Below are 57,671 nucleotides of genomic sequence, written 5' to 3'. Positions count from 1 at the left end.
TGTATCGTATAAAAGACGAAACCGCAAATAGTTTTTTTAGGGTAAAACGCATCGGATATTTTTTCGTTACACCCGCAGAAAAAATAGGTTGCTCAACCAGAGTTTCGCCACTTAGCGGCTCAAATGGTCTCCCAACCTATTTTTTCTGCGATTTTGATTTACTTGTCTGATGCGTTTTGCCCTTCTTCTGAAAGGAGCAGATTCTACTACCAGCTTAACTGTACGAACACCGGATCGTGGTCGGAAAGCCGTACCTTAGGTGAAAACTCCGCGTTAAGGTGCAGAACATCCGCATAATTAATAGCGATATTATCCGTAACCAGAATATTATCAAGCGTTTGCGAATGTCCGTCGTATACATAGGTATAGCGTTCGTTTGCCGAGAATTCTTCGATGGCGTTTTTCATTCCGGCAGCCTTGACCTTACCAATTGTTTCGGAGAACCAGAAATCGTTATAGTCACCGACTGAAATGATCCGTGCGTCGGAACGCTTTTCCTTTACGCTCTTGATAAATGCGGTAATTGCATCCGCCTGCTTATGGCGATTTACCTCACTTGCACGCACAACCGGCTGCTGCGCTCCCCAAATGCTCCCGTCTCCGCGCTTTGAGGTAAGATGATTATTGATAACAAAGAAATCCTTTCCGCCATTCACGCTGTCGAGGAACTTAAAGTGAGCAACAAGTGATTTTCGGCAGCTATCAAAGGCAGCATCACCAACACCAATACGGGCAGGATTTTGCGTAAGCTTTGAACCGTCAGCTTCGATTTCGGCAGCGGTATTACAGTCGCTATTGGTCAAATCACTATCGCTATCCTGCACCAGTTCAATTCTGTCGTCGCGGTAAAGATAGCAGCAGCGGATATTGGCGCCGGGCGCACCGCCGTCTTTGTTATTTTCCGGATCGATATTAACTGATTTATAAGTAGAACCGCCTATTGCTGTAATCTTATTGATTAAAAGGTTCAAGGTTTGCTGGGCACTGACCACATCATTATCTTTATCGGCACTATCATCCTGAATTTCTATTAAGCAAATGATATCGGGCTCTTTTAATTGATTGATAAAATGATCTGCAAATGCCGTTGCCCGCTGGTCCGGTGTTTTTTTGGATGAATGTCCTTTTTTCCCCTTAGCCTTTGAAAAATTTTCCAAATTATAGCTTACGATATTGAGCTTCGTGGCATCGAAGGCAATATTGGAACTTTCAGGGGCAATATGCCCAGCGGTAAGCTCCGGCAGCGCTTCCGTTATTTCGATTCGATAATTGCTGAATGAATAACCCAATACACCAACTATATCGCCATTATAGCTGTCTCCGATTGTCGGTTCCGGATTGGCAACATGTGCGTCCGCTTTGTTGGCAAAACAGGCATAAGGATATACGCATACCCGTCCGGTACTGTTATAGCTGTTATACATAAGCCCACCGCGAGGGGTAAAACCGTTTGCACTCACCGGAGCAATATAGTGAGTACCTTTATAAGGAGCAGCGACAACTTTAGGATTGGTTATTTTGACCCGCATACCCTCTAAGCTTTCATAATAATCGATTGCTTCTTCCGCAGGAGAAAGAACATTAAGATCTCCGATAAAAACAGGTTTTTCAAGTTTATCAGCGGTAATTTCAATCGGTGCAGGCAGCTGATTACCGGATGAAAGAATACTAACATCATCTTTTCTTGCAACTTTGATTTGGGTGGTTGCAAGCTGTGTGGCATCAAAGGCATGTTCGGTAACGGTACCGGTAACGGTTACCGCATCTTTTACTTTAAGCTCTGCGGGAAATTGAGCGATGCCGCAATACACATAGATACCGTCGGAAGTTACATTATTTCCGTCTCCGTCTTTATCCTGCATATAAAAGCCGTCCGCTTTATTTTCTGAATAGTGAATACCCGTTACAATGCCGGGGATATCTTTTACACTTTTCCCCTTCAACGGCGATTCATGAGCTGTACCTTGGATGGTATAAATTTTTATTTTTTCCCACACGGCATACAACGTAAAGTCGCCGGTTACAGGGGCGTCAAAGTTATACGCTGCACCGGTTTGACTTTTCGACCAATGCTTAAAGGTATAACCGGCATAAATTGGGTCGGAGGCAGGTTTGGTAACTTTGTTGCCGCTTTCAATGGTTTGGGCTGCGGGCGGGGTTCCTTCACCACCATTCAGGTTAAAGCTAACAGTAAAGTTTTGCGGTGTAGGAGGCGGAGGTGCGTTTTGTTCCCACACGGCATGCAGTGTAAAGCTGCTTGTTACCGGCTCATCGAAGTTGTACGCTGCTCCATCAGCATTCTTTGACCAATGCTTAAAGGTGTGCCCGCTGCGGGTGGGATCGGCAGGTTTTGCAACCGTTTTTCCGCTTTCAATGGGTTGATCTGCGGGCGGGGTTCCTTCACCGCCGTTCAGGTTAAAGTTGACGGTAAACATTTGCGGCGTGGGGGGCGTAGGTGTGTTTTGTTCCCATACTGCATACAGCGTAAAGCTCCCAGTTACCGGATCGTCAAAGTTATACGCTGCCGCGGTGACCTCTTTTGCCCAATACTTAAAAGCGTAACCAGTACGGGTAGGATCGGCAGGCTTTGGAACCGTTTTCCCGCTATCAATCGTTTGTGTATCAGGAGCTGCCCCTTCGGTGGAACCGGCTAGGTTAAAATTGACGGTGTATTGCTGTATCTTCCATACGGCAAAGAGTTTAAAATTATCGACTACCGGGGTGTCAAAATTATAGGCTTCACCGTCCAGTGTTTTTGACCAATGCTGAAAGATATAATGAGTGCGCGTGGGATTTTGGGTTGGTTTTGTGACTTTACCGTTTTTTGTAATTTTTTGTTCGTTAAGAGCAGGCCCCCCCCCCCGTTAAGATCAAACGAAACCGTATAGACGGGGTCATTTTCAATATTTTGCTTACAAGCAACGGTTAAAAATACCGCTGCCAGAAGCAAAAAAACACTTGTTTTAAAATACTTTTTCATACTTTCCTCCACTTGTATTATTTTAAGGCGCAGTACGCCAAGACACAGTACTCAATGCGATACTGCTTCATATCGAGCGGATAAGCAAAACACTTATCCGTCTTATTAGTGTACAATACAATTTTTCTTTTTGCAAAAGAAAAATTGTTACCTTTTGCAAATATACAGCACATCTACTTCGTTGCATTGCCAAAACCGTACATCCTTGTACGCTTTTGGCAGCGAGTTTCGCGGTGCCGAAACATCGCTACTGTTTACGACGAGCGGCATCCGTGCCGCTGCTAAAAATCCTCAACGTATCAGAACCGACACGGACGGGGGCAATCAGCGGCGAGTTTAGGCGCACCCTTAAACTTTGACAGCCCCTTACAGCGCAAAAATGGCTTTTGCCGTCCTTTATGCCGAAGTAAAGCGCTATCTATGTAAACTGCGGTAGCGGGTTATACCGCTCACCATAGTCATAGGTATCAAGCTGTTCGTATTTTTTAAAGAAGTTGACAACCAAATAGGTAAAGGGCGTGCAGACAACCTCTATCATCGTCTTAAAAAGATAATTTGAAAAAGCCATCACAATTAAAACAGAAGATGCGTACATTCCCGAAAAGGCAATCGCTACAAAAATGATACTGTCCAGCAGCTCTCCAATCAAGGTTGAGCCAATGGTACGCATCCACAGGTATTTGCCGTTGGTAAGTATCTTCATTTTAGAAAGAACGGTAGAATTGCTGTACTCACCGATAAAGTAACCGCAGATACTCCCTACGCTGATGCGGGGCATTTGCAGCAAAATATTATTAAAATCGCTTTGCAGATTCCAGCCGCCCTCTGCCGGTAGAATACTTACCAACCAGACATTGAACGCCATAAAAATAAGGACGACAAAGCCCGTCCAAATGACTTTCCGCGTATCTCGGTAACCGTACACCTCAGTCAGTACATCCCCGAAAATATACGAAAACGGAAAAAGCAGCGTACCGCCGTCAAAAACAAACGGACCGATCTGCACCATTTTTACTGCCAAAATGTTCGACAGAACCAATACACCGATAAAGAGTCCGGAAAGAACCGGCAAGAAATTCTTTTTCTTCATGAAGCACGTGGCTTCATCTGTCAAAATAGTGTCATTCATTATTTTATTATAGCAAAATCACAAAAACGGTGATATACTAAATATATCAGGGCAACCGCATCAGACAGTTACCTAATATCCCCGCAAAATAATTGGGGCTGCTCAACCTGTTCTTTTGAAAATAGAGGGGTATCTACTGTGTCGTACGGCAAAAAAGTATCCTCAACGTATTAAAAATACGCCTGCGGTGCTTTTTTGCCTATCTTCTTGTATCTACCGCTCCCTTTTCAAAAGGCTAACGAAAAGTCTCTTTTCAAAAGCGTCGGTTCTATGCGGTAAACTCTTATTCTGAGTTTTTACACATTTGTCTGATGCGTTTGCCCTTCCTTAAAATAAAATACACGAAATTTTATTGAAAATTTCGTGCGAAGGTAAAAGTGTATTATCTGAGGAGGTATCATAAAAAGCACCGACTAAAATGGCGTCGGTGCTTTTTATCTCAAGTTTGCGTTGCAAACTCGATTATTGTATATGTGCGCATTATGCGCACGGCTAAAAACTTTTTCGGAAATTGATATTTCCTGCAAAAGTTTTTATAGGAGGTATCATAAAAATGAAAACAATACTGGTAACAGGAGCCCTCGGTCAGATCGGCAGTGAGCTGGTTATGCACCTGCGCAAGACCTACGGCGGTAGCAATGTAATTGCAAGTGATGTAGTTAAAAAAGATATGCCGGAAGTCCTTGAATCAGGACCTTTTGAGCAATTAAATGTGTTGGAACCGCAGAAGGTTGCCGATGTATGTAAAAAATACAAAGTAGATGCCGTTATTCACTTGGCAGCGCTCCTTTCAGCTGTTGCGGAACGCGATCCGCAAATGGCGTTCAATATCAATATTCACGGATTATACAATATGCTGGAAATTGCCCGGGAGAATAAGTACCGGTTCTTTGTACCCAGCTCCATCGCCGCGTTCGGCCCGGGTACCCCGCAGGATAAAACTCCGCAAGACACCATTCAGCGTCCTACCTCAATGTACGGTGTAACAAAAGTTTCAGGTGAGTTGCTCTGCGACTACTACCACAAGCGCTTCGAAGTAGACACCCGCGGCGTGCGCTTCCCCGGTCTTATCTCCTATACAACTCCGCCCGGCGGCGGCACTACCGACTATGCTGTTGACATTTATTACGAAGCGCTGAAAAACAAAAAATATGAGTGCTTTATTAAAGAAGGCACCTATATGGATATGATGTATATGCCCGATGCCCTCAAAGCAGTTCAGCAGCTTTTGGAAACAGATGAGTCAAAGTTAATCCACCGCAACGCCTTTAATATCGCTTCTATGAGCTTCACACCGGAAATTATCGCAGCGGAAATTAAAAAACACATCCCTGAATTTCAGATGACCTACAAGGTTGACCCCATGCGGCAGGCAATCGCCGATTCTTGGCCTAATTCCATTGACGACACCTGCGCACGGCAAGAATGGAACTGGAAGCCCGAATACACACTGGAAACGATGACCGTCGATATGCTGGAAAAACTGAGCAAGCGGCTTGGTGTTGCGTATCATTCGGCACAAAAATAAAGAAACGTTGCAATGAGCATTAAATTTCATTGAAGAGGAGAAAACAATGAGCAACATCCACGAAATGGCTTTTTTACAACAAAAAGTACAGGAATTAAAGGATCAAGGCTTGTATAAGGTACCGGTAACGCTTGACGGACCGAACGAAGCCGAATGCGTTATTAATGGAAAGAAAGTTATCAACCTTTCATCAAATAACTATCTGGGCTTTGCAAACCATCCTCGCTTAAAGAAGGCAGCAATCGCAGCGATTGAAACCTACGGCGCGGGAGCCGGAGCTGTCCGCCCCATCATCGGAAACATGAAGATTCACGATGAACTCGAAACTCTGCTTGCTACATTCAAGAGGGAAGAAGCGGTGCTGGCCTTTCAGTCAGGCTTTAATTGTAACGCCGGTGTTATCCAAGCGGTTACCGACAAGGGCGACCTCATCCTATCCGATGAGTTGAACCATGCATCCATCATCGACGGCTCCCGCCTTTCAAAAGCCGATAAGGCAGTGTTTAAGCACTCCGACATGGCAGACTTAGAGCGGGTTTTAAAAGAGAAGCGCCCCAACTACCGCAACATTCTCATCATCACCGACGGCGTGTTCTCCATGGACGGTGATATTGCCAAGCTGCCGGAAATCGTTGCGCTTGCGGAAAAGTACGAGTGCTTAACCTACGTGGATGACGCGCACGCAAGCGGCGTATTAGGCGAAAGCGGACGCGGCTCCGTTGACCACTTCCACCTGCACGGCAGAGTAGACTTTGCAATCGGTACCCTGTCCAAAGCAATCGGCGTTGTCGGCGGCTATGTTGCCGGTAAGCAGGTTACCATCGACTGGCTGAAAAACCGCGGACGCCCCTTCCTGTTCTCCACCGGACTCCCACCCGCCGCTATCGGCGCTTGTATCGAAGCCATTAAAATGCTGATGGAATCAACCGAATACACTGACCGGCTGTGGAAAAACGCCCGCTACTTCAAAGAAAAGCTCGCCCGCCTCGGCTTTAACACCGGACACAGCGAAACCCCCATTACGCCGGTCATCATCGGAGAAGAAGCAAAAACCCTTGAGTTCTCCAAAAAGCTCTTTGAAAACGGCTTATTCATTGGGCCGATCGTGTTCCCCACTGTACCCAAAGGCACCGGACGTGTCCGCTGTATGGTAACGGCAGGGCACACCACCGAACAGCTTGACCGCGCTATCGCTATCTTCGAAAAAGTCGGAAAAGAGATGGGCATTATCGCGTAATATTTCCTTTTGAAAATATGCATACCGTCTACGGCGTTGCCTTGCCAAAAGTGTACATCCTTGTACACTTTTGGCAGCGAAGGGCTGTCCAAAAACTTCAGTTTTTGGACAGTTTCCTTAGATTTAGATGCGATGTTTAAAATTAAGTCATTACTGTGTAAAGACTTGATTTTAAACTCGCGGGGATGTCGAAAAAGTAACCAACTTTTGAGACATCCCCATCGCTTCTGATATAACCAGCGGCATCCGTGCCGCTACTGAAAAAGCCTCAACGTATCAGGACGGACAGGGATGTCCGGGGTTATAAGCAACAGCGACGTTTTTGCGCAGCAAAACTCGACGTTGAAAAGTGTACACGGATGTACACTTTTCAACATGCCTGCGGGTGTTTTTTGCTCGCGCCTTGTAGTTTCAGAACGGACAAGGATGTCCGTGGTTCAAAACAGAAGCGATGTTTTTGCGATGCAAAAACTCGCGTCCGGAAGTGTACACGGACGTACACTTCCGGACAGGCTATTTTCAAAAGGCTGACGGAAAAGTTATTTTCAAAAAAAAGAGGAGCTACGTAGCAACCCCAATTTTTCCGCGGGGGTGTTAAATCAACACCCCCGACGTAAGCGTCGGGGTATTAACCCCTCCGCACGAATAAATAGCCTGATGCGTTTACTCTGAGTTGGCCTCTTTATCTTTATATAAAAAAAGAATAAACTCGACAGCTGTCGAATTATTTGCGGCGCAACTCATTTACTCAAAGAGGAACACTCATGGGAAGTTTAGACTTTTTATCTAAAGATTATCAATTTAAAAAATATAAGAATGTATATGCAGGAATGCTGCAAGGGTTTTATACGATTTTTCACGTAGATGCCAATGCGAAGAAATGTATCCTTACCATCGGCGCTTCTAAGGCAGAAAATGGAGAAGACTTGTTCGCCCTTTTGCAATCGCGGCTTTGTGAAATAAAAAAAGTAAAAACGCGTATCGATAACGCAACATTAATCTTTGAATATCCTACGCCGGCATTAGGGAACTATAAGAAAACATTTGATTTGCTGAATGATACCGTTATCCCATTCCTGATAGAAAATAAGTATAAATCCGGCGGATTTATCTATGGTAAAAATGACGGAACGATACGGTTGTTTCAAATAGGACTACAATACCTGTATCTAACCGAAGCTGAGCGGGCGGAAAAAGAAGCCGATCTTACCGCTCAAAAAGAAAAAGACAAAAACACGCAAGAAAATTTTTTACTCGGTACATTGGGCGTTATCGGCGTTGCATTAGCGGGAATCTTACTGTATGTTATCGTCGGAAAAATGAACCTCTATGTTTGGGCGATTCCAGTCTTACTCAGCGCAATATCCTATACTGTATACAAACGACTGGGAAAAAAATTAACCGTAAAAGCCATCGTTATGATTTTGATTGTACTGGGCATAGCGCTCGCAGCGGCAACCGTATTGGAATACGGCTGGCGTATATACGATGCTGTAAATGAGGGTCCGGATATTGAGCATATCGGCTTTTTCGATGTTTTAAAAGAAACGCCGGAGCTTATAATCACCGAACCGGACATCGCAAAGCTGGTTAAAAGAGATTTATTGGTAAACGGTGGAATTTTAATACTGGCCTCAATTATTACGATAGTAAGCGCTTACAGACAAGAAGTACGGTTTATCAAAATAAAAAGATTGGATTAAGTATAAAAAGTCATTGCATTATAGCCTATGAGAGCCTTGCTGAATGCGGATTTTAAGGATTATGAAGCGGGACATGAAAATACTTACCGCCCCAATCCACATTGAGCAGTTTCTTAAATCCGTTCTTTTGTAAAATTTCCACAGCTGCACGGCTCCATCTCCCTATTCTGCAAATAACGATAACATTTTTATCGCAGAAATGTTATAAGGCAATAATCTGTCAGCCTTTAAAATAATTTACAAAACTATGGTAATTATGCTACATTAAACATAAAGGGAAGCACACAAGCATTCTCCCTTAAATTGAGAGGTGTATATGAAAAAAGCAATTACAACGTGTTTAGCGGTTTGTCTCGTTTTAGCAAACGTAATGGCTGCAGAGTACTACGTTTCAAAAGAGACCGGTAAGAATGGAAACGCGGGTACAAAAGATGCTCCGTTTAAAAACATCGAAAAGGCTGCCGAAAAAGTGCAACCCGGTGATAAGTTATATGTTGCGGAAGGCAATTATTACGGCGTACGGGACAAAGGTTTTATCATGATAAAAAACCCTGTAGAAATCTACGGAGGATATTCCAAAGACTTTTCAAAACGGGACGTTTTAAAATACCGCACGCTCGTTATGCCGCCAGCCTCATCAAACGGAACAGGTCGCGCAAATAAGGCTATGGAGTTTGATATTAAAGACGGTCAGGGAAAAAAACTTGTTATCGACGGTATCATCTTCGATAAAGGAGCTTCCAACGGTTACCATCCGACAAAAGGCAAACCTGCCGGTGTGGAAACCGGTATGCTCATCCTGCCGCCGGGAGAAGGCGTTAATGGCGGTGAAAAATCCATTACAACAGAAAAGGCGATATTCGGCGGCAGCATTATGAAATGCGATGTGCTTATTCAAAACTGCGTATTTAATAACGCTTCCAATTTTGCCATCCAGTTCGGCGGTTCAGGCGATGTTAAAATTTTGAATAATGTTTTTACTGCAAATGCGATGTCTGCTTGCGAAATTTGGGGAAAAGAAAATAAACCGACCGCCATAACGCTGGAGTTCGCATATAATACTGTTTTGTTTACATGGCCACGCACGCATGCCTTTGAGGATATGGGGTACGGTTTCCGCGTTATGACGAAGGTTGAGGTGAATATACACCACAACATCATCGGGCTTTCTACCCTGTCTGCAATCGATCGCTGCCGTATCGACAGCCCTGCTTCTATGGAAAACGGACGAAAGGTACTTGTAGATAACAATCGATTTTTTATGAACAAACAAGCGGATGTAACCCTGCCGGGCTTAGGTACATTTGAATACGTATGGGTAAAAGACTTTGAAGACGTTGAACGCTTTAACAGCGCCGAAGGCAACGAGGAGCTGAAAGACGTAGCTCCGCTTAAAAAAGTTTTAAACCAAGCATATTTGGCAGGTTTCTTAAACGCTACCTATAAAGAAAAAACCGACTATGATCCGAATTCCCCCGCTAACGAGTTCAGACGCGCAATGGGAATGAACCAAACGATGAAAGTTCAAACTGATGTGTCGATGTTTGCAAACAGATATCCGCAAGATGATGCTGTAAAACTGTTCGGTGCAGTCAAAGGCTTCGGCGCACAGGCGATTAAGTAAATGTAATCGCAAGACTGACGGAAAAGGTTGGCATCTTGTCAGTAGAAGCGACGATTTGAGAGTATTTCGCTCAAAATTCGTTGTATTGGTAATTAACCTGTTCGAAAACATCGCATTTCAGAGCAGGTTACCCTGAAATGCGATGTTCAAAATCGTGCTATCTGTGCGATTTTGAACACGCTCGACGGGAATAGCGAAAAAGTAACAAACTCTTGGGACGTCCCCGTCAAGTGTATTCATCGAAGCTGATTCGAGTTGGGTTGATTCTGTAGAGTCCATATCCTCACGTTATCGGCTTTAATACCCCACATACTGACCGGCCGGGTAGATACATCCTGCGCATGCAATATCGGCGGAACACCCTGCCTGCACCCATACCGGCTTAAAATAATTTCCGGCAGTCGGTTTGATTTTTTGTATGATGCCGTCGGGACAATGAATTGAAACAGGCACTCGTTTTTCCGGTGAATGAGATGAATGTTCGCCGATTGCTGCGGAAGAAAGCAATTCGCACACCCGCGTCAAGAAAGCGATCCGTTCTTCAAGCTCAAAGATAAAACGGGAATAAAAAGCGAGTACACCAAAGTCATTGCCGGAAAGCATACTTTGCTCAAGGCGGTGCAGTAAAGTATTCAGCGTTACAAAAGCAGACTTCGCTTCTTGATAGCGGGCGCCGGAATACTCGCAGCCGTACACCTGTTGCAGCACTGTTTTGAGTGTTGCAGCGTCGTTGTATATATGCACAGGTTTTTGCGTACACTGCCGGAACGCGGTTCCGACAGCAGGGCAACAGCCGTCAAGTACATACATCTTGGAAGAATACAGCAGCGGACACTTTTGTGTCGTTAAATATACCATCGTACTCTTGATCGCATCGCAAGCAGGATAATCACCATATTTAAAAATAAAGGCATCCACTCCGACAATCGGAACCGGCACAAGACCGCAGCCATAGATGAGCGCCTCATCGATGACGGGAGACTGAGCTTCCGAATACGCAGAGCCGAACACCCCGACGATATTATCATCCGCTTGCATCCGTAGCGTCGCATCTATATATGCTTCCCTGCGGAGATCGGGAGCATAGTTAAGGATTTCCTGTAATGAAGCATGCTTAAAATCTAATTCCATACGCCGATCGTTTTATTCGTGCGGAGGGGTTAATACCCCGACGCTCTGCGTCGTAACAAAGGGTATTAACCCCGACTGCAACCACCTTATAGAACACACAGTACGAAACATTGAGCACTGTGCCCCGACGCTTGCGTCGGGGTTGTTGATTCCTTTTCAAATTCTCGCTTTTGTAATTCACAACTATTCATTCAATTCCCAATATCCGTTATTTCCGGTACCGATATATCGTAGATTCTCTATCTCTTTTATGGTTCTCTGAATAGTTTTTACACTTACGCCGGCATTATCTGCAATAGTCCGCCTTGTAATTTTATTATTTGACCTCACCTTTGCCTTTATAAATTCAATCAGCTCCTTCTTATTGTGAGGGACATTCTGAGGGACATTCTGAGGGACATTCTGAGGGACATTCTGAGGGACATTCTGAGGGACATTCTTTTCGCCGACCTTTTCCGTCGCAATCTTCTTGAGTGGAATAATCGTTCTGAATATATCGCCTTCTTCAAAAATAGGATTTTTTCCCGAATACAGCTGTGTGTACTTATAGGTGTTACGCATACCGGAACCAAGCTCATCGGCAATTCCAATTTCCCTAAAGACTTTAGATATCGACGGATTTTTAGGAAACGGTTCGAATTTTTGCAAATCCAATACGCCTATTCTATGTGCTACATTGCTATTTTCGATAGTAATTTTTTCATCATCAATAATCATTTTCGCAGGAAAGCCGCTTGAATAATCCCTGTGGGCTAATGTGTTGGAAACTACTTCTCGGAGTATCCTATCTCTTGCATTGACATTAACAATGCCCTCTAAAACAAACAAGTCATTCAAATGCTTTCTGCCAAAGTTGATAAGCCTATCATAACTGTCAATCAGATTGGTAATGACGACATCTCTGTCATCATATCGGTCTTTGTTCTCTACTCTAAATAGTGCATCCGTTTTATGCTGTGATAAAACGGACATAATGGCGTTGTCTTTTCCAAATAATAAAATTGCAGCTAAGGTAATACCTTCTTTGTTTGTTTCCGGATCAATTAAAATTAAATTAGCTGTTCTCAGAAGTTCTTCATCATTCATACCCTTCCATAAATGATTTTGATTCCTTGCAATAGCCATTTTTCGTGCTTTTTCAATTACCGCTGAGTTTAAACAATCTATTCCCAAATTAGGATAGACCTTATTTACAAAATAGGTGCTTTGTTTCCGCGCATAAAGCTTATATACCAGTTCCGCATTATCGGTAATATTTATATCACCCTCGTAAGACCTATCCCAAATGCGTCCATTGTGCCTGCACACCTGACAGCCTTTTGGTACTCTGATATAAATAAGTTTCTTGCCTTCCATATCTATTGAAACAGGTGTTAAGTATAAAGGCGGATATATTTTTTGCGAATTATTAATAGCTGTTGTAAATTCCTTTATTATTTTATCAACCTTGTCAGGATTAACGCCGGTAATTTCCCTTTTGTCGTTAACCCCTAATACTATATGACCGCCGTTTCTATTGTTAAAAGAGCAAACGGAATCATATACGTCTTTCGATAAAGCATTCTTTGATTCTTTAAATTCAACATCTATTTTTTCACCGTTTTGAATGAGTTTCTTTATTTCTTCTGGTGTCATAATTCTCCTTATGCTGATTTTATCACGCCAAGAGCTTATTTTCCATACCGGAATATTATATTGATATCGGTATGGGAAAAGTAGTACAATCGCACCGTTAAAAAAAGACGCTGTCGGATAATGTAAGTACATTGCTCGGCATGGAGTTTTCACATTTTTATTGGGAGATTTTATGAAAAAAGCGGCTATTATCTATGCATCGGTTCATCATGGAAATACGGAAAAAGTAGTTACGGCAATGGCACACGATATGCCGGTAACGCTGTTTAAGGCAGAACAAGCTCAAAATGTCGATTTTTCGGAATATGATTGTGTCGGCTTCGCTTCGGGAATATATGCGGGAAGATTTCATAAATCGATATATGCATTTTTGAAACATCACCGGCATGAATTTCCGAAATATGCTTTTGCCGTATGTACAAGTGGAATGGGAAAAGGTCGGTATGCGAAAAAATTTGCCGGTTATTTACAGGCAAACGGCTTTACCGTCTTGGGGGAGTTTGAATGCAAGGGATTTGATACTTTCGGGCCATTCAAGCTGTTCGGCGGCTTAGGCAAAGGACACCCTGATGATAAAGAGCTTGCAGACGGGGTTGAGTTTATTAAGAAGATTATGTTAACGTCTATCTAAGTCTATAAAGGAGGATCCTATGTGTAAAAAACTCTGTTCATTAGCAATCTTAGTTGTAATGCTTGCAGCTTTGCCGGTATGGGCAGGCGGAAAGCAGGACAAAAAAACATCGGAAGGTTTTGCAACCGTAACCGATCATCAGGGTAGAACCGTTGTTATCCCCAAAAAGCCGGAGCGGATTGTCGCGCCGTTTTATATTCTCAGCAACACAGCATTGGCAATCGGCTGTCGGGAATATATCGTGTCGGGCGACGGCGGAAAAAGCGCTCGGCCGTTTATTAAAGAATTCGCTCCCGAATTGGCGGATAAACCCGCATGCGGCGGCGCAAAGAACTTGAACCTCGAAGCAGTTGCTTCTCTGTCTCCCGACCTCATTTTAGTGCCGTTTAAAGCCGCACAGCAGCTTCCTCAAATCGAAGCGCTCGGTGTTCCCGCATTGGTGATCGAGCCTGAAACGATGAAGAATTTTTTTAGCTATGTTGAAATGCTCGGCGCCGCTTCCGGTAATCGCGAACAAGCGCAAAAGCTGCTCACTTTTTATAAGGCAATCTTAAATGATGTCGCAGGTTTCGTAAAAGGAGAACCGGCGGTATCCGTTTATGTCAGCAGTCGCTCCGATCCTCTGAACGCGCTCAGTCCCAAGATGTTCCAAGCGGAACTCGTTGCGGCAGCAGGCGGAAAATTGGTGAGCGATGATATTACCGATGTCTATTGGACAAAAGTATCGCTGGAACAAGTCCAGAAATACGCCCCGCAGGTCATCGTTGCCGCAACGGGCTCGAAGGTAACTCCGGCAGAACTCGCCGGAAAGGCTGAATGGAAGGGCATTCCCGCAGTGGATAACGGCAAGGTCTATGTATTCCCGTCAAGTGTTGACGAGTGGGATTCCCCCATTCCGTGCTCATGCCTCGGTGTTATCTGGCTTGCCGATAAACTGCATCCGGGAAAAGTTCCTGCCGGTTATTTAGCGGAAAAAACCAAGCCCTTTTATCGGGACTTCTTCGGTAAAGAAAAAGACCTCGCCTCTCTTAATGTAAAATAAAAAGATAAAACCCTTCAATGCAGATGCGGTACCGGACTAAACTGATATGTGCAGCTTGTATAATGCCTCTGGCGGCGCTGATATTCTCGCTGAGCTGGGGGCGTTATCCGCTCTCTTTTATTAAGATACTTTCCATCCTGTTCCGCACCGATGTATTTGCGGCGGTAACCACAGCCGATTACAATATTTTTATGAACATCCGGCTGCCGCGCACCCTTTTTGTCTTTCTTTCAGGAGGTGCAATCGGATTGAGCGGGGTAAGCCTGCAAAGCCTATTCCGTAATCCGCTGGTAGCACCCGACATCATCGGTGTTTCTACCGGCGCTTCCCTCGGCGCGGCAATCGGTATCGTGCTGCTCCATACAAGTGCGGCAGGCATTCAGCTCTGCGCCTTTGCGGGCGGCATCGGCGCGACGTTGCTTGTGTTGCAGCTTTCGAATATCGGCGGAGAACACAGTCTGATACGCCTCGTGCTTGCAGGTGTCATCATCAATGCGCTTGCCGGAGCAGGCGTATCCCTTATCAAATACATGGCGGATCCGCTCAATGAGCTGCCTGCTCTGGAGTTCTGGCTGATGGGCTGTTTTAACATTATCACGTGGAAAAAGCTCGCCGCCTTTTTACCGATTGCCGTTGCGGGATGCAGCTTTATTATCCTGTTCCGCAGACAGCTCAATATTCTCTCGCTCGGTGATGAAGAAGCGGCGTCGCTCGGTACGCCGGTTAAAAAGATGCGGCTGCTGTTTATTATCACTTCGACATTGTTGGTTGCGAGTGTGGTGTCCGCTGCGGGTATCATCAGCTGGATCGGGCTTATTGCGCCGCATGTTATCCGGCTGCTGTTCGGCAATAATAATTACAAGGTGGCCCCGCTTTCTTTTATGTGCGGCGCCGCCCTGTTGCTGTTTGCGGATACCGTTGCCCGCTCCCTGTCCGGCAATGAGATACCGGTCAGTATTATCACGGCTGTCATCGGCGCGCCAATTCTTGCGCAGTTGATGCTCCGCCGGAACAACGATATTTGGATTGGAATATGAACGCGGCTTTTGAGCTTGACGGCGTTACGGCGGTGCGGGGAACGCAGCCTATTCTGAAAGATCTCCGGCTGGATATTCCGCAGCAACAGGTTATTGCGCTGATAGGCCCTAACGGCGCGGGCAAGACCACGCTGTTGCGGCTGCTCGCCGGATTGGATATGCCCGCGTCCGGTACGCTTTCGGTATTGGGAGAAAATGCGGCGCAGCTTACACGAAAGCGATTTGCCCAAAAAGTATGTTACATTCCGCAGGGACATTCCGGCGTATTTACCTACACGGTACGCGACTTTGTCGTGATGGGGCGTAATCCCCATCAAACCGCGCTGCAAGCCCCGTCGCGAAAAGATTGGGAATATGTCGATCATGCGCTTGAGGTATTCGGCTTAACGCAATTCGCAGACCGCTATTACAGTCAGCTCAGCTCCGGGGAATCGCGGCTTGTGATGCTTGCCCGCGGCATGGTACAGGATGCGCCCATCATCCTCTTGGATGAACCGACCGCCAATCTCGACTTTTACAACGAGCATAAGATTATGCAGATTACCCGTAAGCTTTGTACAAAAGCGCACAAGACGGTGCTCGTTTCTATTCATAACCCCGCGCTTGCCTTGCAATACGCCGACCTTGTCTACTGCATTTACGGCGGAGGTATCGCAGCCGTGGAAGAAAAAAGCAATCCCGATTTTGAACGCAACATCACCGCGATGCTGAATGTTATGTACGCAGAAAAAGGCTGCGGCGCTATCCGGCTCCAACGCATCGATGATATCCCATTTGTGTATTTGAAATAGTTACCCCTGAGGCACTTTATCCTGATTCTCCCATACCTTTATACTTCTTTGAACACCCCGTATTGGAGATAGCTCAAAGCATTATAACTTCCCTGCCCCCACTGCCCGCGCCTTTATAAAATCTCCGCTTTCCTGTATACTGCATCCCATGCGAGTTACTACGGAAAAGATCGTATTCGGCGGGAAAGCCCTTGCGCGAGTAGACGGGAAAACAGTGTTTATCCCCTTTGCGCTCCCCGATGAAGAACTCGATATTACCATTACGGCAAATAAGCGCGATTACAGCGAAGCCGTTATAAAAGAAATCATCACCCCTTCTCCGTACCGGATTGAACCGCCCTGCCCGTATTTCGGGCGCTGCGGCGGATGTAATTTACAAATGGCGGCTAACAGCTATCAGCAAACACTCCGGCAGGCAATGGTCGCAGAGCTTTTCGACAGAGCGCATATTGCACCTGAACGTCCGCCGGTTTTTATTGCGGGTCCTTCATGGGAATATCGAAACCGGTTTCAATTCCATACGGATAAAAACGGAACAATCGGGATGCACGGTTTTGCGAGCAACACGGTTGTTCCCGTCCATGATTGCCCTATTGCAGTACCTGCGTTGCGTACCGTTTTGCAGCAGGATGGATTGCAAAAGCTTTTCCCCCGCAGTACAAAAATCGCTCAAGATCGTTACCATGTTTTCGCACAAGATGACATATACAGTCCCGTTCATCCCGACGCTTCGGCACAAGTAAAAGGTACAGCTCTGGACTTTAGCGTATTCGGCTTTTTTCAGTCGAATATTACAATGTTGGAAAAACTGATTAAACCGGTATCGGATATCCCCCCATGTAAGCGGGTACTCGATTTTTATGCCGGCGTCGGCACCTTTTCCGCTTTTTTAACGGACAAAGCAGCCGAACTTCACTTGGTGGAACACAACGAACGGGCGCTGCGGACGGCACAGAAAAACCTCGACCGGATTATTGCAGAAAAGAACAACCCTTGCCGCTGTTTTTTCCATACTGTTTCCGATACCGATTGGTCAGACATCCCCGCTGCACAACTTGTCTATGATGCCGCTATCATCGATCCGCCGCGACAGGGCATCCCTGAAAAGGCGCTTACTTATCTGGGGCAAGCCAAAATACCGCTCATTCATTATGTTTCATGCAATCCTGCAACCTTTGTCCGTGATGCAAAAAAACTCATCGCATTGGGGTATCGATTTATCGAATACCGGTTGTTCGACTTTTATCCACAGACCCATCACTGTGAACTTTTAGGAATTTTTATACGATGAAAAAAACAAAACGCTTTTTAGCCGTCTTATTTACCGCATTCTTTTCATATATGTTTTTGCTGATTCCAACAATGGTTCTCACCGCACAGACTGCGCAAATAGAACAAGCACAATGGTCGGCGGTTATGGCGGGTGAAACGCTCTGTGATCCGGTTGTACACGGAGAATATCTTTATACATTAAGCTCGGATCAGGCGCTTAACTGTATCGATTACACCGGCTCCTTTGGATGGCGGCGGAATATTGAGCGAACAATAAAACCGTTTTTAACCGTATCAAATTCGGGAATATTGATTATTGCAGATGCGTCGAGGATACTGCAAGCGGTTTCCAGTCAGGGGATTTATTTGTGGTCGGTGCAACTGCCGGAGCCGGCGTTGTTTGCTCCCTATAGCACCACTGACGGCAGAATATGCGTGCTAACGAAATCCAATCTTTACTGTTTTTCCATAAAAGGGAAGCTCAAGTGGCAGCTCACATTATCCGCTTCACCGGCACGGCAACTGTGCGAAACGGGAGCGGCATCATTGTTGCTGACGCTGACAAACAAAGACTTTTTAACCGTTTCGCTTACCGGACAGGTGTCAAATACAAGAACCTTAAAAAAAGAAATTGCCACGCTCGCCTCCGCTCCCGGCGGGTATATTATGAGCACCGGTGACGGCATCCTCACCTATTACCGCAGCGCCGCAGCAGAAGAGAAAGAAACGTCCCCACATGTACCGCAAAGAGAAACTGACGGATTTGCAGTCTGGCAAACACAGGAAACAGCGCCGCTTTTTATGCAAAACTCCGGCAACGAACTGGTATGCATATATGCCGATGGTACCGTTTCGGCACGGAATATTACCTCTAATAACATTACTTGGACAGCAAAATTGAACAGCCGCATTACACTTCCGTTATATTACAGCAAAACGGACGGTGAATATTACATCGCCTGCAAGGGTATAGCGGCAATTATCAGCGGCGAGGGAACCGTAAAGCGGGAACAAAAGATCATCACCTCAGCTTTTCTGCCGGTTATTATGCCGAATGGTATCCTTATTGCCGTCGATGATTGGGTTATCAACAGTTGGCGACTGGACACAAAGATTATGCAAAGTTCTCCCCAACGGGAAGCGCCACCGCAGTATCACATTTTGAAAACACAAGAAAAAACGCAAACGCTGCCCTTCTTTGTTCCCTACGGAGATACGGGAACACTGTTAGCAAGCATCGATGAAGCTATTACAAAAGGGACTATCGGCACGAATGAAGCAGCCTACGCACTCACCCTGCAAACTATTTTAGCAAATAATCAGCGGGCAGCGTATTTCCCCTATAATTTTACGGTTTATGAACGGGCACGGGCTGCGGAACTGCTCGGTCTATTGGAATCGTTGGAATACCGAACCATTCTACTCGACGAGGCGTCAAAAACTTCCGACCCTACTTTAGCCGTTGCAATCATCCGCGCATTGGGCTTTATTGCTGCCGACCCTGACGGAAGCTCAATCGAAGCAATTCAACTGCTGCTGCAACACTGCGGAGTGCGCGCCTATGAACCTGCCTACGCCGCCTGCGACGCCCTTACCGAAATTGCGAAATATGGGGATAAACAAATCGCAGGTTCAGCCGTTAAAGCACTGTTTAGCATCACGGCAGGCGCCTTTCCCGAAAATATTAAGCAGTATGCAAGACAAAAAATAAAAACTATAGTAGAATAGGATTGAACTTTGTTTTACTGAGAAGCACTCTTCCCTCGGGCTACGCCCTAAGGTTTTGAGATTTCTCTGTATCATCTTCATAGAAAGGGGTTGTTCAATGAAAAGAATAGCGCTTGTATGCCTCTGTACATTTGCCTTTATGAGTATGGCGTTTTCGATAGAGGTTGATCAAAGTGAACTGAAGCAGGCCGAAAATACGCCGATTGAATTTATCAACTACACAGGGCCTCACGCCGAAATCGATACGCTGCGGGCAATCTCCGAAATCGGAGAATCTCTTGGCGGAGCAGCTCAACGCGGACGCGCCGGCGAGATGAATCGCTACGCCGTTATCCATGCAGTTGATCCGTCGGTAAAAACCGGTCTCGATGCCGATATCATGATTATCGGAAGCGGAGCGAAAGTTGATCATATCAACAATTTACGAGTTATTATCGCAGGTTATTTACGAAAGGCGTATGGATACTCCGAAAAAGATGCAAAGACCATTGCTCATTTTGTAACGATCTATAACGCTGTGTATCGTGGCGACATGAATATGTTCAAAAGTAAGTACAAAACGATTGTTGTCAAGAATTTAACTGCTGATAAAGCCGGTCTTGCACTGCGCTACGACGAATGGCCGGGAAAAACACAGATTGTTATTCCGCTTTCCGATCAGAAATACAGCGGTACGTTAAGCGCAATCGACACGAAGTCGCTCTCCGATAAAAACGTTGTTAACAAGATGCGCGAGAAGGATGATAAAGATATTGCCACCCGCAAAGACATGATCGACTTGAAAGAACGTGAAAGCAGCACAGCCCGCGATCGTGCAGATGTTGCACAGAAGGATGCCTCTGCAGCTCGGAAAGATGCCGATGCAAAACGGAATGAAGCTGCGGCGGCACAAAAAGAAGCCGATAAATCAAAAACAGCTGCGGCTCAATCAAAGCAAGATGCGGAAAAAGCTCGAAAAGAAGCGGAGGCGGCAAAGAAGCAAGCAGCCCAATCCGAAAAAGATGCTGCAGCAGCCCGAAAGCAGGCTCAAAAAAATCCGAATGACCGCAAAGCCGCGGAAGAAGCTGCAAAAAAACAGCAGGAAGCTGCAAAAAATAAGCAGGAAGCAAGCGATAAAGATAAAGCTGCGGTAGAAAAAGCAAACGAAGCGAAAAAAGGCGATCAGGAAGCAGCAGCAAAGCAAAAAGAAGCAAACGCAAAGCAGAAAGCAGCCGATGAAGCCGCAAAACAAGCCCAAGATAAAGAGCGGGAAGCTTCTTCTGAAAAGCAATTTGCCGACACAAAAGAGCAAGAAGCTCAAAGCGATCGGAAGGATGTTGCTGCGGATACGCGGAAAATTATTGAAGAAAAACGAGCAGAACGGAAAGCTCAAGATGAGGCGGCTTTTGCTTCCGCATTGCCCAGTGCTATGCTAAAAGTAATTGACTCCAGTTCAATGCTTTCTGAAGTAGTATTGCTTGACCTTAAAACAGAAAAACCGCTGAAAACCTCGTCGTTGAACACCGTACGCGGCCGTGTCCTTATCGAAGGAACAGATTCGCTTATCGCAATTGCCGGTTCAAAATCCGGAAATCAGATGATTACACTGGTTGGCATTAACCCCCGCACGCTTGAAATGACCAAACAGGCAACAGTACCTGTTGCAGCACAAAGTCTTTTAATACAGGTTGATGACAGCTACTATGCGGTGATTGAACAATCCGGCAAAAATTACCTTGCACGCTTCAACGATAACCTTGAAATGCAAGCGAAATCGACTGTAAGCGTTCTTCCGTACACAGCGATAAGCGTTACGGAAAAAGGCTTGCTCGTACAAGATACGGCAAACAATATCCGCCTTTTAAAGACGGATAATCTTGCGGAAGCGGTAAAGTAAAAAGCTTGTAACCGTTAAAATAACAAAAAGCCGATTGAACACGTGATGTGTTTAATCGGCTTTTTTAGTTTAGAAGGCTTAATGCTTACAAGATATCCCCTGCGCGTTATTTTTTCCGGCTATACGGCGTATTTTCCAGTGGAAGCTTTGTTCTAAAAATACCGTCGCGGTTATAATAGGCAAGCGCTACCGCAGGAGCTGTCGGAATACTGGCAATTTCACCGACTCCCTTTGCGCCACATGCAAGCTCATTATCGTTATGTTCGATAATATCAACCTTTATCGGCGGTACCTGAGGCGCTTTAAACAGACCAAGCGTACCGAACTTAGCAGTCGGAACCCCCTTTTGCAGCGGATAATCTTCCGTCAGCGCATATCCGAGGCTCATCACAACGCCGCCTTCAATCTGCCCTTGCAGTGAAATTGGATTAATAGCCCGACCGATATCGTGAGCAGCTTCCACATACGCCAGCTTTCCTTCTTCATCCAAATCGACGAGGTGAGTTGCGTATCCGTAAGCGACATGACTTACCGGATGAGGTTTGTCGGAGCCTATTTTATCCGTCGGATAGGTATATTCCGCAAAAAATTCTTTACCACTGAGGGCGGTAAACAGTTCGGGCAGTACATCCTGATGTTCGGATAGCATTCCCGTCTTGCCGCGTTTATGCAGTTCTTCTTCAAGCGCTTTTTTTAGATCGGTAGCCGCTATGCGGGTACTTTCACCGGTAAATACGGTTTGACGTGAGGCGGTGGTATTCCCTGCGTCGGGAGCAAATTTTGTGTCGGGCGTTTCGTAATGCAAAAGGCTCCGCGGTAACTCAAGCACTTCGCTGACAATCTGCAAGAGAATTGTGCCAACCCCCTGCCCGATACAAGCCGCGCTGGAATAAATATGCACGCCGTCCGCTTGAAGCCGCAGGGTTGTCCGCCCGAAATCGGGAATACCGACCCCAAGTCCTGAATTTTTAATAGCACAGGCAATTCCTGCCTTAGGATGTGCATCGTAATACGGTTTTACCGCTTCGAGGGTTTGTACAAGAGCGGTTGAATCGTCGGCATATTGACCGTTCGGCAGTACTTGCCCGGGACGAATTGCATTCCGGTAGCGGATTTCCCACGGACTAATACCGACTTTTTCCGCCAATAAATTGATGCACGATTCAACGGCAAAGCAGCTTTGTGTTACGCCGAAGCCTCTGAATGCACCGGCCGGTGGGTTATTGGTGTACCACGCACAGCCAAGTATGTCGATATCCTGATAGTTATACGGCCCTGCCGCATGAGTACAGGCACGCTGCAGTACCGGCCCGCCGAGCGAGGCATAGGCGCCCGTGTCTGAATGCAGTACAGCTTTTAAGCCGGTTAGATAGCCGTTCTCATCGCAGCCAAGGGTAAAATCCATTTCCATCGCATGGCGCTTCGGATGGATAATAATGCTTTCTTTTCTGCTTAAACTCACCTTGACGGGGCGTCCGGTCTTTAACGCAAGGATAGCCGCATGGTGCTGCACGCTCATATCTTCTTTGCCGCCAAAGCCGCCGCCGACCATCTTTGCGATAACCCGTACCTTCTCGATGGGTAAACCGGTAGCTTCTGCACATTCCCGCTTTGTTTGATATATGCCTTGATCACCTGAATAGACGATGATGCCACCTTCTCCATCCGGCTCAGCCACTGCCGTTTCCGGCTCCAAAAAGGCATGTTCAGTTGGCGGTACGGAATAATGTTGTGAAATGACATATTTTGAATTTTTCAGCTTTTCATCAGTATTGCCGCGCACGAGGTGTTCCCTTGAAAGAAGGTTCCCGCCTTCATGAACATGAGGAGCATCTTCCGCCATTGCTTCTGCCATAGAACACACGGGCGGTAGCTCTTCGTATTCGATTTTTACTGCCTTTTTTGCAGCTTCTAAAATATCGCGGCTTTCGGCGGCAATTAGAACGATGGCATCCCCTAAATAATGCGTTTCTTTACCGAGGGGAATAAGCACATCCCAGTCTTTTTTTAAGTGTCCGATCTTTTGCATACCGGGAAGATCTTCTGCGGTCATTACAATATGCACACCCGGCATCTTTTCTGCTTCTTCGGTATTGATAGACAAAACCTTTGCCCGCGGGAATGCAGTGCGAACCGCACTTCCGTAAAGCATTCCGTCCGGATACATATCATCAGCATATTCCGCAGTACCCGCCGCTTTCGCGTAGGAATCAACACGGAGTGCGCTGCTTCCTACAGTCGCTTCGGTTTTTCCTTCCGGCACGGGCGTATTTTCGCGGAACATCTTGGCAGCCAATAAAATGGCCTCTTCAATTTTTACATAGCCGGTACACCGGCAAATATTGTTACGGATAGCCTGTTTTACATCCGCAGATGAGGGATTGGGATTTCCGTCTATCAACGCTTTTGCGCAAATAATCATACCGGGGATACAAAATCCACATTGCACCGCACCGCAGTGAGCAAATGCATATTGATACACGGCAAGCTCGCGTTCGGGAAAGCCTTCAAGTGTTGTAATTGTCTTTCCGGCTAATCTGCTCATGATTTGCACACAGGCCTTCATCGGTTTTCCATCTATTAAAACAGTACAAGTCCCGCATGCGCCTTCCATACAACCATTTTTAACGGAAGTTAAGTGCAGTGAATCGCGTAAAAAATAGACAAGTTTCTGGTTTTCTTCGGCTTCAACAATCCGGCCGTTCACGGTTAATGATACCATAGCATACTCCATCCGGAAGGATATTCCGTTCATTGTCAGTACCTCAAACGGATACTCTAGGGGATCTCTAAAAACTCGGTTAGATTTTTAGAGATCCCCGACGAGTTTTAATTTAAGTCTTTATATAATAATGACTTAAATTAAAACATCGCAAATTACATCTAAGGAAAACCTCTAAAAACTGAAGTTTTTAGAGGTTCCCTCTAAACTATCTGACTCTACTAATATGAGTATAAGGGATAAAAATGGAAAAAGCAACACAATAAAAAAAAGAAAAACAGGGCACCAAAAAAATATTTTGATTCGTGTTCTGAGGGTGAAACTGCAACGAAACGAGATATACCGATTTGCCATTTTCCACTATTTTAAGTACATTTAATCTGCCTTTTCATTTAAAAACAGCAAAGGCTTAAAAGCGGTATTACTTATCATTCAGTAATGAATAGGCTTCAAACCGCTCAAATTACTTACATATATTGAGGTTATAGTATGGCAAAGTATGAGTTTCAAACGGAAGTTAATCAGCTGCTCCACCTGATTATCCATTCTCTGTATTCAAATAAGGAAATATTCCTGCGGGAGCTGGTGTCAAATGCTTCGGATGCGCTCGATAAGCTGAAATATTTAACCGTGTCGGACACCACATTAAAAGATCTCCAGTTTAATCCCCGTATCGATATTACATTTAACGAAGATGCCGCAACACCAACACTGACTATCCGCGACACGGGTATCGGTATGAACGATGAGGATATCAAAAACAACCTCGGTACGATTGCCCGCTCCGGCACCAAGGCTTTTTTGGAGCAGCTTGCCGCGGACGATAAAAAAGACTCCAACCTGATCGGGCAATTCGGTGTCGGTTTTTATTCAGCCTTTATGGTTGCGTCAAAAATCGAAGTGATTTCGAAGAAAGCAGGCGAAAATACCGTATGGAAGTGGATTTCCGACGGTAAGGGCGAATATGAACTGGAGCAAACCGATGATTCGGCATTTCCGCTCATCGATGATGTTCCCGAAGGCGCCAACGGTACTTGCATCACCCTGTATTTAAACAATGAAGATTCCGAATTTGCAAGCCGCTGGAAGATTGAAGACATTATCAAACGCTATTCGGATCATATCGCATTCCCGATTTATCTCCATTATATTCACAAAGAATATGATGATAAGGGCAACGAAAAATCGCAGGCAGCAAAGAGCGAGCAGATCAACGATGCGAGCGCTCTGTGGCAAAAACCGAAGTCTGAGCTGAAAGACGAGGACTACAAGAATTTTTATAAGTCGCTTTCGCACGATTCTACCGATCCTCTCTTATATGTCCACACCAAGGCGGAGGGAACGCTGGAGTACACCACGCTCTTTTATGTTCCGGCAAAAGCTCCGTTCGATATGTATCATGCCGACTACAAGCCCGGTGTAAAGCTCTTTGTCAAGCGGGTGTTTATCACTGAGGACGAAAAAGAACTACTGCCGGTGTATCTGCGGTTTATACGCGGTATTATCGACAGTGAAGATTTGCCGCTCAACGTCAGCCGCGAAATCTTGCAGCAGAACCGCATTTTGAACAATATCCGCTCCGCCTCGGTAAAAAAACTCTTAGGCGAATTTAAAAAACTTGCAGAAAGCGATAAGGAAAAATACGAAACCTTTATTGCCGAATATAACCGTCCGTTAAAAGAAGGCTTGTACAGCGACTACGAACATCGCGACGAGCTTTTGGAACTGATCCGCTTTCGAACTACGAATGAGGAAAATACATGGACGAGCCTTGCCGACTATGTACAGCGGATGAAGGAAGGGCAAAAGGCGATTTACTACATCACCGGCGGCGATGAAAAGGCGCTCAGACAGTCTCCGCACTTGGAAGCATACAAGGCAAAGGGCTTGGAAGTGCTGATTATGCCGGATGAAATTGACGATATCGTGATTCCCTCCGTCGGCAAGTATAAGGATTGGGAACTCAAGGCTGCAAACCGTGCCGGCTCCGACGAAGAGCTAAGCACTGACGAAGAAAAGAAAGAAGCAAAGCAGAAGGAAAAAGACTTTAAGCCGATTGTCGAAAAGATTAAAAACGCGCTCGGCGATGCGGTAAAAGAAGTACGCCTTTCCAAACGGCTTGCCGACTCACCTTCGTGCATTGTGGTGGATGAAAACGATCCGAGCTTACAGATGGAGCGCATGATGCGGGCAATGGGGCAGCAGCTTCGAGGCGAGGTAAAGCCCATTTTGGAAATCAATGCGGAACACCCCATTCTGCAGCGGCTCAAGGATACCGATGACGAAGCGCTCATTGCCGACACCGCATTTGTGCTGTTAGATCAGGCACTGCTGCTGGAAGGCAGTACGCTCAAAGACACCGCCGACTTTGTAAAACGCTTGAACAAGCTGCTTGCACGGTAAGATAAAAAAATATCCCGATAGAAAGGCTCTCTTTCTATCGGGATTACATCGTATCTTCAATTTCTGTGATGAAATCCCCTTTTATTCATCGGTTTTTCGTGGTATATTGCAGTAAGAATCGTTAGTATTCCGTGATAGATTACGCTAATAACCATCGGTTTTTCGTGATTTTTAGGATGTCCGTATGTATAGAAAAACAAAGATTTTAACTGTTTTTCTATTTGATATAATCGATTAAAGAGGTTCCCCTATGGCTATAAATTGCGGTATTGTCGGACTGCCGAATGTCGGTAAATCGACCATCTTTTCTGCATTAACCCGCGCTCCTGCGGAGGCGGCAAACTATCCCTTCTGTACCATTAACCCTAATGTCGGCATCGTTGATCTGCCTGATGAACGGCTCACGAAACTATCTCAATTTTTTGAACCGAAAAAGACCATCCCCGCTGCCGTCGAGTTTGTCGATATTGCAGGACTTGTAAAGGGAGCTTCAAAGGGTGAAGGGCTCGGCAATCAATTTCTTTCTCATATCCGTGAGGTAGGCGTTATTGCGCATGTCGTGCGCTGCTTTGATAATCCCGATATCGTTCACGTAAATAACAAAGTTGATCCCGCTTCGGATATCGAAACTATCAATATTGAACTGGCGCTTGCCGACCTTGCTTCGCTGGAAAAGCGGGCGGAACGGGCGGATAAGGCAACCCGTATGGGCAAAGATATGCAGAAAGAGGCGGCGATTGCAATGAGCGCTATTGCAAAAATCAAACCGTTGCTGCAAGACGGAAAGGGCGCCCGCAATGCCGATTTAACCGATGAAGAGCGAGCCGTGATGTACGACACGCACCTAATCACTATGAAGCCGCAGCTGTATGTTTGTAACGTTGATGAAGACGGAATAAAAAACGGGAATGCTTACATCGAAACGGTTAAAAAAATCGCCGCACAAGAAGGAGCCGAAACCGTCGTTATCTGCGGAAAGTTTGAAGCAGAGCTTGCCGATATCGATGATGCGGAAGAAAGAGCTGCCTTTTTGGAAGAAATCGGCCTCAAGGTTTCAGGCTTATCGGTTCTTGCCCATGCAGCGTATCATTTGATTGGACTTCGCACCTTCTTTACCGCCGGAAAAGACGAATGCCGCGCATGGACAATCCATGCAGGAGATACGGCTCCAAAGGCAGCCGGCGTTATCCACACTGACTTTGAACGAGGATTCATTAAAGCAGAAGTCTACAGTTTTGACGACTTCCTCAAATACGGCTCGGAACAAAAAATCAAAGAAGCCGGCCGCTACCGCCAAGAAGGCAAGGAATACGTTGTGCAGGATGGGGATGTTATATTCTTTAAATTCAACGTCTAGCACACCTTTTGAAAATATGTGGGCATCTGCGTTGTCGCTTAACAAAAAACAGTCCTCGACGTACAATAAGTACGCCTGCGGGTGTTTTTTGTACGCTCCTAGCATCTACTCACATCTTTTTAAAAGGCTGACGGAGAGTTTATTTGACGATATGCCGTTGCTGCGAAAAAATTACTCCTCGACGTATCATTTCCGACACGGATGTCGGTGGCACTACGCAGTAACAAGTTTGCCCCGCAAACTTGCAGCCCAAGAATATACACGGATGTATATTCTTGGGCGAGGATGTCCGTGGTTCTAAACAGCAGCAAGTTTTTTGCTAGAAAAACTTGTCGTTGAAAAGCGTACACGGAAGTACGCTTTTCAACAGGCCTGCGGTTAATTTTTTCTCGCTCCTAGCGTCTACCCACATCTTTTTAAAAGGCTTACGGAAAAGGGCTTTTACGATATAGTATAAATAGCTATAAGAAGTTTTTTATGTCGTATGCAGTTGTTGCAGAAAAATTAAAGACTGTTCCGGACTGTTACCTGCAAGAAGTTTCAGAATTTATAGATTTCTTATTATTCAAGAGCAAAGAAACTTCTAAAAACGGAAGTTTTTAGAGATTCCCTATACTGTTGATACCCTCAATTACCTTTTCTTCCATACCCCCCTAAAGTCAAGAGCAGAATAATTTTTTTTCGCCTGAACATTGATGGCGGGGGATAACGAAATAAGTGATATTAAGTGATATTATCGGAACAAAAGCACTAGGATTAGCAGCTTGTCTCTACGATAGTAAACAACAATATCACAACCATGGTGCTGATTTCTATGTTAATGATTTTAAAGAAATACCTGACTTAGGTGCATAATCAAACAATTATCAGCATAGACCGCTATAAAAATTTTTTATAGTTTGTGTTGAATACAATACCGAGTTTTTTTGCCATACTAACACTAATAGGGCGAGTACCTCGTTCCATACCTGAAACATTTTGTGCTCTGATGCAAAGTTTTTCTGCAAGTTGAGCCTGTGTAAGATTATCACGACTTCTTAACAGTTTTAATATTTTTTGAGGCGTCATATCTTTCTGAATATTTTTAAACCAGTCTGTTTCGGTTACCTCTTCATACTCGTCGTTTTCATCGTATTCGACTGTTACGTGCTTATATTGTGCTTTCACAAATGTTAATAAGTCGGGCGGAATATCCCCTTCAATTTTAATAGGGGGCATTTTCACGTGAACCTGCATAATAAACCTCTAATTCAATACCAGTGATCGTTTCTTTCCAACATGCAACCCAATGATATGATAAATGACAATGGTATTTATTTTCGCTAAGAGAGCTGAAATTAGGCTATCCTGTTTGTATAGGCTCCGCCTCTTTCAAATCAAGAATGAGCTGGGCGTATAACTCCTGTTCTCTTTGCGGCATTTTTTTGTACGGTCTTTGTTATTCGCTTTTTTTGGATTACCCGATACATAGCTATAATATAATCAAATATTGATTATATTACAAGTCTTTTTTTCTTAGTAAAATTTCCTCCCCTTTAAAAAAAAACAAAAATCCGTTATACTCGCCCGCATGGAATTAACGCAAGAGTTTATTGACGGTCTTGTAGTGAACGAGATCGACATTATGAAAAAGGTTGCGGAAGAGCTGAATATCAGGATGCAGCAGGTTTCCGCAGTTATCACATTGGTCAACGAAGGTTGTACAATCCCTTTTATTTCACGGTATCGTAAAGAAATGCACGGTTCGCTCGATGAAGTTCAAGTTCGAGATTCCGATAAATTGTTTAAATCCTACGTCAACTTGGAAACGCGGCGGCTTGAGATTGTGCGGGGTGTGTTTGCGGCGGGAAAGCTGACTGAACTGCTCTATGACAACATTATGAAGGCGTCGACTTTGACAGAGCTTGAAGATATTTGGGCGCCCTTCAAAAAGAAGAAAAAAACACGCGGTATGCTTGCCGTCGAACGCGGTTTGCAGGGCTTAGCGGATTTAATGAAGGAATTGGAGGAAGCAGAGCTTGTAAAACGGGCGCAGGACTTTGTTAAAACCGATTGTGAAGACGAAACGCTCAATGTGCCGACGGTAGAGGATGCACTTGCGGGAGCTTCCGATATTATCGCCGAAGAGACGGCACAGGATACTGAAAATCGAAAAACGGTACATGATTTCTTTATGGCAACCGGCATGTTTGAAGTGAAGGGTATCGGAGATGAAGAAGCGCAGAAAACCTCCGTGTATCAGATGTACTGGGAGTATTCCGAAGCGCTGAACCAGATTAAACCGCACCGGGTGCTTGCCATCAACCGCGGAGAGCGTGAAGGCGTTTTGGAAGTAAAAATCAATGTTGATGTAGACGAAGCGGTCGCACGGGTGCAGAGCCGTTCGGTACAGCACAACAAATACCACAGTGAAGCGATTGCAGACGGCATTGTTCGGCTGCTCAGCCCGGCAGTACTGCGCGAAATCCGCAGCAACTTAGGCGAAGATGCCGACACCCACGGCATTACTATTTTTAGCGAAAACTTAAAACACCTCTTGATGACACAGCCGATTAAGGGAACCCGCGTACTCGGCGTAGACCCCGGTATCAGAACCGGCACCAAATGCGCCGCCTTAGACGAAACCGGCAAGTACCTCGGCTCTTTTGTGATTTATCAGCATAAGGCAGAGGAAGCAAAAGCGGCGCTGCTCAAGGCGGTAAAAGACTATAAGGTACAGCTCATCGCAGTGGGCAACGGGACAGGCTCTCACGAAGTACAGGAAATTGTGTCCGATGTGATTAAAACGCATTGCCCCGAGGTACTGTTTACGGTAGTTGATGAGGACGGAGCTTCCGTGTATTCCGCAGGAGATGTAGCGCGCGAGGAATTCCCCGACTTGGATCTGACCATCCGCGGCGCTATCTCCATCGGACGGCGCTTGCAGGATCCCCTTGCCGAACTCGTCAAAATTGATCCCAAGTCTATTGGCGTCGGGCTTTATCAGCATGACTTAAACCAAAAAAAGCTTTCAGAAGAGCTGGATGCGGTTGTCGGTTCGGTAGTAAACAATGTCGGTGTCAATTTGAATACCGCAAGCGCCTCGCTACTCAAATACGTGTCCGGTATTACGAGCGGGTTGGCGAAAAAGATTGTGAGCTACCGCGAAAAAACCGGCATCTTTACCGACCGGGAGCAGCTTCATAATGTCAGCGGTTTGGGGCCAAAGACCTTTGAACAATGCGCCGGTTTTTTGAAGATACCGGAGAGCGCCAATCCGCTGGATAACTCGTGGGTACACCCCGAAAACTATCCTGCAGCGGAGGTTATCTATCAGATTGTTCGCAAAAATGAGCCGGTAACCAAAGAGGTACGAATGGAGCTGCAAGAAAAATATCAGCTCGGCGAGCAAACAGTCAGCGACATTATCGAAGAGCTGAAAAAACCGAACCGCGACCCCCGTGAGGACTGCCCCAAGCCGATTATGCAGCAGGGCGTTCTCTTGTTTGAAGACCTGAAACTCGGCATGACCGTTAAGGGCAAGATTAAAAACGTCGTAGACTTCGGCGCCTTTGTTGATCTCGGTATTAAGGAAACCGCCCTGCTGCACATCTCCGAGATGAGCGACAGCTTTGTTTCCGACCCGCTTGAGGCAGTGAAAGTCGGCGATATTGTGGAATGCCGGATTATTGCGCTCGACGAAGCACGCCGCCGCATCTCACTCAGCCGGAAAAGCGAAAGCGGGGTACAGGGAAAGCTAACTGCAAAGCAAAAGGCGGAAGTAAAAAAGATTACCGTAAAAACCAAGGACGGAAAAACCGTTGCGGTTAAAACCAGCAGCGGCGCCCCTGCCGTACAGGGTGAAAAACGCCTGAGTCACCGCGGAGAGCGGCAGCCGGCAGTCCGTTCGGAGCGGCGTGTCGCAGAAGCCCGCCCGCGGAAGGATGATGACGGCACAAAGTACAATCCCTTTGCAGCGTATTTTAATAAGAAGTAAGACAGACCATTCCAATCAACACCTCCAGTGCAGAGCATCGGGGGTGTTGATTCTTTAGGAGCCGGTTTTCCGGTCTTCTACATCTTTATATACTTCCATTTTTTCTGCCATTATTTATTCCGCAAAGATGACAAGCTGACTGTCTTTGAAGCGTCATAATGACTTAGCCTGTCTTGAACCATCGAAAAAATTTCTTTATGTTCTTCCAGTTCTTCCAGTTCGGAAAGTTTTTCATAACGGTCGAACGGAATCATAACCGCTTCCATAATGTTGTTTTTCATAATGAAAACCGGCTGTTTGTCTTTAGCAATCTGCCGGACAGTCTGCGTAAGCGTTTTTTGTAACTGGGTTATAGGCATAATTTGAGTAGTTTCCACTAACATTTCATCACCTCTTAAATATATAATAATATATATTTTTCTATATAGTCAAGTATTAGTTTATAGTATTATACCACCTTGATTTTTCTCGTAATATCTCCGACTTTAAATTATCACGTATTCCGACGTACACACCTGAACAGTTCTTTTTATTGCGATGCTGTATGTGAGAATTAACTTTCCATACGAATCACAAAAAAAATCCCGATAAAAGAAGCCTCTTTTATCGGGATTAGTTCATGAGAAAACACGTACCCTTTAGATATCTAATGAGTACACGCGCAGCAGATGCGCTTACTTGGCAGCTTTTTTTATTTCTGCCGCAGTGGGGCTTGACACTTTCTGTAGCTCTAGCTTTGCAGCTCCTGCAACGCCGGGAATGCCCAATTTCTGTGCCAACTCTGCAGTGAGATCCAATGTCATCTTTTCGCCGTTTAAGGTATATGGAACGGAGACTTTTTCGATGATGAAGTTTTTTTTCTCGATAGTGTAGGCACCTAGTTTTTCTGCCTGTAAGTTGAGCATTTTCGTTGCAGTGTATGCATTACCGTCGGAATGGAAGCACAAATACATCTCATAGGGTACAGGGGCACTTACTCCAGATACCGTTATTTTCGCCACCTTCCATACGGTATCGGCTTTCGGTTTACTTCCGCAGCCAGTTACCATCATCACTGCACCGAGCAGCGCCATACACAACGCCATTGCTGAAACAATCTTTTTCATTGTTTCCTCCTTAAAAGTAATATAGAGTTACCGTCGATTGCACAGACTGATACGTTGTATAAGCTTTTGCAACTATAAACCACAGGCACAATTCAACAATAACTTCTCTTGTATATTAGCTCTCCCCCCCTCAAAAGTCAAGAACAAAAATATAATTTTGATTTTTCAGTTAAAACCAGCAGCGAATCTTAAAAGGCCCCATGTTCAATAGGAATCCGTCTACTTTTTATGCTATACTTTTATCGTTATGCGTTCCGAACGGCTTTTTGAAATCGTCTTTATTCTCCTCAATAAAAACCGAACGACGGCGCAGGAGCTTGCTAAAAAATTTGCGGTATCGATTCGTACCGTATATCGTGATATCGATATTTTAAGCTGTGCAGGTATTCCAGTGTATACAGTGCAGGGAACAGGCGGCGGAATTTTTATCGATGAAACATACACCATCAATAAATCGATTGTAACACAAGAAGAGCAAGATAAAATTCTGCTCGCCCTGCAATGTTTATCACCTGTTGACGAGATACATACCGAATCGATTTTAAACCGGTTGTCTCCTCCCGATCTTATCACAAAGAATACGGACGGCTCGTATACGCTTTCGGTATGCCTTCCGATCGATCATTGGCTGTACGGATTTATTTTATCGATCGGTACCGAGGTAGAAATCCTTGAACCGGAAACCCTAAAAATATGTGAGAATTAACTTTCCATACGAATCACAAAAAAAATCCCGATAAAAGAAGCCTCTTTTATCGGGATTAGCTCATTAGAAGACGTACACCCTTTAGATATCTAATGGGTACGCGCATAACAGATGATCTTACTTTGCAACCTTTGCAATTTCCGCTTCAGTGGGGCTGGTAACTTTCTGCAGCTCCATCTCTTGATCTTTACCATCAAAACGTCCTTTCAATGTCATCTTTTCGCCTTTTAATGTAAATGTAAGAGATACTGCAGTGGAGCCCTCTTTGATAGTGATATCTTTTTTACCGATAGTGTAAGTCCCCATTTTTTCAGCATCTAAAACATTCGCCGCTTTTGTTGCAGTGTATGCATTACCATCGGAATGGAAACAAAAATACATATCAACGAGTACAGGAACATCTACCCCCGCTGAAGTCATTTTTGTGACCTTCCACACGGAACCTTTTGCCGGTTTATTTCCGCATCCGGTTACCATCATTATTGTACCGAACAGTACAACACACAGAGTCATTGCTGAAACAATCTTTTTCATTGTCTCCTCCTTAAAAGTAATATAGTTACCATCGATTGCGCAGACTGATACGGCACAGCCAGTACGGGCTATACAGCCGTAAATCACAGATACAATTCAACGATAATCTTTCTTCCATTATACCCCCCCCCCCCTAAAGTCAAGAACAAAAATGTAATTTTGATTTTTCAGTTAAAACCAGCAGCGAATCTTAAAAGACCCCATGTTCAATAGGTAATTTGTCGTACGATAATTGCAGCTGGATGATGTCAATTCATCATAAAAAAAGCCGTTTTAAATGCCCTTTATAGGAATCCGTCTACTTTTTATGCTATACTTTTATCGTTATGCGTTCCGAACGGCTTTTTGAAATTATCTTTATTCTCCTCAATAAAAAATTATCGGCTTTTTCGATTAAACCGTATGATTTCCGTTATGCAGACGGTAAAGACATTTAAGCGTACGGAATTGTTCAACAAGCTACCTGACCGTACAGACTATTCCGATGACCTGACGCTTACGAACATAAAATTAAAATGCACCGCCGGAATCGCCTATCGGTTTTATGATGAATTTCCTCCCGATCTTATCACAAAAAATATGGACGGCTCGTATACGCTTTCAGTATATCTTCCGATCGATCATTGGCTGTACGGATTTATTTTGTCGCTTGGTACCGAGGTAGAAATCCTTGAACCGGAAACCCTAAAAAAAGGAATAATCGATTTCGCTGAAAAAATAGCGGCGCACCATAAAAAAGTTTAAATGTTTTTTCAAACCTGACACATTCTGACAGGTTAATGTGCTATAATATCTGTGATAAGGAAGGTGCAAAATGAATAAAATAAGCCACAACATGAATTACTCGATCGAAGAACTGAGCAACATTCTTCAAACCTATGAATTTAACAAAATGGATAACAGCTATAATGACTTGCTTGTGTACAAGATTTATGACAATGAAAATTTACCGGGTGAAATTTTTAGGATATATAATAATTCTAAAAGATCAAAGGCTGCGTTTAGAGCAGCCTTCTGGGATACAGAGGAATCAAAAAACGTAAGGATAGAAGTGAGTAATCTCGGTAGAGTAAAAATTAATGGCCAAATAAAAAAGCAGTATCAAAAACAATACGGTTATTTGTATGTAAATGTTACTCCTGATATTTCGTATGAAGTGTATAGACTTGTTGCTGAAACATGGCTTGACTGTCCTGTAGAAGATACATTAGAAATATCCGGTCATCTATGGTATGTGGTTCATCATATTACGGATAACGGATTTGATAATAGACCGTCTAATTTGATATGGTGTACAAACGATATTCATGGAACACTTAAACATAAAGCAAATGAAAGTAATAGTAAAATTAATAGTGAGATTATAAAAAGGTTTGATGATATATTAGCATTAGAACAGCATGACATAAATAAAAAAATTATAATTGATTATTTGGAAGATATTTGTGCCTTACAAATATCCCGTAAAGATGATACGGATATTTCTAAAATAGAACAGATTATCGATCGTTTCAAAATCGATAAAGCTCAATACCCATACATAAATTGGGATATGGATAACAATTTTACATACAAAGAGTAACCTATGCCAAGACCTACCACCAAAGCCGATTTAATACAAGCCGCAAATGACCAATTCGCAAAGCTGTGGACGTTAATCGACGAAATGTCTGACGAAGAAAAGAGTGCCGATATTGTTCCGAACGAACGCGATAAAAACGTGCGGGATGTTTTAGTTCATCTATATGAGTGGCACTGTCTTCTGCTGAATTGGATACGGTCAAACACAAACGGGAAGCCTGCCCCTTTTTTGCCGGCACCCTATAATTGGAAAACCTATCCTCAGATGAATGTTGTATTTTGGGAAAAACATCAACGCACATCATATACCGATGCAGAAACAATGCTCAAAAAAACGCATAAAGAGGTGATGGCGATTATCGAAACATTTTCCAATGAAGCCCTTTTTTCCAAAGGTACTTTCGATTGGACGGGCACAACGACGCTCGGCAGCTATTGCGTATCTGCAACTTCCAGCCACTATGATTGGGCGTTCAAGGATATTAAAAAAGCCTTGAAAAAATATAGAGCACGATAACAGCCATCTCTAACAACTGCGGTTTTTAGAAGTTTCCAACACAAACACTGCCGGATTTTCAGGATATAATAGACCTGTTCGATAGCTTCGTCTCCGAACAGGTTTAATCTTTCATAGACAATACGGCTTTATTCGTACGGAGGGTTTAATACCCCGACGCTCTGCGTCGTAACAAAGGGTATTAAAGCCGACTGTAACCACCTTATGAGAACAACATACCCCGACGCTTGCGTCGGGGTTGTTGATTGTGGTACTATCATACCATAGAGGGATAGTTATGCCGCAAATAGTTCCGATACGTGATTTAAAGAATACTGCAAATATTTCCGCCTTGTGTCATGAAAGCAACGAACCTATTTTTATAACAAAAAACGGTTACGGTGATATGGTGATTATGAGTATGGAAACCTTTGAAAGAACCTCCTTTTTTTATCGTCTGTATGATAATCTGAATGCAGCAGAGCTGGATGTGAAAGAAGGCCGTGTTACCGATGTTGATGATGCAGTTGCGGAACTAAAATCCAAGTATGGTTTATAAAGTCAGAAAAAAAGATTGTACATATATTGCATATATTTTATGCAAAAAGAGATTATGCAAAATTGGTATAAAACAAAGCGTTGAAAAAATATAGAACACGATAATGTAAAAACTGCCGGATTTTCAGGAATAATAGATGCACTTTGTACAAGCAAAAGGAATTTTATCAGCGAAAAATGGGATGAACTTATACCGCGGCTGTACACATGGGTGTATCTATTGCGACTCACGCAGTGAATGTTATCATATAAATCACCGCTTTGAAGATATCGAAATAAAAGAAAATGCAATAGAGCTGCTTGAAGATGCTTTGCGGCGAAAGCGCAATAAGTGCATGATCGGTACCGGGTCTATGACCGATCCATATATGCCGCTGGAAGAAAAACTCGGTATGACGCGGAAAGCGATAGAGACCGTCCACCGCTACGGTTTCGGTTTTACCGTGATAACAAAATCCCCGCTGATATTGCGCGACCTCGAACTTTTACAGGCGGTAAACACCAAAGCAAAATGCGTTGTACAAATGACACTGACCACCTATGATGATAGCTTGTGTAAAATACTTGAGCCGAATGTTGCCGTTACCAGTGAACGCTTTACCGTGCTTAAAACGCTGCGCGACGCAGGTATTCCCACCGTTGTGTGGCTTACACCTATTCTTCCGTTCATCAATGATACGGTGGAAAATCTCGAAGGTATTTTACAGTATTGTATCGAAGCAAAAGTACGCGGCATCATCTGTTTCGGCATGGGCTTAACGCTGAGAGACGGCAACCGCGAATATTTTTATAAAAAACTTGATGCAGCGTTTCCGCGCTTAAAAGAAAAATACATCCAACGCTATGGTAATTGCTATTCTGTTATGAGCCCACACAATGCACGCCTAATGAATATCTTCCGTGCGCGGTGCAAAGAAAACGGCATAGAAACCAATCCCGATATTATATTTGCATATTTAAGCGCTTTTGATAAAATCGCCGGAAAGCCGAATGCACAACAGGAATTGTTTTGATATAATGGCAATAAAGGTAAACGAATCAAATCCATTAGGAGCATATTATGAATGAAAATGAAACTGTAGAAAAGAAAAAACAGACACTGCAAGACATTGACATACCGAAATATATCCAAATTGCCAGTGTTATTTTTATTGCTCTTTCTATTATTGCTGCAGTACTTAATTTAGTTATTGATATTTTAACGCAGGGGCATGCGACATTAAAGCAATTAGCATATCTTGAACAGGTCGTATCGAATGTAACACTTGGATTGATATTCTGGGGAACAGGCCAAGTATTCGCAAAGTTATTGAGAAAGGCTTAAACCACATGAACCGGCTGTTAAAATATCTTAAATTGTATTTTGGAATTTCGTTTATCCTTTCAATACTCGGATGTATTATTATAGTGATATCTATACCGATGTCTTTTGATGGGTATACCGCTTATCCAATTTTTGAACAAAAGCCGTATTTTTTCGTGGTTTTATACTTTATTGCTCAAATGATCAGTTCAATCAAAGTAATATTCCACGCATTGATTGTCAGCCTTATCGGTTTTTTTATCGTTCTACACTTTCGCCGTCTGTACGGAATGTTACGAAGAATGGTATAACGCAACTATCTGTCATTATTATCGTTAAAATTGATGGGAAGATACTATGAAGATATCAAAACGCAGAAGTTTTATGAAAAAAATATTTATTGTATGTGGTGCGTTTATTTTTGTCACGCTTTGGCTCAATTACGATATGGTTCGCTTTGCAAAACAATATGTCAAAAATGCTGATGATGAGTGCCTCTCGAAGGTTGATTGCATTTTAGTGTTAGGTGCGCGTGTTTGGCGCAACGGACAGCCGAGCCATATCCTAGAAGATAGAATTATAACCGGTATCGATTTGTACCGTGCCGGTATTTCTCCGGCGATTCTGATGAGTGGTGATCATGGTACAAAAAGCTATGATGAAGTAAAAGCAATGAAACAGTATGCAGTAGAAAGAAGTGTTCCGGCTGATTGTGTGTTTACGGATCATGCCGGTTTTTCTACGTACGATAGCTGTTACCGAGCGCGGGATATTTTTTGTGCAAAAAAAGTTGTGATTGTAACGCAGCAGTATCATTTATATCGGGCTCTCTATATTGCACGCTGTTTGGGTCTTGAGGCATACGGAGTTGCGAGCGACCGGCGGTTTATCTACGGAGAAAAACGCCGTCAGATACGGGAATTTTTTGCGCGGATAAAAGCAGTCGGTGCAATTCTGATTAAAGCCACTCCCCGTTATTTAGGTAAACAAATTCCTATACAAACTTCACCGGGAAGTGCGACGGATGGTTAGAATCGCCCTGCATTATATGCAAGGCGGTCGCAATTCTTTCCTCTTAAACCTTAAACTTACTTATTTCCTGAGCCAGAAGATCAATGGCATCTTTGTTGCGGAGGCTGATGCTGTTTACTTCCTGCATAGCGGTGGTAATCGCCCCTGCACTCGCATTCATCTGATTCATCGCTGCATCAATCGTATTGGTAATTTCACTCAAACTGGCTAAAACTTGCGCTGCCTTACTGCTCAAATTCATCATGCCGGATGAACCTTGCGAAACTTCTGCGGTAATTTTTTTAATTGTCGCAATGTTTTGCAATATTTTTACGCTATTTGCGTTCTGCGCCGTCATTGCCTGCATAATTACATCCTGTTTTTGCTGTACCGAATCGGTTAATGCAAAGGCTTCTTCGAAGACATGTTCTACAGCAGCAGAGTCTACGGCGATTGTATCAATTTTCTGTTTTAAGTTTTTCAGCGCTGCGGTAATATTTTTGCCCTGCAGTGCAGAGTCTTCCGAAAGCTTTCTAATTTCATCAGCAACGACGGCAAATCCCTTCCCCGCTTCTCCGGCATGAGCTGCTTCTATTGCTGCATTCATTGCCAATAAATTAGTCTGAGCTGCAATATGCTGAATAACATCGCTTGCTTCCAATAAGCTTTCGGATTCCGTACTCATTTCTCGCGTAACCTTGGCAATACCGACAGCAGAATGCCGTGTCTGCGTTGATTTTGCCGCGAGTTGTTCAATAAAAGTTTTGCTTTTAGCAACTGTTTCTGTTACCGATTTACTATGTTCAGCCATTTGGTCTATCGAAACTGCCGCATCGGAAATTTCCGCAGACTGTTTTTTAATATCGGAATCAAGCGTGTGAATTGCATCGGTTATTTCGTCTATAGCAGCAGCGGTTTCATGTACGCGGCTATACTGTTGAGTACTTTGCGCCCTTACCTCTTCGATCGCTGCGACAATATGTGTTACCGCCGTAACGGATTTATCCATATTCTGCGTAAGATCCTGTCCCACGCTCTTCATTACCGCCGTGCTATTTCCAACCGATTGTACTGCATGCGCAATTTTTTGAATCGTTTGATTAAAGTAATCGGCAATATCAGTCAATTCATCATTTCCCTGTACAGGCAGCGAAACCGTTAAATCACCATCTCCTTGCGCAATCTCCTGCAGCATACCGGATGTTTGCTTAAGTGTTCGGGAAATCTTTGCCGGAATCAGTAAACTTACTACAATAATAAACAGCATCAATGCAATAAGATAGGGTATAAGATTTTTTACAACCATACCGGTGAGCCGGTTTGCATAAGCGGCAGGGATAACAATACCAAGCGTCCATTGCGGTGAGTGCGGAATAGGGCTATATACCATAAAGTACGTTTCTCCTTGCTTGGTAAAAGTGCGTATATTTTCAACTCCATTGATCATATCATTTCCAATCGCACTCATACCGGTAAAACCTTGGCTATCCAGCTCCTTAATATTCAGCTTCATCACTTTTTCAACATCAGGATGCGCAACAAAGACCCCTGCATTATCCACAATAACCCCATAACCGCTGCCGCCGATATTTATTTTTTCCGCAATGCCGGAAATCGACGTGCCGTCAACCCCTGCAATCATAATCCCCTGATTTTTTCCAGCCGCATCCTGTATCCCATGTCCAATAATAATAAGCGCAGCATTGGTGGTCGCACCTACAAAGGGATTCGTAATATAGTGCTCCTTATTTTCTTGAATAATCGGCTTAAAATAGGGCAGCGGACGGGCATCCAAATACTTTCCCCTCGATGTCCAACCTTCCCCATCCGCTTTTACATAAGCTAAAAAAAGATATCGGGTATCTGCTATTCTATTATATGCTTTAATCAACAGCGGCTGAATGATATTCCAATCATCAGACTTCATTTCATCTGTTTCCGCATACGCCTGCAGCATATTGTTCGTTCCGGCAAGCCATTCACCAATCTCATCGGCTTTTCCGCGCGCAATCGTTTTGATATTTTCTATTTCTTCTGCTGCAACTGTTCTATTCACCCGTATATGCACCACCGCAAGAATTAATCCAAAAGAAAATACAAAGAGCCCAATCAAGATAATTCTCAGCCGCCCGCCAATCGTATTCCGGCGTTTTCTTGTCCGGCTCTGTTTTTGCGGCTGTTTATCAGTCTCATTTTCCATCATGTTAAAAACTCCTATTGTAATTATAGGCGAGCATTTTACTATAGTTTTGTCGTGTTTACAAGTTTAAAATATCTCTGGTACGGTTGTTTTGATGAGACGCAAATTAAAGTGTACATCCCTATACTCTCTGTGCTATAATTCCATCATGCAAAAAAGAACGATGCTCAATATTGCACACAGGGGATTTCGCAGTCGGTACCCTGAAAACACCATGCTTGCCTTTCGGAAAGCGGTGGAAGCCGGCTGTGACGGAATAGAATTTGATGTACATCTTTCAAAAGATGGAGAAGCAGTTATTATTCATGATGAAACGGTTGACCGTACAACTGACGGTACAGGCTTGGTCGGACAGAAAACATACCATGAGTTAAAAGCGTTGAATGCCGCAAAGCCGCATCCCGAAACGATAGATTTTGCTCCGATCCCTTCATTGCGAGAATATTTTGAATATATTGCGGAACAGCCACACATCATTTCGAATATCGAATTAAAAACGGGTGTTTTTGTCTATGAAGGAATTGAAGAAGTTGTGTATCGGCTGATGAAGGAATATAAACTGATTGATCGCTGTATTGTATCGTCTTTTAATCACGAAAGCGTACTGCGGATGAAGAAGATCGATTCGACGGTAACGTGTGGGCTATTGGTAGACAGCTGGCAAATTCATCCTGAAACGTATGTGCAGAACCTCGGTATCGAATGTTATCACCCGTCGGCATATTGTGTAACACCTAAACTGGTTGCAGCTTTGCACAGTGCCGATATCCGAATCAATCCGTGGTTTGGCAGTATTCAATGCGATTACCGGCAGCTGATTGAGATGGGGGTAGACAGCCTTATTACCGACTACCCCGATCGGATTACCGCGTTGCTGAAAGACCTTCGTCCGGCGGCGGCGGATTAATCCAATACCAATACTGCCGGTTTATTCTGACAAACGAGATAAATTTTATGCCAACCCGCACTACCAAATATGCGATTTGCGCATATTGAATAAGTGAAGTGTAATTCGGAATCAAATAGAATAATACGAATGAAAGAGGAATGATGATATCCGGCAGGCATTCGCGGCTATCAAGGTTTGTTGCTGCCAAAAGCGAAGCAAGAAAGAATACGTTGTAGAAACTTACTGCACCCGTTATATACACCATATTATTCTTTCCAAAGAGATAGGCAGCGGTGTAGGTAACGGCAAACGATAGTATTAAATGTGCAATGAGCCGAGGTGAAATTGCGTGCGATCGGATAATTGCATGAATTGCGGTAACCGCAGTCCCTGTCATAATAGTAATGATCAGCGCCTCTCCGCCTGTTATATTGAAGATAAGAACCGTGTCTGCTGCCGTGTGAATTGACGGTATTGACATGAGCCATGATGTCAAACCGATAGCAACGATTCCTTCGTTGGATCCGAGTTTCCCAAAGCACATCACCCGTCGCTTATAGCGTTCCCAAAAACTTCCGATTTGCCCTGCATATAGATTGAAAAAACCCATTGTGATAATAGCGGGCTTTGTTACTTTGAAAGATATCATCAGGATACCCATTAAAAGGCCGGTCACAAAACAGTCCAAAAAATGGTCAAAGTATTCGCCGAGTGGCGAGCCTGTCCCCGTTTTTCGAGCTTGCTTCCCATCGGCACAATCACCAATCAGATATGCTAGAGTAAGTAAGGGAATAAGACCCCAATAATCGTATTTTCCGACATAATACCCATGCGCTGCAATACAAAAGGCTCCAATAATAAAACTAAAAGAAATTAATGTGATAAAATTCGCCGGTAAACGGTATGGCAATATCTTTACAAGGGGATTAACAAAGCATTTGTACAATACCGGTGTTAATAGAGATTCATCATTCGCACTATATAAATATTCGGACATTAAAAACTCCGCATGAAGCGTTTTTTCCCGTATAATCCCGCTTTCTACTAGTGTATGATAAACAGGCGGTATACGGGAAAATATTGCTTATGCTCTGGTATAATTTTTTATTTCTGTTCTGATTCGGTTTGCAAGTTCTGCACGGGGGATGCGTACCTGCTCCATAGAATCGCGGAATCGTAAAGTTACGGTTCCATCTTCTTTGCTGTCATAATCGACGGTAACACAGAACGGAGTTCCCGCTTCATCCTGACGGCGATACCGTTTACCGATTGCGCCGGATTGGTCGTAGTCGGTACGGAAGTCTTCACGTAATTCCGCTTGAATTTCCTGTGCCAGTTCCGCAAGTCCGTCTTTCTTCATCAAAGGTAGCACCGCTACGGTAATCGGCGCAATAACAGGATGGAAATGCAGCACGGTTCGCCAATCATCATCATTGCCTTTGTCGGCAACTTTTTGCTCTTCGTATGCATCGCAGAGGAACATCAAAAGGTTGCGGGTTAAACCGGCGGAGGTTTCGATGATATACGGAATATACCGCTCGTTGCCGTTATCTTGATCGATATACTGCATATCCTTACCGGAATATTCGGTATGGCGGGTTAGGTCAAAATTCGTGCGGTTGTGTACGCCTTCAAGCTCTTTAAAGCCCATCGGGAATTCGTATTCAATATCGTAAGCGTCTTTTGCATAGTGAGCAAGTTCATCCGACCCATGCTGGTGCCAACGCAGTTTATCCATGCGGACACCGTGCTTTTTGTAGAACGCCCACCGCTGTTCACGCCAGTAGTTGAACCACTCGTCATCGGTACCGGGCTTTACAAAAAACTGCATTTCCATCTGTTCGAATTCGCAGGTACGGAAGATAAAGTTCTTTGTTACAATTTCATTGCGGAATGCCTTTCCGATCTGCGCAATACCGAAGGGGATTTTCATGCGGTTGGACTGGGCAACGTTTTTATAGTTCACGTAGATACCCTGTGCGGTTTCGGGACGTAAGTAGATGAGGTTGCTGTTATCGTCCGTCGGCCCGATATGGGTTTTAAACATCAGGTTAAACTTCCGTACATCAGTAAGCTCGCCGCCGCAGTCGGGGCATTCTTTTTTGGCTAACTTGTTTTGATCAATCTGGTCGGCACGGAAACGTGCTTTACACTTCTTACAGTCAACCAACGGATCGGTAAAGTTTTCCACATGACCGGAAGCCTCCCACACGCGCGGGTGCATCAAAATGGCTGCATCGATACCGACGATTGAGTTGTGCAGCTGGGTCATTTCCTTCCACCATGCGCGGGCGATATTGTTTTTTAATTCAATCCCGAGCGGGCCGTAATCCCATGCCCCGTTCTGCCCTCCGTAAATTTCAGAAGACTGAAACACAAAACCGCGCCTTTTGCACAGGCTGACAATTTTTTCCATTGAAATTGCGTGATCTTCCATACTGTAAACTCCCATAAAAAGTCAAGAAGAAAGTATCAACTTTCGATTGACTTTTTACGCACGTTCGCAACGAAGCGAGAACGTGCAGTAGATATACAAGTTTGCATTTGAGCAAACTTGGGTAAATACAAGCCGTGCTATTTGTACGGCTTGTATTTTACACTCCTCTTTTAGTTATGCAAAGTGTCGCTGACTGCTATGCAAAGCGTTCCCTAAAATGCAACAGTTGAGAGAATGTCAATTCTTGAAGACTGTTGCATTGATGCGCGGAACGCGCATACGTCAATCAGCGAGTTTGCGGTATGCAAACTCGACGTGTTTTTCAGCCGCGCCATTCTAGCGGCTGAAAATAAGCGTTCCCTAAAATGCAACAGTTGAACAAAGTTTGAACTTTGGAAACTGTTGCGTTACGCCGTTTCGGAATGAAATGAGAAACGGCATACAATTAGCGATGTTTCGGTAGCGCCGAAACTCGCGGTTAACGAGGCTGCGTCATATCAGCAGCCGAAGTTAAACCGTTCCTTCAAAGTTTTTTCGATACGGGCAATAGAACGGTCAATACCTAAAATCTGTATCGAACCGACCAGCGGCGGACTTACGCGGCTGCCCGTAACAGCCATACGCATCGGCATCATAAAGTCGCCCAATTTAACACCCATTGCTTCCGCTTCCGCACGGAACACCTCGCTTGCCGCGTGTTCGTCAAGGTTCGCGATCGAGGGCAGCACGGTCTTTGCTTTCTCCAGCACAGCCCGCGTCTTTTCTGCATCCAACTTTTTGGGGATAATCTCTTCTGCAGGTGGCACAGTCGGCTCTTCAAAGAGAAAACGAACCATCTGCGGGGCTTCCGTCAAAAAGTGGAGCCGTTCTTTAATCAGCGGCATCACCTTCATCAGCATTGCCTTTTGCTCACCGGTAGGTTTGAGCAGGGTCTGGTCGGCAAAGCGTAATCCGGCTGCTTCACGAGCTTTTTGATCCTGCTCACCGAAGATTCCGGAGTTCGCAATAAACGGCCACGTCAACTCAAAGAGTTCTTCATCGGTTTTAAGCCGCATATACTGCCCGTTAAACCATTCCAACTTTTTATAGTCGAAAATCGCCGGAGCCTTGTTGATGTGTTCGGGATTAAACCGTTCACCCAATTCTTGGAGCGAGAACATATCCCGTCCTTCTTCGTAAGAACAGCCGAGCATCGCAACATAGTTAATAATCGCTTCTTTTAAATAGCCGTTGTTACGGAATTCATTACAGCTGGTCGCGCCGTGCCGCTTGGAAAGCTTATGTCCGTCATTTCCCATTACCATCGGTAAATGGCAAAAATCAGGATGATCCCACCCGAATGCCTTATACATCAACACATGCATCGGTGTAGAGGGAATCCATTCTTGGGCGCGCATGACATGCGTAATCTTCATTAAATGATCATCGACAACGTTTGCCAAGTGATAGGTGGGGAAGCCGTCGCTTTTCAGCAAGATGGGGTCGGGATTGATGTCTTCGTTTTTCCACTCGATTGTACCGAGAAGGACATCATGGAACACCGTTGTTCCTTCAAGCGGCACCTTGAGGCGGATAACATAGGGCTTTCCCGCTGCTATGTTCGCATCGATTTCTTCCTGCGTTAAATTGCGGCAGTGCCGATCATATCCCGGAGGCATTTTATTCATAGTTTGAATTTTTCTGATGCGTTCGAGCCGTTCTTCATCGCAAAAACAATAATAGGCATGGCCGCTTTTGACGAGTTTATCCGCATACTCGCGGTATAATTCGGAACGTTGCGACTGAATATAGGGGGCATACGGACCGCCGCGGGGGCCGCCTTCATCCCAATCAATTCCAAGCCAATCAAGGGTATCGTAAAGATTTGTTTCGTATTCGGCGGCATAGCGGGTTTGATCGGTGTCTTCTATACGCAAGATGAATTTTCCGCCGGTAGCGCGGGAAAAAAGATAATTAAATAATGCAGTACGTACTCCGCCAATGTGCTGTAATCCTGTTGGAGACGGGGCATAACGGCTTCGAGTTTCCATATTTTTCTCCTAATCACTTTTAAGAAAATGATAGTTTACTATTATAGAAAGTTTTATCCGTTTTAGCAAGAGGACGGTTTTTTATGTTGGACATTTAAAATATATTTATAGTAGTTGCAGCGCTACCGATACAGGACAATGATCGGAAAACCCCTAAAGATGTTAAACAGACCTATAGTACGGCATACTGACTGAAGCTCAAGATAGGATCACCTACCAATATGTGATAGGATCGCTATGTCTTCTATCCCAGCTTAGCAGCGGCCTCCGCAAGTGCACTCGCCGTTAAACCGTAGTCGGAAGTATGCAGTAGCTTTGCAGCCTCGGCATGGGCAAGGCTACCTGTCAGGGCTGCTTCAAGCGGCGAATATCCTTGCGCCGCTAATGCGGTAATCATCCCGCTCAAGACATCGCCCGAACCCGCTTTGGCGAGCGCATTGGTTCCGAGCGGGTTCACAAATACTTGGTTTCCGCACCCAATCAGTGGATAAGCGCCTTTCAATACTATAACTGCCTGCGGGAAAGCGCCGCAAAACTGCCTCAAATATTCAAACCGGCGCTCCTGTATTTCGGCGACACTTACCTGCGCAAGCCCGCTATTTGCAAGCAGACTTTGGAACTCCTTTGGATGCGGCGTTAAAATAGGCGCTTTGAAAAGCGGCAGCAGTTCAGGCAGCTTGGTGTTATGCAGTATGTCGGCATCAAGAATAAGAGGCTGTTCCCGAACGTGCTCTTGTGAAAGAAAGTCGAACGCCCGAGCCTGTGCATCGGAACTTCGCCCTAATCCGGAGCCGACCATTGCTGCCGAAAAATTTTCGGGCAGCTGCAACGTATACATAAAATCGAACGGAGCGGCAGGCACAGGTTCTCCGAATACAGTCACCAAACCGATTCCGAAGTGGAGCGCAGCTGTGGCTGCCAACATACAGGCGCCGTTTTTTTCACCGCAGAAAAAAAGGCCGTGTCCGTAGCTCATCTTGTGGGTATTTTGTACGCTGCGGTGAGGCAGCTTCATATCCGCTACAGACAAGAGAAAGGTGTCGGTCTCACCTTCGTAGCAGCGCCGCGGCAGACCGAGATTACAAACATGAATAGTGCCGGTATAATCCTTTGCGGCGTCGGCATAGAGAGCGGTTTTAAGGGCACCCATGGTACAAGTTTCATCGGCGCGGAACGCAACAGTCGACGGTATACCGAATTCATTTAAACCGCTCGGAATATCGCAGGCAACCTTATAGCTCTGTACGGCATTCATCCGTTCAATCAAAGCGCACATTTCGCTATCAAGGCTGCCGCGGATTCCGGTACCGAACACCGCATCGACCAGCACATCACAACGTTCTTGCAATTCGGCAGCTACCGGTATGCCGAGCAGCTCAAGCCGCTCCCGTTGTAGTTTACACAAAGGCGATTTCGGTTCTTTTACCGAAACAATCCGAACAGCACAAAAATCGGCAAGCAGCCGTGCAAGAGCATACCCGTCTCCACCATTATCACCCGAACCGCAAACAATCTGTATAAACGGCGGTTCTGGCTGTGGCAGTTTGATGTGCGAATACGGCAAATCCCATGCATTTTTCTGCCTCGCGGGTTCCTGTATATTTTGTGGATACAATAAACACGATGAAAGAATACTCCGGATACGTTCAGCCATGCTGCGAGCTGCATGCTCCATCAGCACGCCGTTTTTTAGATTAAAGGTATCTTCCGCCCGCTTATCCAACTCTCGTACCGAGTCAAATATCTTTTCCATAAACAAGACCTCTCAGAAAGGCTCTATTCTTCTTTCTTTAAAACGACCTGTTCAAGCATGATAAAATTATAAATTTTTGTATAAACAGCAGTCATCCATTCCCGTATGGGCTTATCGGAATGCTGTTCGATTTCCTTCCAGTTTTGCAGTAAATCGCGATGAGGTTTATCATAGTCGGCAATACAATTCTTTATAGCATTTCCAAGCGTCATAATATTTTTAATAGCAACTTTAAGCAATTTAAGAGCGGCTTCGTTAACATTATCCAAGTGTTTTTGTACTTGGCGGCCGGCTTCTTTCTCCCGCTCCATTCGTGACAACAGCGTACGGAATTTAACCCCCATTTCGGAAACTTCTGAAAGCTTTTCGTCAAACTCCAAAAGTTTGGTCGAAATATGCATTAAATTATGATAGCTTTCTGAATATTCGGCAGACAGAACCTGCTGTGTCCATTGCCCGCGTACTAAAATTAAATCGGAGAGAGCCCTGACATCACTTTTAAAGTATTCAACTAAAAATGATTTGAGGTAGTTCATTGCATCGGCATAGATATAACCTTCAAGCCCTCGTTTCTCAAATGCCGCATTGGAACGCGGATTATAGTTTTTAGTACCTGAAGGAATAACATTCCCAAATACACGCTGTACCAATACTGCTACTTGAGAATTCTTTTGTTCCGCAACAATATCTTTTAACGTATTATCAATAGATCGTTCTATTTGTTTAAGATACTCATCGGTAACCTTTTCGGTGAAAGGACTGATTTCCACTATATAGGTAGGATTTTTTGTAATATGCTGAATAATTTTTTCCAGAATATGAGAACGGCGTACGTCATTTAAAAGGCCAAGATATTTTTTCCACTGCGGAGCATTAACCGGTTGTACATTTTTGTATGCAGTAATAATTGCAAAAAGCTTTTCCCAATTTGCATCAAGCGAAAGCCCGTTAAGTACAACGATAAAATCGTTTAATTCATCTTTAAGATATTCACCGTTGACATTCGAAAAGTTTGGTGTATAAGAAAATTTATCTTCCGGCAAGGCGGGATCAAATTTTTTTAAAAAGAAGTAATAATCAAACAGCACAAAATGGATAAATTCGTTGAGCTGTCGGTACAATGTATCGATCTCATCTATCTTTTTGCCGTCAAATTCACGCATAAAAGCATCAAATTCTTTCTGTACCTGAAGACTCAGCTCTTTTTGATTGGTTGTTTTTGCGCGTTCTTTAATAGCTTCGGGCGTCAGCTTTTCTCGTATTTGATGCTGCTGTTTTGACAAATTTTGCTCTACGGTGATAGACTTGAGAACCTTTGACGAGGCAGCACTTGCAAGAAGCGCTCGTGCAGGACCGACAATCTTGTACAGTTCAAAAAAGAAACGAGCCATCTGTTGCTGAAGCTCCTCAGAAGAGGGTTTATACCATTTTCCGAATTTATTTTTTGAAATTTCCTTTGCCAACGCTTTTAAGTGCCGTTTCTTTATCGCCTCTGCATCAGCCTGCGGAAAAAAAAGCTGTAATATGCGTGTAAGGAAAGATTCTTTTTTCTGTGCCATAGATATCCTTATAATGAAGAAAATCGATAAATCTGTCAATCAAAAAACGCTTTTTCTCCCTTTCAAGCCCTGCGATTTTATGATACTGTAACATCAGTTATCATCGATAATTATGGAAAATCCCAAATTATAGCTCCCTAAAATTGGAGCTTGATATATTCGATATAACGGAGGTTCATTATGCGCCGTGATGAGGAATTTGATTTTACCATTGAGACACTCGGCCCCTGTAAAATACCGTCTCCCATTCACCTGTCAAACGTAGTTGGAGACCGTATCGCTAATTATGTTACGAATGATGATTTTATACGCTTTCGGCTGGAATCCAAAGTCGGAGAGCAGTACGGCCCCTTTAAGCGTGAACAACTTATCGAAAAAGCAGGCCCGCGGGAAAAAATATTCTTTAATCCGAGCCACGTACACGCAGGTATTATCACATGCGGTGGACTGTGTCCCGGTCTTAATGACGTTATCCGCTCGGTAGTACGCTGTTTGTGGGGACGGTACGGCGTAAAACGAATAAGCGGTATTCGATTCGGCTTCAAAGGACTTTTACCGGATTACCATTTTGACGTTATGCCCTTAAATCCGACAGTTGTAGACGCATGCCATAAAACGGGAGGCACAATCCTCGGTACTTCGCGCGGTGGCGGCACCCGAGTTGTCGAAATTGTCGATGGAATTGAACGCCTCAATTTAAATATCCTCTTTGTTATCGGAGGAGATGGAACGCAAAAAGGCGCTTTGGAAATTGCAAAAGAGATTGAACGGCGAAACCTTTGTATCTCCGTTGTCGGCATTCCAAAAACCGTTGACAACGACTTATCATTCATTCAAAAATCTTTCGGATTCGACACGGCAGTTGTAAAAGCCTCCGAAGCAGTTGCCGCCGCCCGTATGGAAGCACAATCTCAGATTAACGGTATTGGATTAGTCAAGCTGATGGGACGAGAATCGGGCTTTATTGCCACGCATACCGCTATCGCAAGTCATGAAGTTGACTTTGTACTCATCCCCGAAATTCCTTTCGATATGCAAGGCGAAAACGGTTTTTTAAAGCATCTGGAAGACCGTTTGGAACAAAGTCATTATACGGTCATTGTTGTTGCGGAAGGGGCAGGGCAAGACTTGATGCAGAGCAAAAATGAAACCGACGATTCGGGGAATAAGCGCCTTTCCGATATCGGTGTATTCTTAAAAGAACAAATTGACGCTTACTTTAAGGCAAAATCCATCCATATCAATTTAAAGTATATCGATCCGAGCTATCAAATTCGTTCGGCGCCGGCCGCACCGGTTGACTCCATTTACTGCGAACGGCTCGGGAATAATGCGGTACATGCTGCTATGGCAGGCAAGACAAAACTGATTGTGGGGCTGATGTACAACAAGTTTGTTCACCTACCGATCAATGTCGTTGTCCGTTCACGCAACTATGTTGAACCGGACGGCTCGCTCTGGCGCGATGCACTCGATGCAACCGGTCAGCCCCCCTTGATGAAAAACAAGATTCGCGAAAACCGCCGCGAAACTCCGACCGCTCATTAGGTTGCTTTAACAAAACAATATCGGGCATCTCTAAAAATGGTGATTTTTAGAAATGCCCGATAGAAATTACACCGTTCTATAAAGAGGGCGGCTGTTTTTTAGCGTATAGAGGAGCGCACGTCTTTCAGCATAACATCGTGAGAACCGCCTTCCACAATGCTGGAAGGGGAGACCAATGTTATTTTTGCATTCTTTTGCAGCTCCGGAATAGTTAAAACGCCGCAATTACACATCGTAGAACGTACCTTATAGAGCGTTGTTTTAACTCCGTCATGCAATGAGCCGGCATAGGGAACATAGGAATCGACGCCCTCTTCAAATGCCAGTTTACTGTCTCCGCCGGAATCGTAACGCTGCCAGTTTCGTGCCCGTGACGAGCCTTCACCCCAATATTCTTTCATATAACTGCCGTTTACCAGTATTTTGTTTGTCGGGCTTTCATCAAAACGGGCAAAGTAACGCCCCAGCATACAAAAGTCGCTGCCCATCGCAAGCGCCATCGTGATATGATGATCATATACAATGCCGCCATCAGAACAGATGGGGATATAGACGCCTGTTTTCTTAAAATAGTTATCACGGGCTTTGGCAACCTCAATAAGCGCTGTTGCCTGGCCTCGTCCTATGCCTTTGGTTTCGCGGGTAATACAGATAGAGCCGCCACCAATCCCCACTTTAATAAAATCAGCGCCAGCCTCCGCTAAAAAGATAAAACCGTCTTCGTCAACGACATTTCCGGCTCCGATAGGAATTTTATCGCCATACTGCTTTTTTACAAACTTAATAGTACGCTTTTGCCATTCCGAAAAGCCGTCGGAGGAATCGATACACAAGACATCAGCGCCGGCCGCCACCAGAGCAGGAACACGCTGCTCATAATCGCGGGTATTAAGCCCTGCACCCACCAAGTACCGCTTTTTTTCGTCAAGCAACTCATTCGGATGCTCTTTTTTGCTTTCATAGTCTTTGCGGAATACAAACGCCACCAGTTTTCCTTCGGAATCAAGGACGGGGAGGGAATTGAGCTTATATTCCCAGATAATATCATTTGCTTCCTTTAAGGTAACACCTTCGCCGGCATAGTGGATCTTTTCAATCGGCGTCATAAATTTTGCAACGGTTAAATCGCGCGCCATTCTACTTGGACGATAATCACGACCGGTAATAACGCCGAGTAATTTGCCGTGCGCAGTACCATCATCGGTAACAGCAACCGTTGTATGCCCTGTTTTTTCCTTTAACCGTAATACGTCTTCCAAAGTATTCTCAGGTTTTAAGTTTGAATCGCTTTCCACAAAACCGGCTTTATAGTCTTTAACAGCAGCAACCATTGCAGCCTGTTTTTCTATACTCTGCGAACAGAAAATAAAGGATAATCCGCCCTCTTTTGCAAGGGAAATAGCCATACCGTCATTGGAAACCGACTGCATAATTGCCGAAACTAACGGAATATTGAGCGTATACAGCGGTTTTTCTCCGGTAGAAAAACGGGTAAGGGGCGTATGCAGATCAATATTTTGGGGACTATGTTCAACGCCGGTATAACGCGGAATTAACAGATACTCATTAAAAGTATGCGACGGTTCTTCATAATAGTATGCCATAATTTCTCCTTATGTTTACATCATATTTTAGGAAGCTTTTTTTATCAAGGCATCATTCGACACCGATTATTCACAGCTTACTCACCGACATAACAGATTATCCACAAGTTATCATCAATACGGCTCTAGTATTTTCTCTCTTTTTTAACCGATATAAATAGAACATACTTTATATTAAAAGAATGTAAAGCCTTTACATACAAGGCTTTATGCAACAAAAACGATACAGACGATATAATAAAAGACAAAAAATGCAGATATATGGTTTACAAGATATCCACAACTTCTACACAAGTATTGATTTTATATAATATCAACCGAGTGAAACCTGTGCGTTATTATCAACCGCTAGAATAGTTTTACATTCGGAACAGCGGAAGCGACCAGCGCGAGGCGCTTTTAATTTTTTTGCACAGATAGGACACGAAAAAATTTTAGGGAAAAGATTAATCTGAGGAGCAGCATTTGTCCCTTTATTTTTAAAGAATTCAATAGACGTTTCTAAGGAATCATGGATAGTAAAGAAAGAAGCAAAACCAAGCAATTGGAACACTTCATATACTTTCGGCTGAAGGCTTAATAATACAATATCACCGCCCTTTCCTTTTACTGCCTTTAGAAAAGCGGTAAAAGAACCGATACCGGTAGAAGAAACATAGTCCAAATGGGCACAATTAAAAATAATTTGAATATACCCTGCGTCAATCAAGGTTGTAACTCTTTTTTGAAAGAATGTTGAATTATATGTATCGATATATCCCGACAGAATAATCACGATACATTTTTCAAGCCCTTCTACCTTTTGGAGTTGTATTTTAAGGCTTTTGTCTTTTTCGTTGTCGAAACTCTGAATTATTTCTGCATCATTCATATGACAATCCTTTATTCAGTCTAATTATTTATAAAATAAAAATTATACTTGTATTCATATCCCTATTCAAGAGGCTTAGCCTTAAAATGACGACCACCCTTTGTCAACCGGCAGCACAACCCCATTATAAGAGCTATCCTTTAATAAAAAGAGCGCAGCATCCGTAATTGCAGACGGATTAATCAGTTTACCGTCCGGATTTTTTTTTGCCCATATAGCCCGCGTCTCTTCCGGCAATAAACCGCTATCAGTAAAACCCGGACAAACGGCATTAGCCGTAATACCATATTGAGCATATTCCATACTCACGGATTTTACAAGTGACATAATCCCCGTTTTTGCCGCTCCGTATACGGCATTTGTCCGAAAACCGCGTAAAACATGCGTTTCCGTACCGCCGAATAACAAAATACGACCCCATTTTCGCTCTTTCATACCGGCTAAAGCCGATGAAACCAATATTCCCGGCAGCGTAAGGTTCGCATATACGGTTGTGTTCCATTCCTCCGCAGTAGTCATATCAAGCGGTTTTTGTAAAAACGGACCGTAAACAACGCACAGGATGTCGGCAGCATTGGCATACTTACACAGCTCTTCCACATAGGAGACTTTTTGCAAATCACAAATAAAACAGGCTACATTTCCTTGGCAGCAAAGATTTGTAACATGTTTTGACTTAATCCGCCCCTGCACTACAACAGAAACAGACTCTTGTAAAAGCGATTGCACTAAGCAGTATCCAATTCCACTTGTCCCGCCGACGACCAATGCGCTTTTACCTTGCAGCACATTATCCATAGCGTATTCCTTTTAGATGGTTTATTAGACAGCTCCCACGCTTACATCTTTTATTATACTCCGAAGCACTTGACATAGCAAGCGTTCTCTACACAAAATATTGCTATGGGTACTTCAACCTCTCAAGAACGGCTTCCGGTTGCGGTTATTCTCTGCCGCCCTGAAATAAGCCGTAACATCGGTGCTGTTTGCAGATCAATGGCCAACAATAATTGTTCCGATTTACGTATTGTGGGTAACAAAAAAGATTATGACGAAGAAGAAATTCTCCGGTTAGCTATCCATGCCGGATCAATATGGCAGCAAGCCCGTTTTTTTGAACCTTCAATTACGGGATTAAAAGCATCAGTTGCCGATTGCTGTATTATCGCCGGAACAACACGGCGTGTAGGAGAAAAACGCAAATCATGGGGAATGACCCCGGAGGATTTTGCTTCGTTTTCATTTAATACGGCAGAGGGGTGTACCGGCATCGTATTTGGAAATGAACGAACCGGACTTACCGATGAGGAATTAAATGTTTGTTCGATAGCGGTCAACATCCCGTCTGCCCCCGATTTTCCATCGCTTAACCTTTCGCATGCCGTACAAATTGTCTGCTATACCCTGTTCCGCGCCTATAGCCCCCGAAAGTATGGATACGAACGCATCCCCTATACGCGGATTACCTCGGCATCGGAACATATAAACGACTGCTTATGTAAAATGGGACTTTTTAAACATGCAGGGAAAGAAGACAACATCCGGTTTTTCCAAGAGATAATTGCAAGAGCGGGATTATCCGCCCGGGAAGCGCGGTATTTGGAAGAGCTTTTTCAAAAGCTGTGCTATGTTAAATGTCGAAATGCTGCGGGAACAGTACAGGAGAGGCCTTTGCTGCAAACACCGCCCGTTCCAGACAATTAAAAAGTTCACGGACATTCCCCGGCCAGTTATGCTTACACAGCAGAGACAGAGCCTCCCGTGATAAGTGTTTTCTCGTTTGTTTTAAATAATTATATGCCAGCACTCCGATATCTTCTTTATGCTGGCGCAGCGGGGGAACAATAAGGTGGGCAACATCAAGACGATAAAAAAGATCTAATCGAAAAAGGCCCTGATCTACCATTTCTTGCAGATCGCAATTTGTCGCACAAATTAATCTAAAATCAGAAGAGTGCTTTTGAGTTCCTCCCAGTTTATAATATTCGTGCGTTTCAAGAACCCGCAAGAGTTTTGCTTGCAAATTCAGTGTAAGATTCTCTATTTCATCAAAGAACAATGTTCCTTGATCTGCTTCCGAAAAGAGACCTTCCTTATCGATTGCTCCGGTATAGGCTCCCTTACACGAGCCAAACAACAAGCTCTCCGCGAGATCTTCCGCAATGCAGGTAGTATTTATCGGTAGATATTTGCCGGGTCGATTTTTAGAATAGTAATGAATAAGCGAAGCAACAACTTCTTTACCTGAACCGCTTTCTCCGTAAAGCAATACATGCGAATGTTGCTGTGCTGTCTGTAAAATAAAGTTCCGTACCATTTGAATCTCGACACTCTGCCCCTGCAATTTTGTATAAAGCGGAGCCGTTACCGGATCTATATCATACATATCGATTATTCGGATAATTTTTCCTTCAAGCGTATTTTGAATAGTATTGTGTAATATATTGAATTCATAAGGAATAGAAAAACAGCCCAATATCATATTTGTTGCAAAAGCTGCCTTTTCTACAAAGTTACAATGTTGATGTGATAATAAAAAGATAGGTAAAATGGGATATTGCCCGTAAATTTCTTTGATTATATTCGGCGGATACTCGCCTCCCGCTTCAAAATCAAATAACAGAAAATCGTAGGCTTTTTCTTCTAAACAAGATAGGACAGCTCGATTGTCCAATATATAGTCTACAGACCAAACTTTTTTAGACACACAAGCGAGTTTTTCGGCATCTGTCGAAAATGCTGCCACAAACAAAACACTTAGCACAGCCACACCTACAACAGAAAACCGGAAGAGGCAGGAATCGAACCTGCCGTTGCGAATTATGCAACCAACGGTTTTGAAGACCGCGAAGACCACCAGATCCCATCAGCTTCCATTGATAAGAGAAAGTATGATTTAGTATAAAGTGAAAGTTTCTTTTAAGCAACCCTACTGCTTTGAGTTTTTTTAGATTCACAAGCATTTTTTAATCACAATACCGTATTGAGATACAAATCGTAACGTACTCGCAAAGAACACAGTGCGAGAGATTACTTATTGTTGTCACTATTATAAAATTGATGATAAGCATCAAGAAATACAATATAAAAAATATGCGTAAAAGGCTCATCTTCTTTTGGAATATCATCCTTATCGATAAAGAAACCAATAAGTCTCATATCTCCTTCCAATCGAAAACGTGCCCATTGAACTCCCGAAGGAATATGTTTGGGATAGGTAAAAGCCGAACCTGAAGGAAAATCACCGTATACCTCCAAACAATGCAGCCCACCATGACCAAGAGATGTTTTTTGCCAATGCAATTTTGAGTCCGAAGAATACCACTTTAACTTTTCAAATAATTTCTCCAGCTGCACTTTTGTCCAATCCGTAAAATTTTGACCGGCCGATTGACTTCCATCAAAATACTTAAAATTAAAAGAAAGCCATTCCTTAATCACAGGAAATACCATATCAACACTATCACGAGGGAAGTGTTCCAGTTTTTTCGTCTTTTTAGGATTATTATGCTTCAATTTTAGGATAACCTCCTAAAAAATGCCGTCGATAAGGAACGGAAATAGGCCGATCGTTTCTTAAAATATTTGTCTTAGGCTCATCGAGCCGATAAGCAAAACTTTCTCCGGCTTCTTTCTCTACTATGTATGCTCGATACTTTCCCAGAATATCTAATATTTCCGCA

At 44.1% G+C, this 57,671-nt stretch carries 48 protein-coding genes, 1 tRNA gene and 1 pseudogene (1 of these 50 only partly in view); 26 read left to right on the top strand and 24 right to left on the bottom strand.

Translation table 11 applies throughout. From position 1 onward, the window contains the following. Positions 1-206 precede the first annotated feature (206 nt). The 4 genes and pseudogenes from DWB79_RS04440 to DWB79_RS04425 form a co-directional block, all read right to left on the bottom strand. The gene (locus DWB79_RS04440) at positions 207-2,435 is read right to left on the bottom strand and encodes an InlB B-repeat-containing protein (protein WP_206181055.1); all 2,229 of its coding nucleotides are present in this window, start codon (positions 2,433-2,435) and stop codon (positions 207-209) included. 96 nt (positions 2,436-2,531) lie between these two features. Then, positions 2,532-2,831, bottom strand: a pseudogene (locus tag DWB79_RS12270) (InlB B-repeat-containing protein); the annotation flags it as partial. Further along, a complete protein-coding gene (locus DWB79_RS04430; RefSeq protein ID WP_206181053.1) occupies positions 2,714-2,980 on the bottom strand; it encodes a hypothetical protein in 267 nt (88 codons plus the stop codon). The gene DWB79_RS04430 and the pseudogene DWB79_RS12270, both read right to left, overlap by 118 nt. A gap of 418 nt (positions 2,981-3,398) precedes the next feature. Continuing rightward, positions 3,399-4,109: a queuosine precursor transporter gene (locus DWB79_RS04425; RefSeq protein ID WP_016522845.1), complete on the bottom strand. Its 711-nt coding sequence runs from the start codon at positions 4,107-4,109 to the stop codon at positions 3,399-3,401. 553 nt (positions 4,110-4,662) lie between these two features. On the opposite strand from DWB79_RS04425, the gene DWB79_RS04420 reads away from it, so the two are divergent. From DWB79_RS04420 to DWB79_RS04400, 4 genes are all read left to right on the top strand, one after another. Then, positions 4,663-5,637 (top strand): L-threonine 3-dehydrogenase, encoded by a 975-nt coding sequence (locus tag DWB79_RS04420; RefSeq protein ID WP_016522844.1) that lies wholly within the window; start codon positions 4,663-4,665, stop codon positions 5,635-5,637. A gap of 46 nt (positions 5,638-5,683) precedes the next feature. Then, on the top strand, positions 5,684-6,874 hold the full coding sequence (locus DWB79_RS04415) for a glycine C-acetyltransferase (RefSeq protein WP_016522843.1): 1,191 nt from the start codon (positions 5,684-5,686) through the stop codon (positions 6,872-6,874). Between the two features lie 764 nt (positions 6,875-7,638). Next, positions 7,639-8,577 (top strand): hypothetical protein, encoded by a 939-nt coding sequence (locus DWB79_RS04410; protein ID WP_016522841.1) that lies wholly within the window; start codon positions 7,639-7,641, stop codon positions 8,575-8,577. A 316-nt stretch (positions 8,578-8,893) separates the two neighbouring features. Further along, a complete protein-coding gene (locus DWB79_RS04400) occupies positions 8,894-10,201 on the top strand; it encodes a right-handed parallel beta-helix repeat-containing protein (protein WP_016522840.1) in 1,308 nt (435 codons plus the stop codon). A 297-nt stretch (positions 10,202-10,498) separates the two neighbouring features. Here the strand turns inward: DWB79_RS04400 and DWB79_RS04395 are convergent, their stop codons facing one another. Next, a complete protein-coding gene (locus DWB79_RS04395; RefSeq protein WP_016522839.1) occupies positions 10,499-11,332 on the bottom strand; it encodes a hypothetical protein in 834 nt (277 codons plus the stop codon). A 183-nt stretch (positions 11,333-11,515) separates the two neighbouring features. Further along, positions 11,516-12,967, bottom strand: coding sequence for an AlbA family DNA-binding domain-containing protein (locus tag DWB79_RS04390; protein WP_016522838.1), 1,452 nt, complete (start codon positions 12,965-12,967; stop codon positions 11,516-11,518). Between the two features lie 172 nt (positions 12,968-13,139). Between DWB79_RS04390 and DWB79_RS04385 the strand changes: the two genes are divergently transcribed. From DWB79_RS04385 to DWB79_RS04355, 7 genes are all read left to right on the top strand, one after another. Then, positions 13,140-13,598 carry a flavodoxin domain-containing protein gene (locus DWB79_RS04385; RefSeq protein ID WP_016522837.1) on the top strand — a complete coding sequence of 153 codons (459 nt, stop codon included), beginning with the start codon at positions 13,140-13,142 and terminating at the stop codon, positions 13,596-13,598. 19 nt (positions 13,599-13,617) lie between these two features. Beyond that, positions 13,618-14,640 carry an ABC transporter substrate-binding protein gene (locus tag DWB79_RS04380; RefSeq protein WP_016522836.1) on the top strand — a complete coding sequence of 341 codons (1,023 nt, stop codon included), beginning with the start codon at positions 13,618-13,620 and terminating at the stop codon, positions 14,638-14,640. A gap of 23 nt (positions 14,641-14,663) precedes the next feature. After that, entirely contained in the window at positions 14,664-15,677 is a 1,014-nt protein-coding gene (locus tag DWB79_RS04375; RefSeq protein WP_040859424.1) for a FecCD family ABC transporter permease, read from the top strand. Continuing rightward, entirely contained in the window at positions 15,674-16,468 is a 795-nt protein-coding gene (locus DWB79_RS04370; RefSeq protein ID WP_016522834.1) for an ABC transporter ATP-binding protein, read from the top strand. The genes DWB79_RS04375 and DWB79_RS04370 overlap by 4 nt, the downstream gene beginning before the upstream one ends. Positions 16,469-16,616: 148 nt before the next feature. Further along, the gene (locus tag DWB79_RS04365; protein WP_016522833.1) at positions 16,617-17,759 is read left to right on the top strand and encodes a class I SAM-dependent RNA methyltransferase; all 1,143 of its coding nucleotides are present in this window, start codon (positions 16,617-16,619) and stop codon (positions 17,757-17,759) included. Further along, entirely contained in the window at positions 17,756-19,468 is a 1,713-nt protein-coding gene (locus tag DWB79_RS04360) for an outer membrane protein assembly factor BamB family protein (RefSeq protein WP_016522832.1), read from the top strand. Before DWB79_RS04365 ends, DWB79_RS04360 begins: the two co-directional genes overlap by 4 nt. 97 nt (positions 19,469-19,565) lie before the next feature. Then, a complete protein-coding gene (locus DWB79_RS04355) occupies positions 19,566-21,344 on the top strand; it encodes a P83/100 family protein (protein WP_016522831.1) in 1,779 nt (592 codons plus the stop codon). Positions 21,345-21,450: 106 nt separating this feature from the next. Here DWB79_RS04355 and xdh read toward each other — a convergent pair whose 3' ends face one another. Then, a complete protein-coding gene (xdh, locus tag DWB79_RS04350) occupies positions 21,451-24,066 on the bottom strand; it encodes a selenium-dependent xanthine dehydrogenase (protein WP_040859036.1) in 2,616 nt (871 codons plus the stop codon). A 489-nt stretch (positions 24,067-24,555) separates the two neighbouring features. On the opposite strand from xdh, the gene htpG reads away from it, so the two are divergent. The 3 genes from htpG to DWB79_RS04335 all read left to right on the top strand — a co-directional run bounded on the left by htpG (position 24,556) and on the right by DWB79_RS04335 (position 28,681). Continuing rightward, positions 24,556-26,469 carry a molecular chaperone HtpG gene (htpG, locus tag DWB79_RS04345; protein ID WP_016522829.1) on the top strand — a complete coding sequence of 638 codons (1,914 nt, stop codon included), beginning with the start codon at positions 24,556-24,558 and terminating at the stop codon, positions 26,467-26,469. Positions 26,470-26,719: 250 nt separating this feature from the next. Beyond that, complete coding sequence (ychF, locus tag DWB79_RS04340) at positions 26,720-27,826, top strand: redox-regulated ATPase YchF (RefSeq protein ID WP_016522828.1); 1,107 nt, start codon at positions 26,720-26,722, stop codon at positions 27,824-27,826. 717 nt (positions 27,827-28,543) lie between these two features. Continuing rightward, positions 28,544-28,681, top strand: a complete 138-nt coding sequence (locus DWB79_RS04335; protein WP_156831500.1) for a hypothetical protein — start codon at positions 28,544-28,546, stop codon at positions 28,679-28,681. A gap of 24 nt (positions 28,682-28,705) precedes the next feature. Here DWB79_RS04335 and DWB79_RS04330 read toward each other — a convergent pair whose 3' ends face one another. Next, positions 28,706-29,044 carry a helix-turn-helix domain-containing protein gene (locus DWB79_RS04330; RefSeq protein ID WP_245541294.1) on the bottom strand — a complete coding sequence of 113 codons (339 nt, stop codon included), beginning with the start codon at positions 29,042-29,044 and terminating at the stop codon, positions 28,706-28,708. A gap of 352 nt (positions 29,045-29,396) precedes the next feature. Here DWB79_RS04330 and DWB79_RS04325 point away from each other — a divergent pair, with 352 nt between their 5' ends. Beyond that, positions 29,397-31,802: a helix-hairpin-helix domain-containing protein gene (locus tag DWB79_RS04325; RefSeq protein WP_016522826.1), complete on the top strand. Its 2,406-nt coding sequence runs from the start codon at positions 29,397-29,399 to the stop codon at positions 31,800-31,802. Positions 31,803-31,912: 110 nt separating this feature from the next. Here the strand turns inward: DWB79_RS04325 and DWB79_RS04320 are convergent, their stop codons facing one another. Both DWB79_RS04320 and DWB79_RS04315 read right to left on the bottom strand, forming a co-directional pair. Further along, entirely contained in the window at positions 31,913-32,185 is a 273-nt protein-coding gene (locus DWB79_RS04320) for a type II toxin-antitoxin system Phd/YefM family antitoxin (RefSeq protein WP_016522825.1), read from the bottom strand. A gap of 291 nt (positions 32,186-32,476) precedes the next feature. Further along, the gene (locus DWB79_RS04315) at positions 32,477-32,908 is read right to left on the bottom strand and encodes a hypothetical protein (protein ID WP_016522824.1); all 432 of its coding nucleotides are present in this window, start codon (positions 32,906-32,908) and stop codon (positions 32,477-32,479) included. Between the two features lie 247 nt (positions 32,909-33,155). Here DWB79_RS04315 and DWB79_RS04310 point away from each other — a divergent pair, with 247 nt between their 5' ends. Further along, entirely contained in the window at positions 33,156-33,614 is a 459-nt protein-coding gene (locus DWB79_RS04310; RefSeq protein WP_016522823.1) for an HTH domain-containing protein, read from the top strand. A 117-nt stretch (positions 33,615-33,731) separates the two neighbouring features. On the opposite strand, the gene DWB79_RS04305 is transcribed toward DWB79_RS04310, so the two are convergent. After that, complete coding sequence (locus DWB79_RS04305; protein WP_016522822.1) at positions 33,732-34,148, bottom strand: hypothetical protein; 417 nt, start codon at positions 34,146-34,148, stop codon at positions 33,732-33,734. Positions 34,149-34,562: 414 nt separating this feature from the next. On the opposite strand from DWB79_RS04305, the gene DWB79_RS04300 reads away from it, so the two are divergent. From DWB79_RS04300 to DWB79_RS04270, 7 genes are all read left to right on the top strand, one after another. After that, complete coding sequence (locus DWB79_RS04300; protein ID WP_051125813.1) at positions 34,563-34,892, top strand: helix-turn-helix transcriptional regulator; 330 nt, start codon at positions 34,563-34,565, stop codon at positions 34,890-34,892. A gap of 70 nt (positions 34,893-34,962) precedes the next feature. Then, on the top strand, positions 34,963-35,730 hold the full coding sequence (locus DWB79_RS04295) for an HNH endonuclease (RefSeq protein WP_016522820.1): 768 nt from the start codon (positions 34,963-34,965) through the stop codon (positions 35,728-35,730). A gap of 3 nt (positions 35,731-35,733) precedes the next feature. Next, positions 35,734-36,246, top strand: coding sequence for a ClbS/DfsB family four-helix bundle protein (locus tag DWB79_RS04290; RefSeq protein WP_016522819.1), 513 nt, complete (start codon positions 35,734-35,736; stop codon positions 36,244-36,246). Positions 36,247-36,523: 277 nt separating this feature from the next. Next, positions 36,524-36,784 carry a type II toxin-antitoxin system Phd/YefM family antitoxin gene (locus DWB79_RS04285; protein WP_016522818.1) on the top strand — a complete coding sequence of 87 codons (261 nt, stop codon included), beginning with the start codon at positions 36,524-36,526 and terminating at the stop codon, positions 36,782-36,784. Positions 36,785-36,920: 136 nt separating this feature from the next. Beyond that, on the top strand, positions 36,921-37,796 hold the full coding sequence (locus DWB79_RS04280) for an SPL family radical SAM protein (protein ID WP_016522817.1): 876 nt from the start codon (positions 36,921-36,923) through the stop codon (positions 37,794-37,796). A gap of 47 nt (positions 37,797-37,843) precedes the next feature. Beyond that, positions 37,844-38,107: a hypothetical protein gene (locus DWB79_RS04275; RefSeq protein WP_016522816.1), complete on the top strand. Its 264-nt coding sequence runs from the start codon at positions 37,844-37,846 to the stop codon at positions 38,105-38,107. Between the two features lie 336 nt (positions 38,108-38,443). Continuing rightward, positions 38,444-39,118, top strand: coding sequence for a SanA/YdcF family protein (locus DWB79_RS04270; protein WP_016522814.1), 675 nt, complete (start codon positions 38,444-38,446; stop codon positions 39,116-39,118). A 43-nt stretch (positions 39,119-39,161) separates the two neighbouring features. Here DWB79_RS04270 and DWB79_RS04265 read toward each other — a convergent pair whose 3' ends face one another. Further along, positions 39,162-41,300: a methyl-accepting chemotaxis protein gene (locus DWB79_RS04265; protein WP_016522813.1), complete on the bottom strand. Its 2,139-nt coding sequence runs from the start codon at positions 41,298-41,300 to the stop codon at positions 39,162-39,164. Positions 41,301-41,445: 145 nt separating this feature from the next. On the opposite strand from DWB79_RS04265, the gene DWB79_RS04260 reads away from it, so the two are divergent. Further along, on the top strand, positions 41,446-42,204 hold the full coding sequence (locus tag DWB79_RS04260; RefSeq protein WP_016522812.1) for a glycerophosphodiester phosphodiesterase: 759 nt from the start codon (positions 41,446-41,448) through the stop codon (positions 42,202-42,204). On the opposite strand, the gene DWB79_RS04255 is transcribed toward DWB79_RS04260, so the two are convergent. The 5 genes from DWB79_RS04255 to DWB79_RS04235 form a co-directional block, all read right to left on the bottom strand. Beyond that, the gene (locus DWB79_RS04255) at positions 42,161-43,183 is read right to left on the bottom strand and encodes a CDP-alcohol phosphatidyltransferase family protein (protein ID WP_016522811.1); all 1,023 of its coding nucleotides are present in this window, start codon (positions 43,181-43,183) and stop codon (positions 42,161-42,163) included. The genes DWB79_RS04260 and DWB79_RS04255 overlap by 44 nt on opposite strands. A gap of 87 nt (positions 43,184-43,270) precedes the next feature. Then, entirely contained in the window at positions 43,271-44,623 is a 1,353-nt protein-coding gene (locus DWB79_RS04250) for a glycine--tRNA ligase (protein ID WP_016522810.1), read from the bottom strand. A gap of 497 nt (positions 44,624-45,120) precedes the next feature. Continuing rightward, entirely contained in the window at positions 45,121-46,653 is a 1,533-nt protein-coding gene (gltX, locus tag DWB79_RS04245; protein WP_016522809.1) for a glutamate--tRNA ligase, read from the bottom strand. A gap of 244 nt (positions 46,654-46,897) precedes the next feature. Continuing rightward, positions 46,898-48,406: an NAD(P)H-hydrate epimerase gene (locus tag DWB79_RS04240; RefSeq protein WP_016522808.1), complete on the bottom strand. Its 1,509-nt coding sequence runs from the start codon at positions 48,404-48,406 to the stop codon at positions 46,898-46,900. Positions 48,407-48,429: 23 nt separating this feature from the next. After that, a complete protein-coding gene (locus tag DWB79_RS04235; protein ID WP_016522807.1) occupies positions 48,430-49,965 on the bottom strand; it encodes a DUF5312 family protein in 1,536 nt (511 codons plus the stop codon). 180 nt (positions 49,966-50,145) lie between these two features. Here DWB79_RS04235 and DWB79_RS04230 point away from each other — a divergent pair, with 180 nt between their 5' ends. After that, a complete protein-coding gene (locus DWB79_RS04230) occupies positions 50,146-51,513 on the top strand; it encodes an ATP-dependent 6-phosphofructokinase (protein ID WP_016522806.1) in 1,368 nt (455 codons plus the stop codon). A 98-nt stretch (positions 51,514-51,611) separates the two neighbouring features. Here the strand turns inward: DWB79_RS04230 and DWB79_RS04225 are convergent, their stop codons facing one another. The 3 genes from DWB79_RS04225 to DWB79_RS04215 all read right to left on the bottom strand — a co-directional run bounded on the left by DWB79_RS04225 (position 51,612) and on the right by DWB79_RS04215 (position 54,786). Beyond that, positions 51,612-53,117, bottom strand: a complete 1,506-nt coding sequence (locus DWB79_RS04225; RefSeq protein WP_016522805.1) for an IMP dehydrogenase — start codon at positions 53,115-53,117, stop codon at positions 51,612-51,614. Positions 53,118-53,430: 313 nt separating this feature from the next. Continuing rightward, positions 53,431-53,988: an STAS domain-containing protein gene (locus DWB79_RS04220; RefSeq protein WP_016522804.1), complete on the bottom strand. Its 558-nt coding sequence runs from the start codon at positions 53,986-53,988 to the stop codon at positions 53,431-53,433. A gap of 81 nt (positions 53,989-54,069) precedes the next feature. Further along, complete coding sequence (locus tag DWB79_RS04215; RefSeq protein WP_016522803.1) at positions 54,070-54,786, bottom strand: SDR family NAD(P)-dependent oxidoreductase; 717 nt, start codon at positions 54,784-54,786, stop codon at positions 54,070-54,072. Between the two features lie 105 nt (positions 54,787-54,891). Between DWB79_RS04215 and DWB79_RS04210 the strand changes: the two genes are divergently transcribed. Next, entirely contained in the window at positions 54,892-55,692 is an 801-nt protein-coding gene (locus DWB79_RS04210) for an rRNA methylase (RefSeq protein ID WP_016522802.1), read from the top strand. Here the strand turns inward: DWB79_RS04210 and DWB79_RS04205 are convergent. From DWB79_RS04205 to DWB79_RS04190, 4 genes are all read right to left on the bottom strand, one after another. Continuing rightward, positions 55,619-56,734 (bottom strand): sigma 54-interacting transcriptional regulator, encoded by a 1,116-nt coding sequence (locus DWB79_RS04205; RefSeq protein ID WP_252722500.1) that lies wholly within the window; start codon positions 56,732-56,734, stop codon positions 55,619-55,621. The genes DWB79_RS04210 and DWB79_RS04205 overlap by 74 nt on opposite strands. Before the next feature lie 40 nt (positions 56,735-56,774). Continuing rightward, positions 56,775-56,863, bottom strand: a tRNA-Sec gene (locus tag DWB79_RS04200). A gap of 155 nt (positions 56,864-57,018) precedes the next feature. Continuing rightward, positions 57,019-57,504, bottom strand: coding sequence for a hypothetical protein (locus DWB79_RS04195; protein WP_016522800.1), 486 nt, complete (start codon positions 57,502-57,504; stop codon positions 57,019-57,021). Then, a protein-coding gene (locus DWB79_RS04190; RefSeq protein WP_016522799.1) for an AAA family ATPase crosses the window boundary here: on the bottom strand, positions 57,494-57,671 show its final stretch. 971 nt of this gene lie beyond the right edge of the window; only the last 178 of its 1,149 coding nucleotides appear in the window; its start codon lies off the right edge, out of view — the gene reads right to left on this strand; it ends in the stop codon at positions 57,494-57,496. Before DWB79_RS04190 ends, DWB79_RS04195 begins: the two co-directional genes overlap by 11 nt.

It is taken from the genome of Treponema medium, assembly GCF_017161265.1.
Lineage (GTDB): Bacteria > Spirochaetota > Spirochaetia > Treponematales > Treponemataceae > Treponema > Treponema medium.
The sequence above is the reverse complement of the archived record's forward strand: the minus strand, read 5'-3'. Positions and strand labels throughout refer to the sequence as shown.

Bases quoted from the DNA above. Each gene is read 5' to 3' on its own strand.
- DWB79_RS04265 (WP_016522813.1), bottom strand. From the start codon at position 41,300: ATGATGGAAAATGAGACTGATAAACAGCCGCAAAAACAGAGCCGGACA.
- DWB79_RS04225 (WP_016522805.1), bottom strand. From the start codon at position 53,117: ATGGCATACTATTATGAAGAACCGTCGCATACTTTTAATGAGTATCTG.
- DWB79_RS04270 (WP_016522814.1), top strand. From the start codon at position 38,444: ATGAAGATATCAAAACGCAGAAGTTTTATGAAAAAAATATTTATTGTA.
- DWB79_RS04420 (WP_016522844.1), top strand. From the start codon at position 4,663: ATGAAAACAATACTGGTAACAGGAGCCCTCGGTCAGATCGGCAGTGAG.
- DWB79_RS04390 (WP_016522838.1), bottom strand. From the start codon at position 12,967: ATGACACCAGAAGAAATAAAGAAACTCATTCAAAACGGTGAAAAAATA.
- xdh (WP_040859036.1), bottom strand. From the start codon at position 24,066: ATGGTATCATTAACCGTGAACGGCCGGATTGTTGAAGCCGAAGAAAAC.
- DWB79_RS04385 (WP_016522837.1), top strand. From the start codon at position 13,140: ATGAAAAAAGCGGCTATTATCTATGCATCGGTTCATCATGGAAATACG.
- gltX (WP_016522809.1), bottom strand. From the start codon at position 46,653: ATGGAAACTCGAAGCCGTTATGCCCCGTCTCCAACAGGATTACAGCAC.
- DWB79_RS04285 (WP_016522818.1), top strand. From the start codon at position 36,524: ATGCCGCAAATAGTTCCGATACGTGATTTAAAGAATACTGCAAATATT.
- DWB79_RS04280 (WP_016522817.1), top strand. From the start codon at position 36,921: ATGCACTTTGTACAAGCAAAAGGAATTTTATCAGCGAAAAATGGGATG.
- DWB79_RS04250 (WP_016522810.1), bottom strand. From the start codon at position 44,623: ATGGAAGATCACGCAATTTCAATGGAAAAAATTGTCAGCCTGTGCAAA.
- DWB79_RS04375 (WP_040859424.1), top strand. From the start codon at position 14,664: ATGCGGTACCGGACTAAACTGATATGTGCAGCTTGTATAATGCCTCTG.
- DWB79_RS04260 (WP_016522812.1), top strand. From the start codon at position 41,446: ATGCAAAAAAGAACGATGCTCAATATTGCACACAGGGGATTTCGCAGT.
- DWB79_RS04425 (WP_016522845.1), bottom strand. From the start codon at position 4,109: ATGAATGACACTATTTTGACAGATGAAGCCACGTGCTTCATGAAGAAA.
- DWB79_RS04430 (WP_206181053.1), bottom strand. From the start codon at position 2,980: ATGAAAAAGTATTTTAAAACAAGTGTTTTTTTGCTTCTGGCAGCGGTA.
- DWB79_RS04215 (WP_016522803.1), bottom strand. From the start codon at position 54,786: ATGGATAATGTGCTGCAAGGTAAAAGCGCATTGGTCGTCGGCGGGACA.
- DWB79_RS04210 (WP_016522802.1), top strand. From the start codon at position 54,892: ATGGGTACTTCAACCTCTCAAGAACGGCTTCCGGTTGCGGTTATTCTC.
- DWB79_RS04300 (WP_051125813.1), top strand. From the start codon at position 34,563: ATGCAGACGGTAAAGACATTTAAGCGTACGGAATTGTTCAACAAGCTA.
- DWB79_RS04330 (WP_245541294.1), bottom strand. From the start codon at position 29,044: ATGCCCCCTATTAAAATTGAAGGGGATATTCCGCCCGACTTATTAACA.
- DWB79_RS04395 (WP_016522839.1), bottom strand. From the start codon at position 11,332: ATGGAATTAGATTTTAAGCATGCTTCATTACAGGAAATCCTTAACTAT.
- DWB79_RS04295 (WP_016522820.1), top strand. From the start codon at position 34,963: ATGAATAAAATAAGCCACAACATGAATTACTCGATCGAAGAACTGAGC.
- DWB79_RS04305 (WP_016522822.1), bottom strand. From the start codon at position 34,148: ATGAAAAAGATTGTTTCAGCAATGACTCTGTGTGTTGTACTGTTCGGT.
- DWB79_RS04365 (WP_016522833.1), top strand. From the start codon at position 16,617: ATGCGAGTTACTACGGAAAAGATCGTATTCGGCGGGAAAGCCCTTGCG.
- DWB79_RS04275 (WP_016522816.1), top strand. From the start codon at position 37,844: ATGAATGAAAATGAAACTGTAGAAAAGAAAAAACAGACACTGCAAGAC.
- DWB79_RS04235 (WP_016522807.1), bottom strand. From the start codon at position 49,965: ATGGCACAGAAAAAAGAATCTTTCCTTACACGCATATTACAGCTTTTT.
- DWB79_RS04440 (WP_206181055.1), bottom strand. From the start codon at position 2,435: ATGTTTACCGTCAACTTTAACCTGAACGGCGGTGAAGGAACCCCGCCC.
- DWB79_RS04380 (WP_016522836.1), top strand. From the start codon at position 13,618: ATGTGTAAAAAACTCTGTTCATTAGCAATCTTAGTTGTAATGCTTGCA.
- DWB79_RS04400 (WP_016522840.1), top strand. From the start codon at position 8,894: ATGAAAAAAGCAATTACAACGTGTTTAGCGGTTTGTCTCGTTTTAGCA.
- ychF (WP_016522828.1), top strand. From the start codon at position 26,720: ATGGCTATAAATTGCGGTATTGTCGGACTGCCGAATGTCGGTAAATCG.
- DWB79_RS04410 (WP_016522841.1), top strand. From the start codon at position 7,639: ATGGGAAGTTTAGACTTTTTATCTAAAGATTATCAATTTAAAAAATAT.
- DWB79_RS04255 (WP_016522811.1), bottom strand. From the start codon at position 43,183: ATGTCCGAATATTTATATAGTGCGAATGATGAATCTCTATTAACACCG.
- DWB79_RS04230 (WP_016522806.1), top strand. From the start codon at position 50,146: ATGCGCCGTGATGAGGAATTTGATTTTACCATTGAGACACTCGGCCCC.
- DWB79_RS04315 (WP_016522824.1), bottom strand. From the start codon at position 32,908: ATGAAAAAGATTGTTTCAGCAATGGCGTTGTGTATGGCGCTGCTCGGT.
- htpG (WP_016522829.1), top strand. From the start codon at position 24,556: ATGGCAAAGTATGAGTTTCAAACGGAAGTTAATCAGCTGCTCCACCTG.
- DWB79_RS04415 (WP_016522843.1), top strand. From the start codon at position 5,684: ATGAGCAACATCCACGAAATGGCTTTTTTACAACAAAAAGTACAGGAA.
- DWB79_RS04355 (WP_016522831.1), top strand. From the start codon at position 19,566: ATGAAAAGAATAGCGCTTGTATGCCTCTGTACATTTGCCTTTATGAGT.
- DWB79_RS04310 (WP_016522823.1), top strand. From the start codon at position 33,156: ATGCGTTCCGAACGGCTTTTTGAAATCGTCTTTATTCTCCTCAATAAA.
- DWB79_RS04325 (WP_016522826.1), top strand. From the start codon at position 29,397: ATGGAATTAACGCAAGAGTTTATTGACGGTCTTGTAGTGAACGAGATC.
- DWB79_RS04290 (WP_016522819.1), top strand. From the start codon at position 35,734: ATGCCAAGACCTACCACCAAAGCCGATTTAATACAAGCCGCAAATGAC.
- DWB79_RS04360 (WP_016522832.1), top strand. From the start codon at position 17,756: ATGAAAAAAACAAAACGCTTTTTAGCCGTCTTATTTACCGCATTCTTT.
- DWB79_RS04320 (WP_016522825.1), bottom strand. From the start codon at position 32,185: ATGTTAGTGGAAACTACTCAAATTATGCCTATAACCCAGTTACAAAAA.
- DWB79_RS04220 (WP_016522804.1), bottom strand. From the start codon at position 53,988: ATGAATGATGCAGAAATAATTCAGAGTTTCGACAACGAAAAAGACAAA.
- DWB79_RS04240 (WP_016522808.1), bottom strand. From the start codon at position 48,406: ATGGAAAAGATATTTGACTCGGTACGAGAGTTGGATAAGCGGGCGGAA.
- DWB79_RS04370 (WP_016522834.1), top strand. From the start codon at position 15,674: ATGAACGCGGCTTTTGAGCTTGACGGCGTTACGGCGGTGCGGGGAACG.